Here is a 55,040-nt window from a genome sequence, read left to right as displayed (position 1 = left end):
ATGGTGTCGTTGGTCATGTCCCTCACTCCTTCAGGACAAAAACGAAACGATCGCCCGACGCGTTCCCCGTATAAGAAAAGACCCGACGGTTTCCCGCCGGGCCCTTCATATCGTCCTCGGTGACCGGATCAGTCGCGGTTGCCCATGAACGACAGCAGGAACTGGAACATGTTCACGAAGTCGAGGTACAGCGACAGCGCCCCCATGATCACGGCCTTGCCAGCGAAGTCGGTGCCGGCGACCTGATAATACAGGCCCTTGATCCGCTGCGTATCATAGGCGGTCAGACCCGCGAACAGGAGCACGCCAATCGCGCTGATGACCATGCTCATCATGCTCGACTGAAAGAACAGGTTCAGCAGCGACGCCACGATCAGACCGACCAGACCCATGATCAGGAACGTACCGAACCCGGTCAGGTCACGCTTCGTCGTGTAGCCGTAGAGGCTGAGCGACAGGAACGAGACCGTGGTCGCAAAGAAGGTCAGCGCGATCGACGATCCGGTGTAGCGCAGGAAGATCGTCGACATCGACAGACCCATGATCGCTGCGAATGCCCAGAACAGCCCCTGCGCCGCGCCGGTCGAAAGACGGTTGATGCCGAAGCTCAACACCATCACGAAGATCAGCGGCGAGAAGATGATCGCATATTTCAGGATACCGGGCTGGTAGAACACCGCCGCCGCCGGCGAGGTGTCGCCACCCCACGAAAACAACAGCGCGACGATGCCGGTCAACAGCACGCCCGAAGCCATGTAGTTATACACCGAAAGCATGTAGGACCGCAGCCCTTCGTCGCGCGCCATGTCACGGTCGCGCGTACGGGTGATCGGTGCGGCCGACGTCCGGGGATCGGACCAGTTCGCCATTGTAAACTCCTCTTTCCGGCACTCATGCCGGCTGTTCGAAATATCGTCCGCCGTCGTGGCGATTTCAAGCCAAACGCGGAGAGCAACATTTTGTTACGCTGCCGGGAGAATCCGCCATGCACCGTCTGTTTATCGCCCTCCGCCCGCCCGCCGCGATGCGCGACGCGCTGTTCGACATCCAGGACGGCGTCGAAGCGGCGCGGTGGCAGGATGACGAGCAACTGCACCTGACGCTGCGTTATATCGGCGACGTCGAACGGGCGGTGGCCGAGGATATCGCACTGGCATTGCAGGCAGTTCGCGCACCGGCGTTCGATCTGGCGCTGTCGGGAGTCGGACAGTTCGATGCCGGCCGGCGCGGCCGGGCGCTATGGGCCGGGGTGACGCCGCACGACGCGGTGACGGCACTGCATCGGAAGGTCGATCACGCGCTCGTCCGTCTCGGCCTTTCGCCCGAGGGGCGGGCGTTCCTGCCGCACGTCACGCTGGCGCGGCTCAACAAATCGAGCGGGCCGACGGAAGCGTTCCTCGGCGCGAATGCCGGGCTGGCGTCGCCGCCGATGCGGTTCGATCACTTCCTCCTGTACGAAAGCCACCTCGGCCATGCCGGTGCGTGGTACGAGGCGGCGGCGCGTTACCCCCTCGATCCGCTCATGACAGGCGACTGACGCATCGTCCCGTCGCGGGACGGGCGCAAGCTGTCGTTTCGTTCATGAAACCGTCAGGCGAAGGGTGCGTTAAACCGGTCAACAACGACATGGACGAAAGGATATCCCCCATGCGCAATATGATGTTGGCACTCGCCGCTGCATCGCTGCTGGCGCCGGTCGGTGCGACCTATTCGAAGCACGGCATTTCGGTCGGCAAGTCCGAAGCCGAGGCACAGCGCCGCAACCAGTATCGCGAATGGCGCGGTCGTGACGGTCGCCGCTATTGCCGCAAGCCGAACGGCACGACCGGTCTGGTCGTCGGCGGCGTTGCCGGCGCGCTGGTCGGCCGCACGGTCGACAGCCGTGGCGACCGTACGCTGGGTACCCTGCTCGGCGGTGCCGCCGGTGCGCTGGCGGGTCGCGAGATCGAGCGGAGCGGCAGCCGCGGTCGCTGCCGTTGAACCTTCTTTGACGCGACCTATTTGGAGGGCGGGTCCGGCGACGGGCCCGCCCTTTTTCCATCGCAAAGGTTCCCGCATGATCCGCAGTGCATCCGCCCGTTACGAAGGTCTTGGCAAGGACGGCAAAGGCCATGTCTCGACCCAGTCCGGCGTGCTCGACAACCAGCAATATGGTTTCAGCACTCGGTTCGAGGACGGCAAGGGTACCAATCCCGAAGAATTGATCGCCGCCGCCCATGCCAGTTGCTTCACCATGGCGCTGAGCTTCGCATTGGCCGGTGCCGGCTATGGCGACGGCACGCTGGAGACCACGGCAAAGGTCACGCTGGACAAGGATGGCGACGGGTTCACGGTGACAAAGTCGGCGCTGACGCTGACCGCCAGCGTCCCCGGCATCGATAAGGCGAAGTTCGAGGAAATCGCGGCCGGTGCCAAGGCGGGCTGCCCGATCTCAAAGCTGCTGAATGCCGAGATCACGCTGGACCACACGCTCAACACGTGATGCGAACCGGGCCGGGGCAGGCTGCTCCGGCCCGTTTTTTGCGACCCCGATTTGCGGCAAAGCCTTCATCCTTTTTGGCTATGACATTGCCGCATGCTGCGCGTTCTGACCCTGGCCACGCTGTTCCCCGATGTCACCCGGCCCAATTTTGGGGGGTTCGTCGAACGGCAAACCTTGGGACTGGCCGCACTGGATGGCGTCGAGGTGCGCGTCGTCGTCCCGATCGGTATCCCGCCTTTCCCCCTTTCGCTCCACCCCACCTATCGTTCGCTCGCGCGCCTGCCGTTGCGCGAGGACTGGAAGGGGTTGGCAGTCGATCGGCCGCGTTTTGTGAACCTGCCGGCGACACGGGGGCGGTTCCATGTCGGTGCGCTGATCCGGTGCCTGACGCCGCATCTCGACGCGCTGCGGGCGACATTTCGCTTCGATGTGATCGATGCCGAGTTCTTCTTTCCTGACGGACCGGCGGCGGTGGCGCTGGGGCGGCGCTATGACGTGCCGGTGTCGATCAAGGCGCGCGGGGCCGATATTCATCATTGGGGCCATGCCCCGGCGACCGCGACACAGGTCCGCGCGGCCGGCGAGCGTGCCGATGGCTTGCTGGCGGTTTCGCAGTCGATGGCCGAGGATATCGCCGCCACCGGGATCGACCGTCCGGTTCGGGTCCATCGTACCGGGATCGACCGCAGCCGGTTCGGCACGATCGATCGGATGGCGGCGAAGGCGCGGCTTGGCGTAACCGGCCCGCTGGTCGTATCGCTCGGCGCGTTGATCCCACGCAAAGGTCATCGCATCGTGCTGGAGGCGGTGGCGGCGTTACCCGGTGTGGGGTTGTGGATCGTCGGCGGCGGGCCCGATCAGGCATCGCTGGCGGCGCGCATCGCCGAACTGGGCGTTAGCGACCGGGTCCGGCTGTGCGGAGCTATGCCGCATGACGCCCTGCCCGACCTGCTGGCGGCGGCGGACGTCATGGCGCTGGCGTCGTCGTCGGAAGGGCTGGCAAATGCGTGGGTCGAGGCGCTTGCCAGCGGGACGCCGATCGTCATTCCCGATGCCGGCGCGGCGCGCGAAGTCGTCACCCGTCCCGCGGCGGGGCGAATCGTCGCGCGCGATGCGGCGTCCTTCGCGCAAGGGATTGCGGCGATCTTGTCGCAGGCCGCCGATCCGGCGGCGACGCGGGCGACGGTCGATGCCTATAGCTGGGAGCGCAACGCGTCGGAGCTACGCGACCATCTGGCCGGACTGGTCAATCAGAAGGGGTAGAAGGCCGCCGCGATCCAGCGTCCTTCGTCGCGCAACACGCCCCATGCGCGCGCCGCGGCCCGGCTGTCCATCGCCTCGATCCCCAAGCCTCGCGCGTCGAGCGCGCGGACCAGCGCGCGCGGCGGCTGGCGCAGGGTAGCGCCGGTGCCGAGCAGCAGGAACTCCGGGACCGGATCGATCGCCAATACCGCCGCCAGTGCATCGGTGTTCAGCGCCTCGAACGCCGGCGGCTCCCACAGATCGGCGCGCTGTGGCGTCATCAGCAGCGCCGGGTAAATGCCGTCATCGACCCGGAACCCGCCGGGGGTCAGGCCCGAAACGACCGGACCGTCGCCCTTTCGGGTCCGGTCGAGCTTCACCGGGTGCCCTTTTGGGGGACCGGTTCCTTGACGGTCCCTTCCCCCACCGGCGCGCCGGGCTGCAGCCCCAGCGAGATCAGCAGCGACGACGACACGTAGATCGACGAATAGGTACCGACGATCACGCCGAGGATCATGGCGGCGGTGAAGCCACGCAGCACATGGCCGCCGAACACGATCAGCGCGGTCAGCGCCAGCAGGATGGTCAGCGAGGTCATGACCGTCCGCGGCAACGTTTCGTTGACCGACAGATCGATCAGCTCGCGCATCCCCATCTTGCGGTATTTGCGCATGTTTTCACGGATACGGTCGTCGATCACCATCTTGTCGTTGATCGAATAGCCGATGATGGTCAGCACCGCCGCGACGATGGTCAGGTCGAACGGCATCTGCGTCAGCGCAAAGAAACCGAGCGTCATCAGCACGTCGTGGATGATCGCGACCGCGGTCGACACGCCGAACTGCCATTCGTAGCGGAACCATGAAAAGATGGCGATGCCGACGATGGCCAGCAACACGGCAAGCACGCCGTTGGTCACCAGCTCGTCGGACACCTTGCCCGACACGGTCGAATAGTTGCTGAACGTCGCGCCGGGGAATTCGGTCGACAGCGCGGTCTTCACGCGTTCGACCAGCCGGTCGGTCGCGCCAGCATCGCCTTCGGGAACCGGCAGGCGGATCGATACGAGCGTGGGATCGGCGAATTGCTGGATAGCGGGTTCGCCCACCCCCAGCCGTTCGATGGTCGCACGCACCCGGTCGATCGCCGGCGGGGCGGCGAATTTCTCTTCGATCGAAACGCCGCCCATGAAGTCGACGCCGAAATTGAGGCCACGGACGAACACCAGCCCGACCGCGAGGATGCTGAGGATCAGCGTGACGGTAAACGCGATCTTCCGCACCGCGACGAAGCGGATGTTGGTGTTGTCGGGGACCAGCTTGATGAGACGCATGACGGCCGGGCCTTAGATATGGATGTCGGTCGGACGGTTGCGGCGCATCCATCCGGCGACCAGCATCCGCGTGAAGGTGACGGCGGTGAACACCGAACTGGCGATCCCGAGCAGCAGCACGACCGCGAAGCCGCGAATCGGGCCGGAACCGAGGATCAGCATGATGAAACCCGCAATCGCGTGGGTCACGTTCGCCTCGAAGATCGTGCGGCTCGCTTCCTTATAGCCCAGTTCGAGCGACTGGAGCACCGAACGTCCGCGCCGCCGCTCTTCGCGGATGCGCTCGTTGATCAGCACGTTGGCGTCGACCGCCGTACCGATGGTCAGCACGAAGCCGGCGATACCCGGCAGCGTCAGCGTCGCCCGCAGGAACGCCATGACCGCGAGGATCATCAGGATGTTCAGCACGACCGCGATCGTCGAATAGATGCCGAACCGGCCATAGGTCATGACCATGAACGCGATGACCGCCACGGTGGCGATGATCGCGGCGGTGACGCCGGCCTTGATCGAATCGGCACCGAGTTCGGGGCTGACCGTGCTTTCCTGCACGATGGTCAGGTCGACCGGGAGTTTGCCCGAGCGCAGCGCGATGGCGAGCTGGTTGGCCGTGTCGACGGTGAAGCCGCCACCCGTGATCTGCCCCGAACCGCCCATGATCGCCGTCTGGATATTCGGTGCGGAGATCACCTGATTGTCGACGATGATGGCGAACGGCTTGCCGATATTCTCTTGCGTAACCCGCGCGAAGCGGCGGCCGCCCTCCGAATTGAAGTTGAACGACACCGCCGGCTGCTGATTTTCGTCATAGGTCTGACGCGCATCCGTCAGCTGGTCGCCGCTGATGATCGCCGACCGCTTGACGGCGATCGGGGTGCCCTGCGCCGGATAGGGCAGGATCTGGCTGCCGGCCGGTGCCTGACCGCGCGCGACGGCGGCGGGGTCGGCGGTAACGTCGACGAGCTTGAATTCGAGCCGCGCGGTCTTGCCGAGCAGGGCCTTCAGCGCCTTCGGGTCGGACAGGCCGGGGACCTGTACGACGATGCGGTTGGTACCCTGCTGGATGATCGTCGGTTCGCGGGTACCCAGTTCGTCGATACGACGGCGCACGACCTCGGTCGCGTCCTTCATCGCATTCTCGACGGTCAGGCGCAGGCCGGCCTGCGTCGGGGTGAGCACGAAGCGCGTGGTGTCGCGCACTTCGATGTCCCATTCGCGCTGGCCGGTCATGCCCGCGCCGCCGCCGGTCAGGCTGAGCAGCTTTTCGCGTGCGGCATCGACCTGGGTCGCATCGCGGACCATGAAGCTGATCTGCCCGCCCCGCGTCGAGATGTCCCCGATCGCAACGCGCGGCTGGCGACGCATCTCGGTCGAGATGCGTTCGCGCATCGCTTCGATCTGGGTCGCGGCGACGTCTTCGGTCTTGGCTTCGAGCAGAATGTAACTGCCGCCCGCGAGATCGAGGCCGAGATTGATCGTCTGCGACGCATACCAGGATGGCAGCTTCGCCCGCATCGCTTCGGGCAGCAGGCTCGGTACGGCGAACAGCGACAACAGGATGACGGATGCCCAGATGGCGATCCGTTTCCAGCGCGGAAAGTCGAGCATCAGTCGTTCGCGGGCTTGGCGCCGGCGGGCGGCGTGACTTCGGCAATGGTCGCCTTGACCACGCGGACGCGGGTGTTGGAGGCGATCTCGACCTCGACGAAGGTGTCCTCGACCTTGGTCACCTTGCCGATGATGCCGCCGGCGGTGACGATGCTGTCGCCGCGCTTCACGGCGGCGATCGTTGCCTGCAGCGTCTTCATCCGCTTCGACTGCGGACGGATCAACAGGAAGTAGAAGGCGACGAAGATCAGCAGCAGCGGCGCGACGCCGATCAGCGTGCCGAGAATACCACCCGACGCCGCGGGCGCGGCGGCGGACTGGGCGAAAGCGGAAGGTACGAGCATTGCTGGCCTGAATGTCCGAGATAGCGGACGCCGCGAACACGGCATCCTGTCAATTGCGGGCAGCTATCATCTGCTTGGGTCGCACGCAACATTTGCCCGCTCGCACGCTTCGGGCTTGCATGGGCCGAAAAGCAGGCCTAAAGGCACGCCCTCTCTGATCGGGGCGTAGCGCAGCCTGGTAGCGCATCACACTGGGGGTGTGGGGGTCGCAGGTTCGAATCCTGTCGCCCCGACCAGAGATTTCGGGCGAATCGGTCGCCCTCCCCCTTATTTCGCCGGCAGCTTCACCCGCTGCACCGCGTCGGGCGCATCGTGCAGCCGCAGATACAGAATGTCCTGCGTGGCCGGCACATCGACCGATCCGCCGACGAATCCGGCGGGCAACGCCACCGCGTCCTTCATGTCCGGGGTCGTCCCGATCGCGGCGACGACGAACAGGTCGCGCCCGCTGACCGTGCAGCGTTCGCGACAGGCGATGCCGGTCAGCACCGGCAGGCGGACCAGCGTTCCCAGCGGCTGCCACGCCCCTGCCGCACCACCGCGCCACGGCCGGAAGCGGAGCGCCCCCGCTGCGCCCGCGCCGAACGCCGTTTGCGGCGCGATCGTAGCCACCGCGATATCGTCGCTGATCCGCTGTACCGCGCCCGACGCGATGGTCAGCCGCCTGGCGACGTCGCCGTTCGCAATCTCGATTCCGTCCTCACCGCCGCTCAGACCATCGGCGATCTGGGTCGAGAAGGTCAGCGTCGCGCCGGTCGGCACCAGCCCGTCGGGCAGGTCGATCGGTAACGCACCAGCGGGCGGCGCGTACGCGACGCGCAGGTCGAGCAACGTCGCGACCGGCCGCGCCGGGGCGACCGTTACGGCGACCGTTGCGGTACGGCCATCGCGCAGTTGCACCGCCGCGCTGTCGGTCGGTTCGGTCACCGGCTGCTCGGCGGTCAGCGTCAGCCGATCGCCCTCCCCGACCCGCGTCAGCGCACCCGCGGCGAAACGGGTGCCGCCGAGCATCAGCCCAGTTACCTGATCGAGCCGTGCCCCCTCCAGCACGCCGTCGCGGTCGCCGGCATGGATCGTGAACCGATCGAGCCGGCTCGGCTCGGCGCGGCCGGTCAGCGCGATCTGATCGGGGGCGACCGCCCCGAACCGGACGAAGGTCAGCGTCATCGGTCCCGGTCGTGTCTTGCCGAGTGGCAGCGTCACGTCGAGCGCGTCGGGCGCGGCCGATTTCCATGGGAGCGAGCGGCTGAGCCCGCCGGCATCGCGCAGCGTCAGCCCGGCGACGCATGCCGCCGCCCCGCCGCGCAACGACAGCGGATGGTCGCGCCCGACGATCACCGTCGCGTCGGGGTGCGCGGTCCATGCACCGGGCCCGTCGAGTTCTGCCGGCACGCGCGGACCGCTGAACGCGTCGAAGCCCCAGCGCCCCTGCACCACCGCCTCGGTCACCGGCCCCGCTGCCTGTGGCGCGCCATTGGCCAGCACCAGCCCGCCACGCTCGGCATCGGCGGTCAGCGGCAGCGTCGACACCCGGCCATCGGCGGCGGTGACGCGCAGCACCAGATCGCGTGCATAATCCGTCGCGAACAGCAGCGACGCATCGTCGATCGGCAGCACCAGATCGGGCCGGGCCAGACACAGCGCCCCCGGCGCACTCGATCGCCACAAGGGCGGCGGCGCGGCCCCGATCGGCGGTAACGGCGCGACCAGCACCGATCGCGGGTCCTGAAACGACGGGGCGCTGTTCAATTGCAGGTGGATCGCCTGCCCCTGCCCCAGCGCCAATGCCGGAAGATATTGATATTGGGCGGTACGAAACGCCCCAAACAGCCGCGCCAGATCGCGCGCCAGCCCGATATAGGGGCTGTAATAGCCAGCCCCGCCCTCCCGTGTCGCCGCCACGCGGTACGCAAGGTCGACCGGGGTGCCGGTCAGCGTTTCAGTGAGTGTCGCACCGCGCTGCGCCTGCAACACCAGCGAATCACGCTGCTGGGTCAGGCACGCCGCCTGCAACGCGCGCTGGCGCAGCAAGCAGTCGGCATTCAGCTTGATCCGCAGCGCATCGGCCAGCACCGGCGCGGCGGTGGCGAGCCGTTCGGGCGCGCGCTCGCCGATCCGGCCGATCGCGCCGACGAACGCGTCCAGCCGCTGTCGGTCCAACGACGCCTGATACAGATCCTGCGCCGCGCGGACGAACACGCCGGGCCGCCCGCGCACCGCGCCGCGCACCGCCGAAAAGCCGCCGCCCGCTTCGGGGACGAGGAACAGCAACACCTGCTCCGCGCCCTCGGGCACCTTGACGATCAGGACGTTCTTTTTCTTGTTCCACGTCTCGACCGAAAAGAACCAGTCCTTGGGCGGCGGATTGGTCGCCCCGCGCAGGAAGGCGACGACCAGCAGATAGCGTGCTGCCTGATCGTCGGGCAGCAATGCCTTGGCCGTCAGCGTGTCGCCACCACGCAGCGCCGGCACCGCCGCGACCGGCAGTTCGACCTCGCCACGCTTCACCATGACCGACACGTCGGGGCCGGCCAGATCGAACCCGTTCTGCTGGGCCTGCGCGGCATTGGCGAACAGCGCCGACAGCGCGGCGAGCATCAGGAGAACGCGGACCATACCCGCCCCTATAGCGGACGGCTTATGGCGCGACCAAGGCCGCATCGCGCAAGCCGCGCCAGACGCGGATCGCCTGCACCGTCTCCGCCACGTCATGCACCCGAACGATCTGCGCCCCCCGCTCGACCCCGGCCAACGCCAGCGCGACCGATCCGCCCAGCCGTTCATCCGCCGGTGCCTCGTTCGACAGCGCACCGATGATCCGCTTGCGACTGGCACCCAGCAACACCGGGCAACCAAGGCCGTGGAACAGCGCCAGCCCATTCACCAGCGCCAGATTGTCCGACAGTGCCTTGCCGAAACCGATGCCGGGATCGACCACGATTTTCGCCCGGTCGACCCCGGCGGCGACCACCGCCTCGACCCGCGCCTCCAGCCAGTCGAACACGTCGAGCAGCGGGTCGTGATAGCCATCGCCGCCATGCGGCCCTTGCGCCGGGGCAGGCGAATGCATCAGCACCACCGGGCATCCGCTGGACGCGACCACCGCCAGCGCGCGCGGATCATAGGCGAGCGCGGCGACATCATTGACCAGATGCGCGCCCGCCGCCAGCGTCGCCGTCATCACCGCCGCCTTGCGCGTATCGACCGAGATCGCCACCCCCGCCGCCGCCAGCCGCTCCACGACCGGCACGACTCGCGCGATCTCATCGCCCTCCCAAACCGTCGCCGCGCCTGGCTTGGTCGATTCGCCGCCAAGGTCGATCAGCGCCGCCCCTGCCGCCGCCATCGCGAGGCCGACCGCCGCCGCGCCGGCCGGATCGTCGACATGGCGTCCGCCGTCGGAAAAACTGTCCGGGGTCACGTTCAGAATCGCCATGACCTGCGGCTGATCGAAGCGCAGCACGCGCTCGCCGAGCATCAGGGGCGCACGGGGCGCTGTAATCCGCCGGTGCAGCAGCCGCGCCCGTTCGGCCTTGGCTGGCGACAGGCTGGCCACCCATGGCTCGAACGCCTCGACCGGGACGATCGTCCGCTCGCCACCCCGCTCGCGCACCTCATAGGCGGCGAACCACAGCATCCCTCCCGCCAACCGCAACGCGCCGCCATCGGGCAGCCCGATCGGCGTGTCGACGAAGCGGACCGGGCGGAGATACATCAGGGCTGCGTCGCGAGCAGCCATTGCTGGCGCAGCGCATCGACCGGGGTCAGCCCGTTCGGCCCCTCGCTATGCCAGAAGGTCCAGCCATTGCACGTCGGCGCATGCTGCAATGTCGAGCCGAGCTTGTGGATCGACCCGGCCGCACCGCAATCGGACAACAGCGAGCCATCGGCCAGCACCGTCGCGCGGAACCGGCGCTTCGCATCGGTCACGATCGACCCGGCGGGCAGCAGGCCGTTTTCGACCAGCACCCCGAACGCGACGCGCGGCGGTTTGGTCGGCGCGCGCATCGCCCGGATCGCCGATTCGTCGAGCGGCAGCGCCGCCTCGATCCGCGCCGTCGCCGCCTCGACATAGGTCGCGTCGCGTTCGATGCCGATGAAGTGCCGCCCCAGCCGCTTGGCGACCGCGCCGGTCGTGCCGGTGCCGAAGAACGGGTCGAGCACGACGTCGCCGGGATTGGTCGATGCCAGCAGCACACGGTACAGCAGCGCCTCGGGCTTCTGGGTCGGATGCACCTTGGTCCCGTCCTTGCGCAGCCGCTCCGGCCCGCCGCAGATCGGGAATTCCCAGTCGGACCGCATCTGCAGTTCGTCGTTCAACGTCTTCATCTGGCGATAGTTGAAGGTGTAGCGCGCTTTTTCGCCCATTGAGGCCCAGATCATCGTTTCATGCGCGTTGGTAAAACGCGTGCCCTTGAAATTGGGCATCGGGTTCGACTTGCGCCACACAATGTCGTTGAGAATCCAGAAGCCCTGGTCCTGCACGATCGACCCGACGCGGTAGATATTGTGGTAGCTGCCGATGACCCAGATCGTGCCGGCGGGCTTCAGGATGCGGCGCGCCTCGGCCAGCCAGTCGCGGGTGAACTTGTCATAGGTGGCGAAGCTGTCGAACTTGTCCCAGTCGTCGTCCACCGCATCGACCTGACTGCCATCGGGGCGCAGCAGGTCGCCGCCGAGTTGCAGATTGTAGGGCGGATCGGCGAAGATGCAGTCGATCGAATTCGCCGGCAGCGAGCGCATCGCGTCGATGCAGTCGTCCATCAAGATGCGGTCGAGCGGCAGCGTGACCGTCGCGGGGGCCTTTGCCCGGATTTTCGTCGCTACCATCGTCGCCAGTCCCCCTTGAATCGGCTCCATTTCGGGGAATTGGCGAGTCGCGGTCAAGAGGGAATGCTTGACTCCCGCGTCGTGCCGGATTCGTTCCGGCGACGAATCGAGTCGCGGCAGGCTAGATATGGAGTCTCGGAGCAGTTGTGAGACTCCATATCTGGTAGCCCACCGTTCGTCGCAAATCCTCCCCGGCACGGGGAGGATTTCAAACAAGCATTGCCTGCGCGACCGGCGCGAAGCTGCGGCGGTGGAGCGGCGTCGGGCCGAGCGTGCGGAGCGCCTCCAGATGCACCTTCGCCCCGTACCCCTTGTTCGACGCCCATCCGTACCCCGGATGCTCCACGTCCGCCGCGATCATCATCGCATCGCGGGTCTGTTTGGCGACGATCGACGCCGCCGCGATCGACAGGCTGATCGCATCGCCGCCGATCACCGCGACGCTCGGGTGCGACCAGTTGGGACAGCGATTGCCGTCGACCAGCACCATGCCGCACGCCATGCCCAGCGCGTCGACGGCGCGTTCCATGGCGAGCATCGTTGCCCACAGGATGTTCAACCGGTCGATTTCCTCGACGGTCGCGATGCCGACGCCGATCGTCGCGCAGTCGAGCAGCCGGGCGTGAAGGTCGGCACGGCGCTTCGCGCTCAACTGTTTCGAATCGTTGAGGCCATCGGGGATGCAATCGCGGTCGAGCACCACCGCCGCAGCGACCACCGGCCCGGCCAGCGGGCCGCGACCCGCTTCGTCCACCCCAGCCACCGGCCCGACATGGCGCGCCTCGTGGCTCCAGTCAGGCATCGGCGATGCGCCAGGGCGGAAAACGCCGCATCTCGCCCGCCTGATACAGGCAGACCTCGTTGCCCGCCGGATCGAACAGCCGCGCCTCGCGCCAGCCCCATGGCCGGTCGATCGGCTCCTGCGCGAACGATACGCCCTGCCCGCGCAGATAATGGACGATCACGTCGAGATCGCCGACCTCGAAATAGACCGCCGGCACCTTGCGTTCCTCGGTCATCTCGATCGAGAAGGTCGCGCCCCCTTCGGTCTCGAACCGGGCATAGCGGCGGCTGGACCGGACGATGGGTTTGAGGCCCAGCAGGCGGTAGAAATGCTCGCTGGCCGGCACGTCGTTGGCGGGCACCGTCACCTGGTTCAGCATCGGCGACCAGCGCGACTGGTTGAGGTCGAGCCGCACCCCCTGCTGTGCCATCGGCCCTGCCCCGCGCCCCAGTTCGTCGGCCCCCAGCATCGCGATCCGCACGAAGCTGCGCGCGCGGCCGATCGCTTCGGCCAGCGTCCATTCCTTGGCCAGTTCGCACGCGATGGCGGTCGACAGCGTACAGCCGGTGCCGTGCGTCGCCATGCCGTCGACGCGCGGTGCCGACCATTCGACCAGCGGCGCGGTGCCCGCCTTGCGCTGGTGGAGCCGGTCGATCACGACCTCACCCTCGCCATGCCCGCCCTTTTCCAGCAGCGCGCAGCCGTGACCCAGCACCGCATCGGCCCCGCCCAGCGTCTTGAGTTCGGGCAGGTTGGGCGTCGCCACCGTCGCCACCGCCATCAGCCGTTCGAACGCCGCGACCGTGGCTTCGTCGGCCAGCCGCGCGCCGCTGGTCGCGATCATCACCGGATCGAAGACGACGGGAATGCCGGGCAGGTCGCGCAACCGGTCGGCCAGCGCATGGGCGGTGCGCGCCGATCCGATCATGCCGATCTTGACCGCATCGACACCGATATCGCGGACCACCGCATCGATCTGCGCCATGACCATGTCGGTCGGGACCGGATGCACGGCATCGACGCCCAGCGTGTTCTGCGCGGTGATCGCGGTGATCGCGGTCATGGCGTGGCAGCCGAGCATCGTCGCGGTCTTGATATCCGCCTGGATACCGGCGCCCCCGCCGGAGTCGGAACCGGCGACGATCAGGATGCGGGGTGTGGTCATGGGGGTGGCGTTAGCAGCGGTAAGGAGCCGTTAAAAGTCCTCCCCGCCCGCGGGGAGGGGGACCGTCCGTAGGACGGTGGAGGGGGTTTGCCGCGCAACGCAACGGTTCCGTATGCGGATACCCCCCTCCACCAGCTTCGCTGGTCCCCCTCCCCGCGGAGCGGGGAGGATTTACTTGCGCCTGGTCGGGCGGTCGACCAACTCACCCCGGCAGTTCGGGCACACCTCATCCAGTTCGTCCGCGCAATCGGCGCAAAACGTGTCCTCCCGCGAACAGATGAACGCGCCATGCGCCGCCGCCGGCAACGGCGCGGCGCAGCGTTCGCATGCCGGCTTCATGTCCAGCATCAGGCCGCCGCCTGCCGCACCGCGTCGCAGATGCGATCGACGACCTGTTCGACGTGGCCGGCATCGTCACCCTCGGCCATGACCCGGATCACCGGCTCGGTCCCCGACGCGCGCAGCACCAGCCGTCCACGCCCGGCCAGTTCGGCCTCGACCCCCGACACGACATCCTTGACCCGCGGATCGTCGAGCGGCTTGCCGCCGGCGAAGCGGACATTCTTGAGCAACTGCGGCAACGGATCGAACCGGTGCAGCACCTCGCTCGCCGGCGCACCGGCGCGCCGCACCTCGGCCAGCACCTGCAATGCAGCGACGAGGCCGTCGCCGGTCGTCGCATAGTCGGACAGGATGATATGCCCCGACTGTTCGCCACCGACATTATATCCCGATGTCCGCATTTTCTCGAGGACATGGCGGTCGCCGACCGCGGTGCGGACCAGCCCCAGCCCCTGTGCCGACAGATGCCGTTCGAGGCCGAGGTTCGACATGACCGTCGCGACCAGCCCGCCGCCCTTCAACCGTCCGGCGCGTGCCCAGCTGGCGGCGATCGTCGCCATCAACTGATCGCCATCGATCACCCGACCCGCTTCGTCGACCACGATCAGCCGATCGGCATCCCCGTCCAGCGCGATCCCGATCTGCGCGCCCGACGCGACCACCGTTTCCGACAGCAGTTGCGGCGCGGTCGATCCGACGCGGTCGTTGATGTTCTTGCCATTGGGCGTCACGCCGATCGCGATGACCTCCGCCCCCAATTCCCATAGCGCGGAGGGGGCGACGTTATAGGCAGCCCCATTGGCGCAATCGATCACCAGCTTCATGCCGTCGAGCCGAAGATTTTCGGGAAAGGTCGACTTGGCGAAGTGGATGTAGCGGCCGCGCGCATCCTCGATCCGCTTGGCACGGCCGATATCGCCCGGTGCCGACAGGTCGATCTCGCTATCGATCAGCACCTCGATCGCCAGTTCGTCGGCGTCGGACAGCTTGTACCCGTCCGGCCCGAACAGCTTGATCCCGTTGTCGTGGAACGGGTTATGGCTGGCGGAGATCATCACGCCCATATCGGCGCGCATCGAATGGGTCAGCATCGCCACCGCCGGGGTCGGCATCGGCCCCACCAGCACCACGTCCATGCCGACCGACGTGAAGCCCGCGACCATCGCGTTTTCGAGCATATAGCCCGACAGCCGCGTGTCCTTCCCGATCACCACGCGGTGGCGGTGATCGCCGCGCCGGAAATGCGCGCCCGCCGCCATGCCGATCCGCATCGCCATTTCGGCGGTCATCGGCCGCGCGTTGGTCAGCCCGCGGATACCGTCGGTTCCGAAATATTTCCTTGCCATCGTCCCATACGCCTTCAGGTTGAGCCTTTGCGTGGCGCGGCTATTACCGCCACTTTGTTAAAAGGGCGAGCATGTCGCAGGCGACACGAATTTTGGCGGGATTGGGTGCCGGGCTGGCGCTGGGCATCGTGCTGGCCGGGCAATCGCCCGACACCGCGCTGTCGGGCATCGCCATCGCCGAACCGATCGGCACCGCATGGCTGAACGCGCTGCGCATGACGATCGTGCCGCTGGTGGTGGCGCTGCTCATCACCGGCATCGCGCAGACGGCGGAGGCGGCGCGGGCGGGCCGGATCGCGACGCGATCGTTGCTGCTGTTCATCGTCATCCTGTGGACGTCGTCGGCGCTGGGCGCGCTGGTCACGCTGTCGCTGCTCGACATCTTTCCGCTGGGCGAGACCGCCGCACAGGCGCTGCGCGCGACGTTCGGGACCGCCGCCCCGGCCGCGAAGGTCCCGCCCTTCACCGATTTCCTCGTCGCGATCGTGCCGACGAATCCGGTATCGGCGGCGGCGAACGACCAGTTCCTGCCGCTGATCCTGTTCACGCTGGTGTTCGGCTTTGCGATGACGCGGTTGCCGCAGGACAATCGCCATGTGCTGGTGCGGTTGTTCCAGGCGATCGCCGATACCATGCTGATCGTCATCAACTGGGTATTGTGGCTGGGACCGATCGGCGTGTTCGCGCTGGGGTATGTCGTCGGCGCGCGCGCCGGTACCGCGGCGTTCGGGGCGCTGGTCCATTATGTGCTGGTGCTGATGACCGTCGGCCTGTCGATCTGGCTGCTCGCCTATCCGCTCGCACGGTTCGGCGGACGGGTGTCGATCGGCCGTTTCCTGAAAGGAACCGCCCCGGCACAGGCCGTGGCGATCTCGACGCAAAGCTCGCTCGCGTCGCTGCCGGCGATGCTGAAGGGATCGGGCGACCTTGGCGTACCGGTGGCGACGTCGGGCGTGGTGCTGCCGATGGCGGTGGCGTTGTTCCGTGCGACCGGGCCGGCGATGAACCTCGGCGTCGCGCTCTATGTCGCACATGTGTTCGGCGTGCCGCTCGGCGCGGGGCAGATCGCGGCAGGAATCGCGGCGGGGGCGATCACGACGATGGGCGCGGCGAGTTTGCCGGGGCAGATCAGCTTCGTCTCCTCGATCGCGCCGATCGCGGTGGCGATGGGTGTGCCGGTCGAACCATTGGCGCTGCTGGTCGCGGTGGAGACGCTGCCCGATATCGTCCGGACGCTGGGCAATGTGACGATGAACGTCGCGGTGACGACCGTGATCGGCGAGCGGGTCGGCGGGGAACGGATGAGCGAGGCCGACGCGATTCTGGCGGAGGGTTGAGTTCCTCCCTGGCACGGGGAGGATTTTCGCGTTCCGCTCGCGGCAGCGATCCGGAACGTCCCTTCCGCCCCCCTACTTCATCAACACCAGTTCTTCGGCCATCGTCGGGTGCAGCGCGACGGTCTGGTCGAACTGATCCTTGGTCAGCCCGGCCTTCACCGCGATCGCCGCCGCCTGCAATATCTCCGGCGCGTCCGGCCCGATCATGTGCAGCCCGACGATCCGCCCGGTCACGTCGTCGCAGATCATCTTGTACAACGCGCGTTCGTTGCGCCCGGCCAGCACGTTCTTCATCGGGCGGAAGTCGGACAGATAGACCTTGACCGATCCCAGCTTCGACTTCGCCTCGCCCTCGGTCATGCCGACGCCGGCCATCGGCGGATGGCTGAATACCGCTGCCGGGATGCAGTCGTAATCGATCGTCACTTCTTTGCCGCCATAGGTCCGATCGGCGAACGCCTGTCCCTCGCGAATGGCGACCGGGGTCAGCTGTACGCGATTGGTGACGTCGCCGACCGCATAGATCGACGGACAGGACGACTGTGCCTTGTCGTCGACCTGTACCGCACCCTTGTCGTCCAGCGTGACGCCCGCCGACTCCAGCCCCAGCCCGTCGGTGTTCGGCACGCGCCCGGTCGCGAACATCACCATGTCGACCGTCACCGGCTCATGGTTCGACATCTTGACCGTCAGGCAGCCATCCTCGCCCTTCTCGATCCCCTCGAACGCGGCGTGGAATCGGAACTCGATCCCCTTGGTCATCGAGATTTGCAGCAACCGGTCGCGGATCGATTCGTCATAGCCGCGCAGGATCACGTCGGTGCGGTTGATGAGCGTGACGTGCGCGCCGAACTGGTGGAACACGCCGGCGAATTCATTGGCGATATAGCCCGCGCCCGCGATCAGGATGCGCTTGGGAATCGCGTCGAGATGAAAGGCTTCGTTCGATGTGATGCCGTGTTCGGAACCGGGGCAGTCGGGCACCGCCGGCCGCGCCCCGACCGCGATCAGGATGCGCTCGGCGGTCACTTCGCGCCCGCTGGCCAGCTTCACCGAATGCGGGCCGGTGACGGTCGCGCGCTCATGAATGATCTCGACGCCGTGATTTTCGAGCGTGCTGGTATAGGCACCGTTGATCCGGTCGACCTCGCTCAGCACATTGTCGCGCAGCCGTTGCCAGCTGAAGTTGCACTGCGTCGGCACGTCCCATCCGAACGCGTTCGCATCGCGCAGATCCTCGGCGAAATGCGCGCCGTACACCAGCAGCTTCTTGGGCACGCAGCCGCGGATGACGCAGGTACCGCCGACGCGATATTCCTCGGCCACCGCCACCTTCGCGCCATGCGCCGCCGACACGCGGGCGGCGCGGGTGCCGCCCGATCCCGCGCCGATGACGAAAAGGTCGTACTCGTAATCGCTCATGCAAGTCCTGCCCGTGCCAGAAGGTCGTTGGTCGACGCATCGAACGTCTGACCACCGCGATCGGCTGCCTTCGCCATTTCCTTGCCCAGCTCGACGCCGAACTGGTCGAACGGATTGATGCCGAGCAGTGCCGCGTTCACGAAGGTCCGCGCTTCGTAGAATGCGATCAGCGCCCCCAGCGCGCGGGCGTCGAGATCCTGCAACAGGATCGTCGTCGACGGCCGGTCGCCCGCATAGGCGCGCGCCGGATCGTCGTTATGCTTGCCCGCCATCAACGCCGCCCCCTGTGCGAACGCATTGAGCAGCAACTGCCGGTGATGGCCGGGGTCCAGCGTGTCGCCCGCCTCGACCACCGCGACGAATTCGAGCGGGACGATCCGCGTCCCCTGATGCAGCAGCTGGAACACCGCATGCTGCGCATCGGTGCCGACCCCGCCCCAGGTGATCGCCGCCGAATTGCGGCCGAGCGGCTCGCCGGCCGCCGTCACCGACTTGCCGTTCGATTCCATTTCGAGCTGCTGCAGATACGATGGCAGCAACCGCAGCCGCTCGTCATAGGCAAAGGTCGCGCGCGTCTCGCACCCTGCCACCTGCGAATAATAGAGGTCGGCAAAGGCGGCGAGGACCGGCGCGTTGTGCTGCAACTCGGTCAGCCGAAAATGGCGATCCATCTCGGCTGCGCCTTCGAGTAGTTCTTCATAGGCCTGGAAGCCCAGCGCCAGCGCGAACGGAAAGCCGATCGACGACCATAGCGAATAGCGCCCGCCGACGCTCTCCATGAACGGCAGCACGCGGGTTTCGTCGACGCCCCATTCCACCGCCTTGTCCGGCGCGGCGGTCAGCGCGATGACGCGGCCATAGGGGTCCTCGACCCCGCCCTCGCTCATCCACGCCAGCGCCGACCCGGCGTTCAGCATCGTCTCGGTGGTGGTGAAGGTCTTGGACGCGATGACCAGCAGCGTGGCGGCCGGATCGAAGCCCTTGAGCGCCTCCTCCATCGCCACGCCGTCGACGTTCGACACGATCGCGACGTCGTACTTGTCCTCATCGCGACCCAGCGCGTCGAAGATCAGGTCGGGACCGAGCGCCGATCCGCCGATGCCGACATGCAGGATGTGGCGGACCGGGCCGAACGCATCGGCCTCGATCGCGTCGATCACCTGCCGCATCCGCGCCTGGAACGCGCGCGCCTGCGCGACGTCCTCGGGATTGCCCTCGCCACGTTCGGCGGTGTGGGTCGCGGCGCGGCCCTCGGTGACGTTGATGACCTGCCCGCTGAACAGAGCGTCGCGCTTGGCGGCCAGTTCCATCGTCGTCGCCAGCCCGGTAAAGGCCGCCAGCGCGGCATCGTCGAGATGCGTCTTGGCAAAGTCGAAATGGATGCCGCCGACGTCGAGCGTCAGCTTGCCCAGCCGGTCGGGGTCGTTCGCGAACAGTTCGGTCAGCTTGGGTTGCTTCAGCGCTTCGATCGCGGACCAGTCCTGCATCGCCATATCGTGCCTCATCTGTCGTCGGTTGACTAACGACGTGCCCTAGGGCGGATGGCGGGGGCAGGTCCACACCCTTCTATCGTCACCCAACCGCTTGACGCCCCGCCCCGCCCCCCGCATGGGCGAAGCATGGCTCTCGACACCGTCCCCGCGACTCCCGCCAGCTCCAAGCCGAAGCGTTCGGAAGGGGCGGACCTGATGGTCTTCCTGCTGAAGCTGGCGATCGTGGTGTTCATCATCCGATCGTTCCTGTTCTCGCCCTTTTCGATTCCGTCGGGGTCGATGCAGCCGCGGCTGCTGATCGGCGACTATCTTTTCATCACCAAATGGAATTACGGCTATTCGCGCTATTCGCTGCCGTGGAACCTGCCGCTGATCCCGGGCCGCATCCTGCCGCGTACCCCGGCGCGGGGCGACGTGGTGGTGTTCAAGGCCCCGCCGACCGCCAGACAGGATTATATCAAGCGCGTGATCGGCATTCCCGGCGACACGGTGCAGATGCGCGGCGGCCAGCTGTTCCTGAACGGCAAGGCCATCCCGAAGCAGCGTATGCCCGATTTCGTCGTGCCGGTGTCGCCCAACACCGACTGCGCCTATGAATTTCAGCGCGTCGTCGCCGACAAGCCGGTCTGCGCCTATCCGCAATTCCGCGAGACGCTGCCGGGCGGAAAGAGCTACAACGTCCTCGACCTCGGCACGACCGAAGCCGACGATACCGGCGTGTTCACCGTGCCGACCGGCCACGCGTTCCTGATGGGCGACAATCGCGACGACAGCGCCGACAGCCGCTTCCCCGCACGCGAGGGCGGCGGGATCGGCATCGTGCCGCTTCAGAATATCGAGGGCAAGGCGGTCGTGAACTTCTTCTCGACCGACGGCTCGGCGCAGTGGCTGCTGCCATGGACATGGGTTTCGGCGGCACGGTGGAGCCGGATCGGGGAAGGCTTCTGAGCAACGCCCTGACCCGCTGGGTCGAACAGGCGCTGGGCCGCGCCCCGACCCGCATCGACGAATATCAGCGGGCGCTGACCCATGGCAGCACCGCGCAGGCGACCTATGAGCGGCTCGAGTTTCTCGGCGACCGCGTGCTCGGCCTGTCGGTCGCCGAATGGCTGTACGAACGCTTTCCCGCCGAAAGCGAAGGCGCGCTGTCGAAACGGTTCAACGCGCTGGTCACCGGCGCGGTCTGTGCCGACATCGCACGGGCGATCGGCGTCGTTCCCCATTTGAAACTCGGCAAGCAGGCGCGCGACGATGGCGCGGGCGACAGCGACAATGTGCTGGGCGACGTGATGGAGGCGCTGATCGGTGCCTTCTATCTCGACCACGGCCACGATGCCGCGCGCGCGCTGGTCCGCAACCTCTGGTCGTCGCGGATCGATGCGCAGCTACGCGTGCCGCGCCACCCGAAATCGGCGTTGCAGGAATGGGCCGCCGCGCATAACCGCCGCCCACCCGAATATGCGATCGTCGACAAGAGCGGCCCCGGCCATGCCCCGCGCTTCACCGTCCGCGTGACGGTCGGCAAACTCGCCGCGGTCGAGGCCACCGGCACGTCGAAGCAGGAGGCCGAGACCGCAGCGGCCAAGGCGATGCTGGCGCAACTCGGCGGATAGGCGGGTCCCGCTGCCCGGCGGCGGACAGCGACCGGCCCTGCCGCCTTATTTCGCGGCGCCGGTCTGCTTGTCGAATTCGGCCTTGGTTACGTTCAGCATCAGCCGGTTGCCCTTCACCGCGAACACGTCCGCCGGGATCATCGCCCGCGAACTGCCCGACAGCAGCTGAACACCCTCGGGCTTCACCGCCTCGATCGTGCCGAGCGCCGCGCCCGACGAATCATACACGTTCGCACCGACCAGCAGATCGGCGGCGACGGCCGGAACCATGCGATTGGTGTTACGCCGCGTCGGTCGGGCATTGGTCGTCGTGCCCGCTTCGTCGCGCAGATTGTCGAGCGCGAATTGCTGATCGCGATCGCTGGTGGCGCTGCGCGACGTATCGTTGCCCAGCCGGCCGTCGGTCGACGGGGCAGCACCACCGGGGGTCTGGGCCTGCGCCGCGCCCGCACCGAATATCAGCGCCGCCGCGACCAAAGCGAACCTTGCCGTCATGCTTCTCTCCTATGTCTATCGCATCGGACGATATTGTTTGCGCTAACGCTACGCCCACGCGCCCGACGTGGCAAAGGTTTCCGTCGTTACCGGCCACCCAGTACCCGCAACTCGATCCGCCACCACCCGATCGCCCACAGCGCGCCGAACAGCCACCCGGCCAGCACGTCGCTGGGCCAATGCACGCCCAGATAGACCCGGCTGACGCCGATCGCGACGACCAGCAGCACCGCCGCCGTCATCGCAAAGGCACGCGCCGCCGGACGCCGCAGCAACGGCCATGCCAGCGTCGCCAGCGTCAGATAGACGATCGCCGAATTGGCGGCATGGCCGCTGGGGAAACTGTTCGACGTCTCCGTCATCAGATGCGGGACCAGATCGGGCCGTGCCCGCGCCACCCCATGCTTGAGCGCCACATTGGCAAGCATGCCGCCGGTACAGGCCAGCGCGACCAGCGCCCCGGTGCGCCACCGCCCCATGCTGGCCAGCAGCAGCGTGACGAAGACGATGACGATCGTCAGCACGGTCGTACTGCCCAGCGCGGTGACGTCGCGCACCATCGACGCGAAACGTGCCGAACCGAGCGGTGCGCCATCGCTTCCGCGCAATGCCAGCAGCAACCGCCGGTCGAGCGCGAAGGTATCGCCCTCCACGACCCGCGTCCCCAGAAAGAACAGGACCAGCAACAGGCATCCGGCGATCGCGATGCCGATGATGCTCCATGGCAACCGGCGGGACGGACGGGGTTCGGGGCGCAGCGGATCGACCATGCCGACCGAACGCGGCACGCGACGAAACGGACGCCCGTCGCCACGTACAATCGCTTCAGGCAGCGGCCGGCAGCGCCGCCGGTTCGATCGCGCCCGGAATACGGAACTGCGCCAGCGACCGCGCAAGCGCATCGGCCCCGGTCAACAACCGGGCCAGCGTCTCGCCCGCCTCGCCCGCGGCCACCGCATTGCGTTCGGTGACGCCGGCGATGTCGCGCATCCGCCCGTCCACGTCCTGCACGTCGCGCGCCTGCCGCTCGGCCGCGCCCGCCAGATCGGTGACCAGCGTCGACATCTCCTTCACATCGCGCAGGATCGAGGCCAGCTTGCCGCTGGCCGCCCCGACCAGATCGACGCCCTCGACCGCGCACGACCGGGCGGACGACAGCGACTGGGCGATGTCGTGGCTCGCCACCCGCAACCGCGTGGCGAGCTGACTGACTTCGCGTGCGACGACCGCGAAACCATTGCCCGCCGCGCCGGCACGGGCCGCCTCCATCTGCGCGTTGAGGGCCAGCAGATGCGTCTGTTCGGCGATCGAGCGGACCAGCCCGCCGATCGCGCCGATCTGTTCCGAACTCTCGTCGATCCGTGCCATCGCCCGCACCGCCTCCGCCACGGTCCGGCGCGACTGTTCGGCGGCCTGCCCGGTCGAATGCGCAACCTCGGCGACCCGCCGAACCCCGACGGTGTTGCGGTCGATCAGGGCCGTGACCTGCGTCAACCGATCGCCGACCACGCCGATCGCGTCCGACTGTTCGATGGTCCGCTGGGTCAGTTGTTCCGCGACGACGACGACGCTGCGCGTCTCGCAGTCGACCGCCCGCACCATCTGGTCGACCCGGGCCAGCAAGCCACCCAGTTGCGCCAGCGCCGAATCATAATCCTGTTTCAGCACCGCCGCATCGCCCGACAGCCCGGCGTGCAGGCGGAAAGTCAGATCGCCCCGTGCGATCGCGGCCAGTCCCGCGCCGATGATGCGGATGGTATCGCGGTCGCGCTCGGCATCGATCCGGACGCGCCGGGCCGCATCCTCGGCGTCGCGGGCATGGGCGTCGGTCAACCGCCGCGCTTCGGCTTCCAGCCGCTCATTCTCGATGCCGGCAACGCGGAAGACTTCCAGCGACCGGGCGATCCGGCCGATCTCGTCGCGCCGCTTGCGATGCTCCGGCGCTATGCTGACCGCGAAATCGCGCCGTGCCAACGCATCGACGATGCCGGTCAGCCGCGCCAGCGGGACCGCGATCGACTGCGTCAGCAGCCATCCCATGGCCGCGGCGATCGCCATCAGGCCGATACCGCCCCCGCCCAGCGCGATGAAGGCGTGTTTCATCGTCTCGTGCAATTCCGCCTCGCGGATGGCGATGCGCCGTTCCTCGCTGTCGCGTACCGCTTCGATCATCTTGTTGATGTAGGTCACCCGCGCCTTTGCACCGGCCGCGATCAACACCTGTGCCGCTCGTTCTCGCCCGCCCGGCTCCCGCGCCATCGTTACCAGCGGGTCGCTGTAATGCCGGCTCCAGTCGGCAAAGGCGATGACCGCGTCGCGCAGCAAGGCGCGCTGTTCCGGCCGATCGACCAGCGTCGACAAGGTCCGCATCGACCCGACGAACTGCGCGCGCCCTTCGTAATAGGTGTCGAGATAGTCGAAATTGCCGGTCAGCAGCACGCCGCGCAGTTGGGAGTTGACGCGGATCACGCCCTTTTCGGCGATGTGCGACAGGCGGATGATCTTGGCACTTTGCTGATTGAGGTCCGCCGATCGGTGGATCGAATCGATCTGGTGCGCGACCAGCGCAATCATCACGATCGCGGTCGCCAGCAAGATGCCGAACGCGATCGTCAGCTTCGTGCGCGTGGAGCCGTCCCGAAACCGGATCATCGCTCTTTGCACCCGCATCAACGGTCCCATCCCCTTTGCCGATCCCTTGGCCGTCGCCACCGACCGGACCGCTTCGGACGCCCATCTCGCGATACCATTTTCTCGGCCAAGATACGCGAAGATGGCTAACAAGCGCCTAACGCGACGATTACCTGTTCCGCAAAGACCAGGCAGGGTCGTCGTCATCGGTTTTCGACGACCGGTCTTTCGATTGATTACGCTCTTAACCAAACGACAAATAAATCCTGCCAGATCGCATCGACGATAATTGCGGGGAGGATGAAGATGGGTCTGAGTCTGTCGACGACGGCAATGGCATGGGTATTGGCCGCGGCACCGGCGCTTTCGACGGAGCCGCCGCAGCAACCGGCGGGTGCGGATACCGTGACGACCGGCGTTGCCAAGGGCCGCGACCGACTCGACAGCGCGACGTCGACCAGCGTCCTGCGCGAAGCCGAGATCGCCAACCTGGCACCGCGTTCGATCGGCGAACTGCTGCGCGACATTCCGGGTGTGCTGGCCGAAGCACCGACCGGCGACGGCATCTCGAACATCACCATTCGCGGCCTGCCGCTATCGTCTTCGGGCGCGAAGTTCATCCAGTTGCAGGAAGACGGCCTGCCGGTCATGGAGTTCGGCGACATCGTCGGGGCCAGCGCCGACACCGCACTGCGCGTCGACCTGAACCTCGCGCAGGTAGAGGCGATCCGCGGCGGCTCCGCATCGACCTTCGCCTCGAACGCGCCGGGCGGCATCATCAACTTCATCTCGAAAACCGGCGAACGCGATGGCGGCGCAGTGGCACTCAGCGCCGGACTCGATTTCGACCAGTATCGTGCCGATTTCGACTATGGCCGCCGGATCGACGCCAATACCCGCTTTCATATCGGTGGCTTCTATCGTCAGGGCGAGGGTGTGCGCCGCATCGGTTTCGACGGGCAGCGCGGCGGCCAGATCAAGGCGAACGTCACCCGCGAATTCACCGGCGGCTATATCCGGCTGTACGGCAAATATCTCGACGACCGCTCGCCATCCTATGACTCGGTCCCGCTCCGTATTTCGGGCAGCAACGACGACCCCGAACTGCGCGCCGTCGCCAATTTCGATCCGACCCGCGACACGCTGTCGACCCGCGCGCTGCAATCCTTCGTCGTGCTCGACGAACGCAACCAGCCGATCGTCGAGGATATCCGCAAGGGCCAGCACGTCAGGCAACTCGCCTTCGGCGTCGAAACCGCGGTGACGCTCGGCGACTGGACGGTCATCGACCGCTTCCGCGTGTCGAGCCGCAGCGGCGGGCTGGTCGGTCCGTTCACCGCACTGTACCTGACGCCGGCGGCGGCCCTCGCCCGGCTCGGCGCGACCGGCGGCAGCTTCCGCTACGCCAGCGGCGCGAACGCCGGCACGTCGATCGCCGATCCGACCGCGCTCAACGGCAACGGGCTGATCGGCATCTACAATATCCGCGACCGGCGGCAGGCCGATGTCGGCAACGTCACCAACGACCTGCGCGCCAGCCGCGTGTGGAAGGTCGGCGACGGCGATCTGACCACCACCGCCGGCTTCTATGCCGCGCGGCAGGCGATCGACACCTCGATCCTGTACGGCACGGCGATCACCGAGGTGAAGGGCGGCGGCGATGCCGAGCTGCTCGACGTCTTCACCAGCGCCGGCGTGGCGCGCACCGCGGGCGGCATCTATGCCCATAACCCGTTGTCGGGCACGCAGCGCCGCACGCTCCGCCTGAACTACAGCGTCAACGCGCCGTTCGCGTCGGCCAATTACAAGATTGGCCGCGTGTCGATCGGCGGCAGCCTGCGCTACGACGTCGGCAGTGCCAAGGGGCAGGTGTTCGGCGTCGAACTGGGCGGTGGCCGGGTCGGACAGGTCGCCCGCGACATCGATGGCGACGGCGTGATCTCCGCGCCCGAACAGCGCGTCGGCGTGACCCCGACCGCACCGGGGCTGGTCGACTATACCTATCGTTATCTGTCCTATTCGACCGGCGTGAACTTCCGCATCGCCGAGCCGCTGGCGGTGTTCGCCCGCTACAGCCGGGGTGCGCGGGCCAATGCCGACCGCATCACCTTCGGTTCGGTCATCGATAATGCGACCGGCCGGCTCGCCATTCCGTCCGCCGCCTACGACCCGGTCAAGCAGGCCGAGATCGGCGTGAAATACCGCCAGCCGAACCTGACGCTGAACCTGACCGGCTTCCATGTCGATGCGCAGGATTCGAACATCAACACCTCGACCGGGGCGGTGATCGCCCGCGATTACAATGCGAAGGGTCTGGAATTCGAAGGCGGGTTCCGCATGGGGCTGTTCAGCCTGAACGGCGGCGCGACCTATACCGACGCCACCATCGTCCGCGACCGGGTCGATCTGACCGTCAACGGCAACAAGCCGCGCCATCAGGCCAGCCTGATCTTTCAGGCGACGCCGCAGATCAGCACCGACCGGTTCGCGGTAGGCGCGGTGTTGATCGGCACCACCGACAGCTTCGCGCAGGACGTCAACCTGCTGAAGATGCCGGGCTATGTCACCACCAACGCCTTTGCACAGGTCCATGCGACCGGCCGGCTGCTGCTGTCGCTGAACGCCACCAACCTGTTCGACGTGGTGGCGCTGACCGGCATCGACGAGGACCGCATCCCGACCAGCGGCATCGTGCGCGGACGCCTGCTCAACGGCCGCGCCATTTCAGCCACGGCACGGTTCGATTTCTGAAGGTGCGGTGGTGAGCCCGTCGGGATTCGAACCCGAGACCTACAGATTAAAAGTCCGTTGCTCTACCAACTGAGCTACGGGCCCACGAAGCGACGTCCCCTAATCTCGCGGACGGGCGCGGTCAACCAGATGATGGAGGTGCCGCACCGTCCGTCCGCTCACCGGATCGCGCCAGTCGCCCGCGATCCGGACGAGCGGACCGAGCACGAAGTCGCGCTCGCGAAAGCTGATATGCGGCACGGTCAGCCCCGGCCCCGACCAGCATCCCCCCGACCACAGGACGATGTCGAGGTCGAGGACGCGCGATCCCCAGCGCCGCCCGCGCCGCCGCCCGAACGCCTGTTCGATCGCCTTCAACCGGATCAGCAGCGCCGGCGGCGACAAATCGCTGTCGATCAGCACCGCCGTGTTGGCATAGCGCCGCAGCGACGGCCCCAGCGGCGCGCTGCCGATGACCGGCGCGACCGCGCTTACCCCCTGCAGCGCCGCGATCGCCGCGCGGATCGCGGCGGCCGGACCGCCATGTCGCCCCCGCCGGTTCGATCCGATCGCAATCGCATAGGTTGAGGTCGTCATCGCCCGCGCCTATCGCGCGGACATGGAAATCACCACCCCCGCCCCGCTCGACCCCGACGCCACAATCCCCGCCCCGCTCGAAGCCGCTCCCGCCGCCGAGCCGTCCGCTGCCGAACCGTCGCGCGACTGCCCGCGCTGCCCACGCCTTGTCGACCTGCGCGAAAAGCTGCGCATCGAACATCCGACATGGTGGAACGCGCCGGTGCCGGTGCTGGCCGATCCCGATCCGTGGCTGGCGATCATTGGCCTCGCGCCGGGATTGCAGGGTGCCAACCGCACCGCCCGCCCGTTTACCGGCGACCGGTCGGGGCCGCTGTTCTGGGACACGCTGATCGCCGCCGGGCTGGCCGAGGGCACCTATACCGGCCGGGTCGAGGACGCGCCCGTGCCCAAGGGGATCGCGATCATTAACGCCGTCCGCTGCTTGCCGCCCGAAAACAAGCCGTCGCCTGAGGAAATCCGCACGTGCCGCCCGTTCCTCGACGCCGATCTGGCGGCGATGCCGTCGCTGCGCGTCGTCGTCGCGCTGGGGGCCATCGCGCACCAGTCGGCGGTCAAAGTGCTGGGCGGTCGCCTGCCCAAGGCACCGTTCGCGCATCTGGCCGAACACACCATGCCCGGCGGGATCACGCTGATCGATAGCTATCACTGCTCGCGCTACAACCAGAATACCGGGCGACTGACGCCCGAGATGTTCGCGGCGGTCTTCGCCCGCGCGATCGAACTGCGCGAGGCACGCTGAATCCGCTTGTGCGGCGGCACCGGCCCGGTAGCGTGGCCGGCAGAGAATATAGGGGGAATTGCCACATGGATCGCCGCCATTTCGTCGCGCTGATGGCGCTCGCGCCGCTGGCCGGCAGCTTTCCGGCGTTGGCGCAAACCGGTCCGGCCGGCGATTTCGCGCGGCTGTCGAAACGCTATCTCGACGGCATGGCGAAGCTGCATCCGGGCTATGCCACCGCACTCGGCAATCACGCCCATGACAGCGAGGTCGAGGACCTGTCCGCCGCCGGTCGCGCCCGCGATGCCGAGTTTCTGCGCGCAACGCTGCTCGAACTGAACGCCATTCCCCGCGAGACACTGTCGCGCGACGATCAGGTCGATGCGGCGTTGCTCGACAACGACCTGCGCTATCAATTGTGGACGCTCGAAGTCCTGCAACCCTTTGCATGGGACCCGCAGGGGGCGGCCGGTACCATTTCCGGCGGCCTGTACGCGCTGGCCGCGCGCGACTTCGCGCCATGGCCGCAGCGGCTGCGATCGGCGACGCGGCGGATGGAACAGGTACCGACCATGTATGCGCAGATGCGCGCCAGCATCGTCCCCGAACGCGTCCCCGCCATCTACGCCACCACCGTCGCCAAACAGAATGACGGCATCCTGCAGATCGTCGAGACGATGCTGGCACCCCACCGCGCCACGCTGAACCGCGGCGACCGTGCGAAGTTCGACCGCGCCGTCGCGACGCTGAAGACCGCGACCGCCGAACAGCAACGCTGGCTCGACACGGTGCTGGTACCCGCCGCCAAGGGCGAATTCCGCCTGTCGCCCGAATTATACGATCAGAAGGTGAAGTTCGCGCTCCTGTCGCCGCTGTCGCGGACCGAGATCAAGGCCCGCGCCGTCCGCGCCGCCGCCGACACCCGCGCCGAGATGTACGAACAGGCGCGCATGGTGCTGCGCGGTCGCCCCAAGGCCCCGGCCACGCCCGCCAGACCGACCCCGGTGCAGCAACAAAAGGCGATCGAGGCCGCCCTCGAAATGAGCTATGCCCGCCGCCCGACCCGGTCGCAGGTGATGCCGAAGGCGCGCGCGACGCTCGAACAGGCGACGGCGTTCGTGCGCGAGAAGAAGCTGGTGCGGGTGCCGACCACCCCGGTCCAGATCATCGAGATGCCGAAATTCCAGCAGGGTGTCGCCGTCGCCTATTGCGACAGCCCCGGCCCGCTCGAAAAGAATCTCGGCACCTTCTATGCCGTGTCGCCGATCCCGGCCGACTGGACCGACGCGCAGACGACCTCGTTCCTGCGCGAATATAATGATTACATGCTCCACGACCTGTCGATCCATGAAGCGATGCCGGGCCATTACCTCCAGATTGCGCACAGCAACGAGAATAAGTCGGTGCTGCGCGCGGTATTGTCGTCGGGTCCGTTCGTCGAAGGCTGGGCGGTCTATGCCGAACGGCTGATGGCGGATGCCGACTATCTCGACGGTGATCCGCTGTTCAAGCTGACCGTGCTCAAGATGCGGATGCGGTCGATCACCAACACCCTTCTCGACATCGGCATCCATACCGAGGGGCTGACCGAAGCACAGGCGATGAAGCTGATGATGGAAGGCGCATTCCAGCAGGAGCGCGAGGCCGCCGGCAAATGGACCCGCGCCCGGCTGGGGTCGACGCAGTTACTCAGCTATTTCGTGGGGTATAGCGAGCATATGGACATGCGTCGCGAAGCCGAACGTCGCGCGGGCGGCAGGTTCGACCTGATGCGCTACAACAATAGCGCGATCTCACACGGATCGCCGCCGGTGCGGTTCGTCCGCGCGCTGATGTTCGACGAACCGATCATCTGAACTGCTCCCGGCACGGGGAGGAAGGGTTACGGATTCAGGTTCGCGACGACGCAAAATCCTCCCCGTACCGGGGAGGATCAGTGCGCTGCAAAGGCCCCGCGATATTCGGGCTTCACCGCGCGCAGCACCGCCGCCGTCACCGGCAGCGTGTGCTCATACGGACCCTCGGCATAGGACCCGACGACATACTGGTCGGCGATCACGCCGATCCGGTCGAACGCCCGTCCGGTCGACGACCCGAGCAACACCGTGACATCCTTGACCGGTGGGCATTGGCCGAAGATGGTATCGCCGGCATCCTGCCCGACGCGGCGCGTGCGCTCGGCCCGCATCCAACGGCACCACGGCGTCATCACCGCCGACCGGAACGCGGCGGTCGAGACGAACAGCGCGGTGGCATCCATGCGCCGCCCCGCCCGCTTGTCCCAGACGAGGCCGCCCGACGCACCATTGCCATGCGCACCGCCGGTATCGCTGTAGCTGGACGACGACAGGCTGAGGAAGCGCAGTGTATTTGCCACGACCTGCCACCCGGTCTGCATGTCGAACGCCCGGAACGGCACGCCGGCCGCCTTCGCCTCCCGGCGTACGTCGGCTGCGGCACGGGCGAGCCATCTATGCTGCCGCGCCTTCTCCGCGTCGAGCCACGCCTTGAGCGGCGCGATGCGGGCGGCCTCTACCGGGTAGCTGTAGTCGAATGAAAAATCGGCGGTTGTCTGCGCGACCGCGGGCAGCACCATCGCCGCCAGCATCGGTACGGCGATCGTCAACCTGGCCCGCATCCTCCGCGATCAGTCGGCGAACAACAGCACCGGCGTTTCGATCAGCCGCTTCAACGCCTGGACATAGCTGGCGGCATCATGGCCGTCGACGACGCGGTGATCGCAGCTGATCGACAGGTTCATGCATTTGGCCTTCACGATCTCCTCGCCGCCGCCAGCACGCGCGCGGAACACCGGACGCTCGACGATGCGGTTCGGACCGATGATCGCGACTTCGGGACGGTTGATGACCGGCGTGGTCGCAATCCCGCCCAGCGGCCCCAGCGAGGTGACCGTGATCGTGCCGCCCGACAGTTCCTCCGACGTCGCCTTGCCGGTCCGCGCGGCTTCGGCCAGCCGAACGATCTCGGTCGCGAGCTGCCACGGGTTCAGGTCCTGCGCGTCTCGGATCACCGGCACCATCAGCCCGGCATCGGTCTGTGCCGCCATGCCCAGATGCACCCGCCCGAACCGCGTCACCACCCCTGCTTCGTCATCGTAACGCGCGTTGAGCATCGGGAAATCGGGCAGCGTGCGGCAGATCGCGACGATCAGCAGCGGCAACATGGTCAGCTTCGGCCGGGACCCACGGCCTGCGTTCAAGTCGGCGCGCATCGCCTCCATCGCGGTGACGTCGATTTCCTCGACATAGGTGAAGTGCGGGATGTGGCGCTTGGCCGCCGCCATGTTCTCGGCGATGCGGCGGCGCATGCCGATGACCTTGACGGTTTCGTCCGGGCGGGTGCGGGAGGCGTTGGGGGCACGATAACCCTGCGCGCTGCCGTAGCGGAGGTACGCGTCGAGGTCGGCGTGGCGGATATGGGGGCCGTCATGGTGGACGGCGGACAGGTCGATGCCAAGGTCGGCCGCGCGGGCGCGAACGGCGGGTGAGGCCAAAACTCCTCCCCGTTCACGGGGAGGAATTGCGACCTCCTCCAAGCCCGGATTTTCCGCCTCGACCCGCTCGGGCTCGGCCGGCTGCACGACCTCTTCGGCCGTCTCGATCACGACCAGCGTCGCGCCGATCGCCACCTGATCGCCCGGCTCGCCCGCCAGTTCGACCACCGTGCCCGCGACCGGGCTTTCCATTTCGACCGTCGCCTTGTCGGTCATCATGTCGGCAAGGCGTCCGTCTTCCTCGACACGGTCGCCGACGCCCACGTGCCACGCGACGATCTCGGCCTCGGAAATGCCTTCACCGATGTCGGGCAGGCGGAAGGAGAAACGTGCCATGGCGGTCAGTCCTGCATGATTTTCTTGAGCGCCTGTCCGATGCGGACCGGCCCCGGGAAATACGCCCATTCGAGGCTGTGCGGATACGGCGTGTCGAAGCCGGTCACACGCTCGATCGGCGCTTCGAGATGGTGGAAACAGCGTTCCTGCACCAGCGCCGACAATTCGGCACCGAAGCCGCCCGTTCGGGTCGCCTCGTGCACGATCATGCAGCGGCCGGTCTTCTTCACCGACGCCTCGATCGCCTCGATATCGAGGGGCACGAGCGTGCGCAGGTCGAGGATTTCGGCGTCGATTTCGGCCGCTTCCACGGTCGCCTGCGCGACATGGACCATCGTGCCATAGGCGAGGATCGTCAGGTCCGCGCCTTCGCGCACGACCTTCGCCTTGCCCAGTTCGATCCGGTAATAGTCCTCGGGCACCTCGCCTTGCGGATGTTTCGACCAGTTCTGCGCCGGCTTGTCCCAATTGCCGTCGAACGGGCCGTTATAGATGCGCTTGGGTTCGAAGAAGAGGACCGGGTCATTGTCCTCGATCGCGGCGATCAGCAGCCCCTTGGCATCATAGGGCGTCGACGGGATCACCGTCTTGATGCCCGATACGTGGGTGAAGATGCCTTCGGGCGACTGGCTGTGCGTCTGCCCGCCGAAGATGCCGCCGCCGAACGGCGAGCGGACCGTGATCGGCGCGATGAAGTCACCCGCCGAGCGATAGCGCAGCCGCGCCGCCTCGCTGACCAGCTGGTCGAGCGCCGGATAGATGTAATCGGCGAACTGGATTTCGGGCACCGGACGCAGGCCATAGGCCCCCATGCCGACCGCGACGCCGATGATGCCGCATTCGGTGATCGGCGTGTCGAACACGCGCGTCTTGCCATATTTGTTCTGCAGGCCCGCCGTCGCGCGGAACACCCCGCCGAAATAACCGACATCCTCGCCCATCACGATCACGTTCGGATCGCGATCCATCATGACATCCATGGCGGAGTTGATCGCCTGGATCATGTTCATCCGCGCCATGTCAGTGCCCCTCCTTTCGCGCCCAGGGGCGGCCGGAGGCTTCCTCCTCGGCCATCATCTGCGCCTGCTGCTCGCGCAGGTGCCACGGCATTTCCTCGAACACGCCGTCGAACAGCGTGTCGAGCGGTTGATGCAGACCGTGGCCAAGGATGCCGTTGGTTTCCGCTTCCTTCTGCGCCGCGCGTACGCGTTCGGCGACGTCGCGATCCATTGCCGCGTGACGCTCATCATCCCACTCGCCGATCGCGATCAGATGCCCTTTCAGTCGCGCGACGGGATCGCCGAGCGGCCATGCCGTCGGTTCGCCCGCCGATCGATATTGCGACGGATCGTCCGAGGTCGAGTGCCCCTCCGCCCGATAGGTGAAATGCTCGATCAGCGTCGGGCCGGCATTGGTCCGCGCACGCTCGGCCGCCCATGCCGTCGCGGCATAAACCGCCAGCGCGTCATTGCCGTCGACCCGCAGGCCGGCGATGCCATAGCCGATCGCGCGCGCGGCAAAGGTCGTTGCCTCTGCCCCCGCGAACCCCGAAAAGCTGCTGATCGCCCACTGGTTGTTGACGACATTGAAGATCACCGGTGCGCGATAGACGGTGGCGAAGGTCAGCGCCGAGTGGAAGTCGCCTTCCGCCGTACTCCCCTCCCCGCACCACGTCGCCGCGATGCGGGTATCGCCCTTCGATGCCGACGCCATCGCCCAGCCGACCGCCTGCGGATATTGCGTCGTCAGGTTGCCCGAGATCGAGAAGAAGCCATAGTCCTTCGACGAATACATGATCGGCAACTGCTTGCCCTGCAACTTGTCGCCGCGGTTCGAGTAGATCTGGTTCATCATCTCGACCATCGGGTAATCCCGCGCGATCAGGATGCCCTGCTGACGATAGCTGGGAAAGGTCATGTCGTCGCGGTCGAGCGCCATCGTGCCAGCGACGGCGATCGCCTCCTCGCCGGTGCATTTCATGTAGAAGCTGGTCTTGCCCTGCCGCTGCGCGCGGAACATGCGCTCGTCGAAGGCGCGGACCGTCGCCATGTGGCGCAGCATCCGCCGCAACACGTCCGGGTCGAGGCGCGGGTTCCACGGGCCGACCGCCTGCCCCTGTTCATCGAGCACCCGGACCAGCGTGTAGGCCAGTTCGTGGAAGCTGTCGGGCGCAGCGGTCGTATCGGGACGCGACTGCGCGCCGGCGGCGGGCACGGCCACGTCGGCGAAGTCGACCGCGTCGCCGGGACGGAATTTGGGTTCGGGCACATGCAGCGCGAGGCGCGGCAGATTCGTGCGGCTATCGCCGGTCATGCACTCTCCATGTCGCTTCCACGTCGCCGGTTTCGGTCGCGCAGACTCGTTACACGCGCTTGTTATATAATTTCAACGCGCTTGGCGAGAGGGTGGATGGGTCCGGCGGGCGCTTTCGTCGAAATGGGGAGAAGCGGCGACCGACAATCCTTCCCATTTAGGGGGGACCTTCCGCAGGACGGTGGAGGGGATGTCCGCGCTCGCAACGCGTCCGTATGCGGACGCCCCCCTTCCACCAGCTTCACTGGTCCCCCTCCCCGTGCCGGGGAGGAAATTACTGGACCGGGAAGCCGCGGCGTTTGAACAGCGCGGTCACGTCCGGGTCGCGTCCACGGAAGGCGCGATAGGCTTCCTTGCGGTCGGTTTCGTTGCCGGTCGACAGCAGCGTCTTGCGGAAACGATCCGCCGTTGCTTTGTCCCAGACATTGCCGGTCGCCTCGAACGCGGCCCAGGTGTCGGCGTCCATCGTTTCCGACCACAGATAGGAATAATAGCCCGCCGAATAGGCGTCGGATGAGAACAGGTGATTGAACTGCGGTAGGCGGTGCCGCATCACGATTTCCTTGGGCATCCCGATCTGCGCCAGCGTGTCGCGCTCGAACGCCGCCGGGTCGGTCACCGGCGTCTCGCGATCATGCAACGCCATGTCGACGATCGCCGACGACAGATACTCGACCGTCGAGAAACCCTGATTGAAGGTCGACGACTTCTCGATCTTGTCGACCAGCGCCTGCGGCATCGGCTGGCCGGTCTGGTAATGTTTGGCATAGTGGTCGAGCACGTCGCGGGTCAGCAACCAGTTTTCGTTCACCTGGCTGGGATATTCGACAAAGTCGCGCGGCGTGCCGGCAAGACCCGGATAGGTAACGTCCTGCAACAGCGAATGGATCGCATGGCCGAATTCGTGGAACAGCGTCGTCGCATCGTCGAGGCTGATCAGCGTCGGCTGCCCGGCCGCACCCTTCACGAAATTATTGTTGTTCGACGCCAGCACGTTGGTCTCACCGCCCAGCTTCTGCTGGCCGCGATACCGGGTCGCCCATGCCCCCGATCGTTTGCCCGAACGGGCGAACGCATCGAAATAGAACACACCGACATTCTTGCCCGTCCGCGCGTCGGTCACGACGAAGGTCCGGACATTCTTTTCGAACACCGGAATCTGCCCGGTATTCTCGGTGAACTTCAGGTCGTAGAGCCGTCCCGCCGCATAAAAGGCACCGGCAAGGATATTGTCGAGTTGCAGATACGGCTTCACCTCGCTTTCATCGAGGTCGTACTTCGCCTTGCGCACCTTTTCGGCATAGAAGCGATAATCCCATGGCGCGATGGTGATGGTCGCGTCGTCCTTGACGGCAAGCGCCTGCATGTCCGCCACTTCCTCCCGCACGCGCGCGACGGCGGCGGGCCAGACGCGCATCATAAGCGCCTTCGCATTGGCAGGCGTGCCCGCCATCGTGTCGTCCATGCGGAGATAGGCGTGGTTGCGGAAGCCGAGCAGCTTCGCCCGCTCCTGCCGCAGCTTCAGGATCGTGGCGATTGTCGCCTTGGTATCGTTCGCGCCGCCATTGTCGCCGCGCATGGTGAAGGCACGCCAGACCTTTTCGCGCAAAGCCCGGTCGGTGGCATAGGTCAGCACCGGCGCGACCGACGACCGCGTGTTCACGATCGCCCATTTGCCGGCAAGGCCGCGTTCGTCGGCCGCCGCCTTCAGCGATGCGACGAAGCTGTCGGGCAGGCCCGCCAACTGCCTGGCATCGTCGACGACGATCCACGTCTCCTCGTCGGCAAGGACCTTTTGACTGAAGTCGTTATAGGCGACCGACAGGTGCTGGTTCAGGCCGCTGACCTGCTGACGCTGCGCATCGGTCAGCAGGCTGCCGCGCCGGACGAAGCTGCGATAGGTCCGCTCCAGCAAGCGCAATTGCTGGGGGTTCAGATTCTGTTTGGCGCGGCTGTCGTACGCCGCCTTGATCCGGGCGAACAGTTTCGGGTCGAGGAACAGTTCGTCGTTGAACGCCGACAGTTTGGGCGACCATTCACGATCGATCGCCTGCACCTCCTTCGTCGTGAGGTTGCTGGTATAGACGCCCCACATCGACCCGACGCGGTCCATCATCTCGCCGGCCAGTTGCAGCGGTTCGATGACCGTCCTGAACGTCGCCGGTCGCTTGTCGTCACGGATCGCGTGGATCTCGCGGCGCATCTCGGCCATCGCCACCGGGAAGGCGGCCGGAAACATCGCCGGCGTCACCTTGTCCCATGGCGGCACCCCCTGATATGGGCCGCCCCATTTCGCGGTCAGCGGGGTGGCGTCGATGGCGGCGGCGGCAGTCGGGGTTTGCGGCATGGCGGCTCCATTCGCCGGAAGCGCGAAAGCGGTCGTGGCGAGCAACGCGCCGAGACGTACGATCATCAACAGGTCCGTCCTAAATATCGAATATCGGCAAACTTAAAGATCGGGAGCCGCTTGGCAAGAACGGCGTTGATGCGGCAACGAAACGACACGGGGCCATCATGCACATCACGACCATCGCCGAACTCGACCGCGTCCGCGACGACGCGCGCAAGCTGGTGACCAAGCGCGCGCTGGTATCGGCGGGCGCTTCGGCGGTGCCGGTGCCCGGCGCGGACCTGATCGTCGACGCCAATATCCTGACGAAATTGCTGCCCGACATAAGCGACCGGTTCGGGCTGAGCGAGAAACAGGTTCAGGCGCTCGAACCCGATCGGGCCAAGCAGGTGCTGTTGATCGCCGCCAATCTGGGCAACGGCGTCATCGGCCGGTCGATCACCCGGCGGGTGGTGACGATGCTGATCCGCCGGGTCGGCGCGCGCTATGCCAGCAAGTCGTTGTTGCGGTTCGTGCCGTTCGCCGGACAGATCGCGGCGGCGGGCATCAGTTTCGGGGCGATGAAGCTGGTCGGCAATTCGCATATCGACGATTGCTACGAGACGGTTCGGCGGACGCTGCCGGCGTAGTGCAGTCGTGTTCGTCATTCCCGTGCGGACGGGAATGACGAACAGCGTGCGTCGGGAGAATCAGTCCGCCGGCACCAGTTCGATCACGTCCAGCAGCGATTCGAACCGCGGATAGGGCAGCACCAGCCGCCAGCGCCGTTCGCCGATGCGTTCCAGCACGCCCGCCATGTCGCGGTCGCGGTCCTGCCCATATTGCAGCGCCGCCCGTTCGTCGCCGAGCAACAGCGTGCCGAGGAAGATCGTCCGGTCGCCATCGGCGAACAACAGCCCGACCGGGCGCTGCGATCCGGTTTCCTTGTAGAAGCTGCGCACACGCCCTTCGTCGGCGATGCTGCAGTCGAACGGCGGATAGGCGGTGAAATCGCGCATCGCGCTACCCGCCGCGCCCAGTTTGAACACCCGGCAACGATAGCGGCCGGACGGAGCCGTGCCGGTCAGCGCGAGGTCGGGCTGAAACAACGCACCCTGCTCGGCGATCGCCGCCGGATCGGCCGCGCGGGCGCGGGGCAAGGCCGCCATCCACGCCTCGCGCCAGCGCCGCAGTCGATCGCGATCGGCCGGCGTCGCCACGCGCCGCCAGTCGTCGCCGGCGGCGGGACGCTCCGACGGAGCGGTGCCGGCCGATGCCGCCCCTGCCCCGCCGCCACAACCGCCGGTCGACAGGCCGAGCATCAGCCCGGCGATGCACGCGCTCTGCTTCATGCTGCGATCATGCCGCGGTCCAGCCGCCGTCGATCGACAGGTTGGTGCCGGTGATCGCCTTCGCCTCGTCCCGGCACAGATAGAGCGCGAGGCTTGCCACCTGTTCGGACGTGACGAACTCCTTGGTCGGCTGTGCCGCCAGCAGCACGTCGTTCATCACCTGTTCGCGGGTCAGGCCACGTGAGGCCATGGTATCGGGAATTTGTTGCTCGACCAGCGGGGTCCAGACATAGCCGGGCGAGATGCAGTTGGCGGTGATGCCGAAGGTCGCGACTTCCAGCGCGACGGTCTTGGTCAGCCCGGCCAGACCGTGCTTGGCGGTGACATAGGCCGACTTGTTGGGGCTGGCGACCAGACTGTGCGCCGACGCGGTGTTGATGATCCGGCCCCATCCGCCCTTCTTCATATGGGGCACGGCGGCCCGGATCATGTGGAAGGCCGATGACAGGTTGATCGCGAGGATTGCATCCCATTTGTCGATCGGGAATTCCTCGATCTTCGCGACATGCTGGATACCGGCATTGTTGACGACGATGTCGACCGATCCGAACTCCGCCGCCGCCTTGTCGACCATCGCCGCGATCTGGTCCGGCTTGGTCATGTCGGCCTTGTCGTAGCGCGCCTCGGCACCGCTTGCCTGCGCCAGCGCGGCGCGTTCGGCCTCGATTTTCTCCTCGTCGCCGAAGCCGTTGATGACGACGGTCGCGCCCTCCGCGGCAAATGCCTTCGCATAGGCGAGGCCGATGCCGGAGGTGGAGCCGGTGACGATCGCGGTCTTGCCCTTGAGGAACATGGATTATCCTTGGCGTTGATGAAGATGCGGGGTGAGGTCGAACGCCGCGGTCCGACCGTCGAGGATGTTTTCGGCGACGACGCGGGCATTGGCGAGCGTGTCGGCGATCGCCGCCCGACCCGCCGCCCAATGCTCCTCCATCGCGCGTGCCGAAAATTCGAAGTCGCGCGCCCCGCCTTCCCAACGATTGGCGCGATAGATCAGGTGGACGAGGCTCAAGGGGTGTTCGTCGGCCATCGCCTCGAGCGCGCGGACATCGGCATCGTCGCGCAGTTCGACCGGCAGCTTGGCGACCATGCGCCGGATCAGCTCGCGCTCCTGCCGCAGGCGCAGCCGGTCGGCGGTCACCTGTCGCGTCCGGCTGGAAAAGCGGATTTCCTTTTCCCGGGCGACGACATCGCCGATCGTGCGCGGCAACAGTGCTTCGGCGGGAAACAGATCGACCTGAAACACCAGCATCGGGTCGCGCTGATGGTCGAGGATGTGGGTCAGCGGGGTGTTGGATACCAGCCCGCCGTCCCAATACCAGCGCCCGTCGATCTCGACCGGCGGCAGGCCCGGCGGCAACGCGCCCGACGCCATGACGTGTCGCGCATCCAGGCGTTCGCGCGCGCTGTCGAAATAGACGAAGTTGCCGCTTTCGATATCGACCGCCCCGACGGACAGCCGCACCGGTCCGTCATTGACCCGATCCCAGTCGACCAGCCGGTCGAGCGTTTCACGTAACGGCGTCGTATCATAATAGCTGAGCGCAGCAGCCGTGCCGGGGGCGGCGAATTGCGGGGGCAGCCCGCGTTGGCGGAAGAAGCCGGGCACGCCGGTCGCCAGCACCACCCCCGCCGACCATTCATGCACCCATTCGCGCACCCGGTCGTCGGGCAGGATCGGGAACCATGGCAGCACGCCCGCCGCCTGCGTCCAGAAATCGCGCAGTCGTGCGACGCGATGTCCGGGCGGGTTACCGGCAAAGATCGCGGCGTTGATCGCACCGATCGAAATCCCGGCGACCCAGTCGACCTCGATCCCGGTCTCGTCCAGCCGCTCGATCACCCCCGCCTGATAGCTTCCGAGCGCGCCACCGCCCTGCAACACCAGCGCGACGCAGTCGGGGAGCGGCAGGCCGGGCGGGGATTGTCGGCGCAGGCGGGGATCGGCTTCGGCCATCGGGGACACTTTGTGAGTTATACGAATCGGTTGCAACGCCCCTACAACCGATTTCGTGGACAGCGGTTGCAACGCAGGTGCCGTTTCGCGCATTCCAGTACGGACCTTCAACGAACGGACCGCCGCCCATGCGCCTCGACGATCTCGATCCCGCCAGCAATGTAGAGGATCTCGGCCGGGGTGGTGGCGGCGGCGGAGGCGGATTCAACCTGCTGGGCTTGCTGCCATTGTTGCTGGGACGTGGGCTCGGCTGCGGGACGATCGGCATTCTTGCCGTCGTTGCCATCGCCTTCCTGATGTTCTCGGGCGGCGGTGGCCTGCTGACCGGTGGGCAGGCCCCGACGACGCAACAGGGTTCGCAGCAGGGCAATGTTCCGTGCGACACTGCCGAAGAGTTGTTCGCCTGCCGCGTCCTGCAATCGACCAACCAGACGTGGACGGCGATCTTCCGCGAACAAGGGCAGCAATATCCCCTGCCGACGATGCGCTTCTATCAACAAGGCGCGCGGTCGGGATGCGGTGCGGCGCAATCGGCGATGGGTCCCTTCTATTGCCCGCCGGATCGTGGCGTGTATCTCGACACCAGTTTTTTCCGGGAGTTGTCGCAACGGTTCGGCGCGGCGGGTGACTTCGCGCAGGCCTATGTCATCGCGCATGAGGTCGGCCATCATATCCAGAACCTGACCGGACAGGCCGAAACGGTCAGCCGCGCCCAGCAGACGCTGCCTAAGGCGCAGGGCAACGCCCAGTCGGTACGGCTGGAGTTGCAAGCCGATTGCTATGCCGGTGTCTGGGCGGCACGCAACCGCAACCGCCTCGAACCCGGCGATATCGAAGAAGGGCTGCGCGCTGCCCAGGCGATCGGCGACGACACGCTGCAGGGGAACAGTGCATCCCCCGAGACCTTCACCCATGGCACGTCGGCGCAGCGGATGAAGTGGCTGCAGCGTGGGTTGCAGAGCGGCGATCCGGCGCAGTGCGACACCTTCTCGGGTGCGATCTGATGAGCGTTGCGTTCCGGCGGGAAGATGATGACGAACATAAGGAGCCGCGCTTCGAACTGCCGTTGCCGCCCGGCCCCAATCTGGTGACCCAGCGGGGGCTTCAGGCAATGGCCAGTCAGGTCGAGCGGCTGGAGGCCGAACTGGCCGAAGCGGAGGGCGACGCCGAACGGAAGACGGCGATCAAGCGCGACCTGCGTTATTGGCGGACGCGGCATTCGACCGCCGAGATCGCGCCGATCCCCGAGGACGAGGTCGCGTTCGGATCGCGGGTGACCTATCGATTGAACGGGCAGCGCAAGACGATCGAACTGGTCGGCAGCGACGAAGCCGATCCGGCGGCGGGGCGCATCCCGTTCACCGCACCGCTCGCCGTCGCGCTCACCGGGCTGATGGCCGGCGAAACGGCCGATTTCGGCGGGCGGAGCGATGCGATCGAGGTGATCGAAACGGGTCCGATCGAACCGTGATCCGTATTCTCGTCGATGCCGATGCCTGTCCGGTCAAGGACGAGGTGTACCGCGTCGCCGAGCGTCTCGGCGCACGCGTGGCGATCGTCAGCAACAGCCAAATGCGCGTGCCGTTGGTGCCATGGGTCGAACGGGTGGTGGTATCGGACGGGTTCGATGCCGCCGACGACTGGATCGCCGAGGCAGCCGACAGGGACTGCGTGGTGGTGACGGCCGACATCCTACTCGCCGATCGCTGTCTGAAGGCCGGAGCCACGGTCATCGCGCCCAACGGCAAGCCGTTCACCGGCGCGTCGATCGGCGGCGCGATCGCGACGCGGGCGATCATGGCCGACCTGCGCGCGGGCGGCGAGCAACTGGGCGGCCCGCCGCCGTTCGGCAAGACCGATCGATCGCGCTTCCTGCAATCGCTCGACGCCGCGCTGGTCCGGCTGGCACGGGGTCGTTAGGAGCAACGCCATGGCCGAAAAATTCGAACGTCACCGCCAGCCCTGGCGACCCGATGAAATCCAGAAGCTGCACCAGCTTGCCGGCAAGGGCATGGCGCTGAAGGCGCTCGCCAAGGCGCTGACGCGCAGCGAGGAATCGATCAAGCAGCGCGCAAAGGAAGACGGGTTGAAGATCACCAAGCTGCATTAGGATCGATCGAAATTCGCCGATAATCGCGGAATTTCGTCATTCCCGCGCAGGCGGGAATCCATACACACCGACGGTTCGGCTCGATCCGCGACGCTGGCGTATAGGGACTGCCACCTGCGCCGGAGTGACGAACGGGGATCGAACGCTATTCCTGCGTCCAGCGAACCGAATGTCGATCCCGCCTGAATCCTCCCGATACGAAGGAGGACTGGCCGCAGGCTGGTGGAAGAGGGTGTCCGCTTACGGAAGCCATGCGTACCACGGCGAACCCCCTCCACCACCGCTTCGCGGCGGTCCCCCTCCCCGCAAGGCGGGGAGGAATTTAGAGCTTAACCAGCATCTTGCCCTTGTTCTTGCCACTGAACAGGCCAAGGAACGCGTCGGGCGTCGCTTCCAGCCCGTCGACCACCGTCTCTTCGCGCTGGAACTTGCCGCTCGCGACGATCTCGCCCATTCCCTGATGAAATTCGCCGATGCGGTTCATGAAATCGCTGACGATGAAGCCCTGCACGCGGATACGCGCGGCGATCACTCGCATCAGATAGCGCAGGCTGGTCGGCTGCGACGCGTTATAGCCGTCGATCATGCCGCAGATCGCGAAGCGCGCGCCCTGCTTCGCATGGGCCAGCGCCGCGTCGAGATGGTCGCCGCCGACATTGTCGAAATAGACGTCGATACCGTCCGGTGCGGCCGCGCCCAGCGCCTTCACCAACGGGACGTCGCCCTTGTAATCGAGGACGTGGTCGGCCCCGAGCGAGCGGACCCAATCGGTCTTGTCGGTACCGCCGGCCGAACCGATGACGGTCATGCCCTTCGCCTTGGCGATCTGCACCACGGTCGATCCGACCGCACCGGCCGCCGCCGAGACGAACACCGTGTCGCCGGCCCTGGCCTCCGCAACTGCCAGCAGCCCGAACCATGCCGTCATGCCGGGCATGCCGAGCGCGCCCAGAAACGCCTGATCGGGGATGCCGAGGTCGGGCAGCTTCTGCACGCCCTTGGCGGTGACGATCGCCTCGTCCCGCCATCCCGCCATGTGCTGGACCCGCGTACCGACCGGCAACTCCGCCGCCCGGCTCTCGATCACCTCACCGACCGCGCCCCCGTCCATCGGCGCATCCAGCGCGAAGGGCGGGACATAGCTTTTGCCGTCGTTCATCCGCCCGCGCATATAGGGATCGACCGACAGCCAGCGATTGGCGACGCGCACCTCGCCGTCCGCCAGTTCGCGCGTCGGCAGGTCGCGCAGTGCGAAATCCTCCGCCACCGGCATTCCGTTCGGCCGTCGCACCAGATGCCAAGCCTTTGCCATGCTCACGTCTCCATATCAGTTTCGATCCGCTACGTAAGGTGCAGCACGCCCAAAGCAAAGGGGGCCGGTTTCCCGACCCCCTCCGCCTGTCGCCGCTGCGAACCGATCAGTAGGTTCCGGGGAAGCTGCGATTGAGGTTCGTTTCACTGTCGCTCGACGACGTAGCGGACGTGCCGATGCCGGTCGTGCCGGTATTGGACGTGCCACCGATGCCGGGGCCGGCCGTGGTCGACGTGCCCGAACCGAGCGCCTGACCGGTGGTCGCGGTCGATCCGCTGCCATATTGACCGGTCGTGCGGTTGGTGTCGGTGTTGCGATCGTTGCCGAAGCGGTCGTTGCCATAACCGCGCTGCTGCGACGACTGGCCGCCGAACATTGCCTGCTGCTCTTCCTCGTCGCGCCATGCCTTCTTGGCTTCGCTGGCGGTCTTGCGCAGCTTCACCTTGTCATCGATCGATTCGACCCAGCGCGACGGGATCGAGTGATGATGGCCACCAGCGGCGGCATCGCTCTTGGTCAGGATGATACGATCGCCGCGCACCTTGTCGACGACGCCGACATGCTCGCCATCGGAGCCGAGCACTTCCATATGCTCGGTAACCCGGGTCAGGCTATCGCGCTGCGTCTGACGCTCGGTCCGGAACGCGGTGAATTCGTTCTGGAAACGGGTCGCGTTTTCCTGGCGATATTCGTCATAGTCGCGGTCGAACGCGCTGACCTGCGTGTCGCGCCACGAGCGATAGGCATGGTCGCTGTGCCGGTCGTCATAGCGCGACATCTGCTCGTCATAGCGCTGGTCGCGCTCGCGCCGACGTTCCGCGTCTTCGTCGCCGAACCACGACCGGACTTCGTCCCCGGCCCGTGCGAGAAAACCGCGATCCTCGGCATCATAGTCCCGATCGCTGCGGTTGCGGTCCTGGTTGCGGTCCGTGCCATAGCGGTTGTCGCCGCGGTTCCGTTCGCCATAGCGGTTGTCGGTACCATAGCGGTTCTCGTCATTGCCATAGCCGCCCTGATAGCGGTCACCCTGCGATCCATAGCTGCTGGACCCGCGGTCGCTATAGTCGAAGTCGCGGCTGGCATAGCCACGGTTCCGGTCGGCACCATAGGTCGAGCCCGAGGAACGGCTGCCCGACGAACTGCCGTAATAGTCCCGGCTGCGCCCGCCGTCACGGTCGTCACGCTGCGACGACGACCCGCCGTAATTCTGCTCGCCATAGCCGCGCGAGCCCTGTGCGCTGCCATAACCCTGCGAACCACCATAGCTGCTGCGCGAACGATCGTCGCGGTCGCGCGAGCGTCCGTCGTCGCCCGAGCGGTCGTTCCACGATGAGTCTTCGTTGCGCGGATAGCGATCATAACCCATGGAAATCTCCTGCAGATGTTCATGTTATCGCGGCGCAGCAGCGCGGGCTGCCATGTCGTATGCGAACAAGCGCCGACCCTGCGGTTGGTTCCAATCGGGATCATGGGCCGCGACGAAGAGCACCGCGGGAGCGATCGATCGCCCTGCGATCGGGCGGTCGGATTTTGTCGCTGCGACCGCGCGAGACCCGTTGCATCCGCCAAAACCGCCCGCTACAGAAAAGGCCCCGGCATGGCCGGATGAGGGGCGGGGCTGTAGCTCAGATGGGAGAGCGCTGCAATCGCACTGCAGAGGTCAGGGGTTCGATTCCCCTCAGCTCCACCACCCCTATCCTTTTCTTTTATCCGGACATTTTCGATCTCCCTTCCAGAGTAGGAGCGGCAGCTTCTCCGGTGGTCGTCCGGTGCAGGGCACCCGGAGCAAGCTGCTCGATCTCGTCGATCACGCTCTGAAGAGCGGTCTGCGCCGAGGCGAAATCACCTTCGGCGTAGATTTCTGTCTGGCTCGGCAACCGGTGACCCATGAAGCCTTGCAGATCCCAAGCGGTCGCGCCGCGCTTCCGCACGATCGTCGCCAGACTGTGCCGCAGAATGTACGACTGCCATTCCCGCCCGGTCGGCAATTCCAGCTCCGCAAGCATGGTATCCCACGCGCGGGCGACGTTGCGGATGGGGCGGCCGTAATAGTTGACGAGGTAGCCGCGGCCGACGCGGTCGTTGGCCGGTAGCTTGTGGTACGTGACCCATTCCGCCTGGAGCCATTGCGCGAGCAGCGGCAGGACGGGCAGCAGCGGCCGCGCCTTCTTGTTCTGGACCCGGCCGGCCGGGTTGAGGTCGATCGTCTCGCTGCCCAGTGCCCACTGTTGACGGTCGGGAGCGACGCAAATGTCGACGACCGCGCCCGGGCGCGCGATCGTGCAGATCGAGGCGATCAGGAACGCATGCAGCGAAGCCCGTTGCGGATCGGCGGCGGCATAGGCGACCATTCGCGCCAGCTCCGGCACACCAACACGGCTGCGGCGTTTCCGCTGAACCTTTTTCGCCGGCAACGCCCGATAGGTCGGCCGCTTGTCGGATCGGGGCGGATCAGCGTTTGCAGCGTGATTCAGCACGGCGGCGGTCTGCGCGATTACCGTCTCAGTCGCTGCCGGTGAGCGCGGGCGCGACTTCGTGATCTCCCCTTCCCCGTTGCGCCAGACAACCGGCTGTGCCCCGGACCATTCGCGCAACGCATTCGCGAACGACGTCGTGCAGGCGACCGCGCAGGTCGTCGCGACGCCAAATTTGCCGCCGATCGCGTCCTGCGATTCGAGGAAATCCAGCGTATGATTCAGGCGCATTTCGATCGCCTCGGCCGAGGCGCGGTTGTCGCCCCATTCGAGCCGGTAATCAGCGATCGCGTCGGTCAGCAGATATTGCTCGGCCCTGGCAATCGGTTGACCGCAAGCGTGACAGAATGCCGGGCTTTCCGACGCGTCAGAGAGATACCGGCGATCGAGCGCTAGGATCGCGTCGCCCTCGTCCGCCGTGCGCGTCGATGCGCTGCGGACACGTCGAGCGTCGAGGTCGTACCAGAAGATGGTGAGGTAGGGACTACGGAGAGTGTCGTCCGCCCGCCTGTCCCAGTCGAGCCAGTATTTCCCCCGTCGATAGATTGGCGGCGCGCGATCCGGCACAGTGACTGTTCCTCGTGAAATTTTGTTTTGGCGGGGCCGGTTAGGTCAAAGATGCCGAGATTGGTAAGCAGGTCGAGATCGGCGGCGGACAGGCTGATCCCTTTGCCCAGCTCGCAGGCTCGACTGAGCCGGCGATCCAGGCGGACGATAGGTGCGCTCATGGCGTTGCTCCTGCGGTTTTGGCCGCTGCCAACGCGGCTTCCCATGCTTCGCGGGTGGTGAAGGTCGCGCCGATCTCGATGCCTTCGCTGTCGGCGACGTCGAGCAGCTGATGCCAGCTGTCGAAGGGCTCGGCCTCGTCGACCGTCGAACCGTACCGGCCGTCTTCGTCGCGCGCCCATGCAGCGCCATCGAGGGCGACGATCGCCGGCGGGTCCATGGCGTACAGCGCCTCCCAACGCTGCTGCTCGGCTTCCTCAGCGGCCTGTCGTTCGGCCTGCCGGCGATTGGCCTCGGCCTCTTCCTCGTCATGCCGTCGCTCGCCGGCCTTCCGTTGCGCGGCGATCTCCGGTTCGGCGACGAAAATGTTGACCGGTACCAGTACGCCCTGCACGCCGCCGATCGACGTCGACTCGCCATCTTGGCCGGTCCAGTAGGCACGACCTTCCAGCGGCGTGCTGGCGAACAGCGGCGATCCGCCGAGCGCATTCAGGGCGAGGCGGCGCGACCAGCGGATAATGCCACGGGTGCGCTTGATCTCGGCAAGCTGCTCGGCCGTGACGAGGTTGTGCGGCTCGCTCGACTGCCGCGTCGACAGTGCGACCGTCTCGCGCTGTTCCTTCGGGACGGCGACGGTCTTCGGCCAGTGCATCAGCTCGCCGGTCTCGCTGATCCCGACGAGGACGTGCACGGGGATTTCCTCGGCGCGGATGCGCTGCCACATCGATTCCTGATTGGCGGTATTGATGATCACGCAGCCATTGGGTGCCGGTATCGGGCCGGTGTATCCCCAGCTCGCAAGGACCAGCCCGGGCACGGCGACATGGCCGGCGATTGTCGGCGACAGGTTCTTGTGGGCGCGCAAATGCTCAACCAGCGGGGCGGCGCGTTCGTCGAGCAGCTCGGCGGCGATCGTCAGCAGCAGGACCGGGTGGGCGAGCACCTTCGCACCGATCGGCGTGTCGCGGAACAGGTCGTCCTCATATCCGCCGCCGCGCGCCTCGTACGTCCCGGCCCCGACGAAGCGATAGAGCGGGTGCGTCGTCCGCATCCCCTTCGCGTCGATGGCATGGCGAATGTTCCGGACCGAATGGCCGTCGTGTGACCGCTTCGATTCCGCGAGAAAGATTTCCTGCTGGAACGCTCGGTCCTGCGTCGCAGCGTATGCAGTGGCAGCATCGAGCGTGATCGTACGATCGGCAAGCGCGTCGAGGATCTCGGGTGCCAGCGCCGCCAAGCGCAGGCGCTGCTGCACGAGGCGCTCGCTGAAGCCGAACCGCTTCGCGAGGCTCGACACCGTATGGTGCCCGGTATCGACCAGTGCCTTGAAGCCGAAGACCTCGTCGACGGGCGACATCGTCCGCTGCTGGATATTTTCGGCGAGCGAAAGCTCGACCGCCAGTTCCCGGTCGCGGATCAGGACCGGCACCGGAAAATCACCAGAGATGGCCCCGTCAAACATCAGCCGGTCGAGCGCCTGGAGGCGACGACCGCCGCCGACGATATGGACGGTCGGGCTGTTGTCGTTCGTGTAGCCGATCAGCGACTGAAGCAGGCCGTGCGCGCGGATATCGTCGGCGAGCGACTGGACGTCTTCATCGATGCGCGTGCGGCGGACGTTCTCGGCCGCGCGGACCAAGGTCCGCAGCGGGAACGGCGTAGGAGCGGACGGGATCACGACTGGCGCGGCCTTGGGGCCGGCGATGGTCAGCTTGGGTCGAGCGGTTTTCGTCACGGCGGTCATGCTGCGATAGTCTCCGGCTTGCGGCCGCGAGCGCCGCGCGGCATGAGCCTGCGCGTCTCGACCGGGCGGCCTTCGTGTGCGCTCACACCGGCGAGGGCATCCGCCGGTGCGTCGGGATCGGTGAGGGGGGCGGCTTCCGGCCTGCCCCCCGAACTGGCGGACGCGATCGCGTCCTCGATGTCGATTTGGCGATCGTCGCCGGCGTCGCTGCCATAGGTCACCGACATGGCGATGCGGCACCAAGTCTGATGCCCGGTGCGGTCGTGATGCTGCGCGGCCAGCGCCTGCGCGTTGGCGCTGGTCCAGAACGCGGCGTCGCCATGGCAGACGAAGCAGCCTGCCGTGGTATCGCGCCTTCGGGTGGTAGCGCGGGTCATGCGTTGACGGTCCCGCGCTTGCTCTCGATCGGAGCGGTCTGTGCGCCGGTGGCGACGATCGTCACCTGCCGCTTCGCATGCACGGTCACGACATCGATGACACCCAACCGCCGGAGGTCACCGAACGCCTTTGCCGCGTCGGACGTATCGCTGCCGATCCGCTCGGCGAGCGCGGCGTTGGTTGGGCATGCAGCGTTTTCGGCCGCGAGCGCTTCCAGCACGTTGAAGACGCGACGTTGGTTGATGCCGAGCTTCACCGGATTGCCTCATCGGCCAGCTCGCGCAGCGACCATTGGTCAAGCACTGCGATGCCAGGTGCGGTCATGAGCCACAGCGGCATCGTCTCGCCGTGCGACGAGACCCTGCTTTCTACAGGAACGATATGCACGCGCCGGGCGCGGAGCGCGTTGAGCACGGCGTCGATTGATGGCCACCGGCCGTGCAGATCGATGCGCCGAAGCCTCTCGCGGTCCGGTGCGGCCGAGCCACGTCGACCAGCAGCCCGATCGCGCTCGGCCGCCGCGGCGGTCTGTTCATCGAAGTTGCGCCGGGCGGCGTCGTATGGCGTCTCGTCACCACGCGCGCCCGTTCTTTCGCGCGCTCGGTCCATGGATTCGCGGAAATTCTTGAAGGCCTGCTCGCTAGTCTGTCGGTACCAACCGTCGCTGAACCAACCGTCCCTCGTCGCCCTTGCGCGCCGAAGCATCTCGTCCACATCGTGGTCGAATGGACGCGCAGAGCCGTCCCCGCCGGGCTGACCAGCGTCGCCCTTCTGCCCGGACGGTTTGGAAGCGGCAGCGCTTGGCTTCGATCGGCCCGGTATATCGAACAGGTCGAGCGACAGTCCTGCCCGTTCCGCGATCGCTGTGCCGCGCGCAATCGCCGCCTCCCGTTCACCGTCGAACTGCGTCGACCGGGCGACCGCGAAGCATTGCTCCGCGAGTTTCTTGGCGCGAACAGGATTAGTGCGGGAGGAGGCGGCGGTCACAGGGCGCGCTCTGCCGCTACGGCCAGCGCCTCGCGGACGATAGCTGCCACCCACTGCTTCCCATCCTCGTTCAGCTCGCTCCATTCGGGTGCCGCGAAGGTCCGCAGTACCGACGGAGCGTCGCAGATGGCTTCGGCCATGCCCGTGAAAGTGGACGTAGGAAGGACGCGCAACAGACTTGCTTCTTTGAAGCGATCGAAAAGGATCAGGGTCCGGAGCGGCCTGGCCGTAAACGCACCCATCACAGTCCGACCATGATCTGGATACCGGGGCCGCCGACCAGCCAATCGGTCACCAGCGCGGCGATCAATCCGACGGTGAACATTGCGACTGTCTCGATCGCGGCCTTCCGGTGATAATCGGCGTCGCAATCGGGACAGTTGCAGTCGGTCAGGTGGATCGTCGTCACCCGGCGCGGAGCCTGGTCGTGACGCGGGGAAAACGGGCGAACGCGGGGCATCAGCGGTCTCCATTCCGGTTGAGGTTGCGAAGCGTGGTGAGCGCCAGCAGGCAGGCGAGGCCGGCGGCGATGACGGCGAGCGGCGCGCGGCCGACGATGCCGAAGCCGGTGGCAAGGCCGGTCAGCAGCGCGGAAGCGCGCAGGAAATTGCGGTTCAACGGGGTGAGCGGGCGCATCAGGTCGCGCTCGCGCAAGAAATGCAGAGGTCCGGCGCGTCCCAGCCCCATGCCGGCACGGCGATCCCGAGCGGCCCTGTGTCGCTCGATGCGCAGATCCGGCACAGGCGGGGCAAGGGCAGGTCGTACCCGTCTTGGATCAGCGACAGCCGTTCGAGGACCGCGAGATCGAACGGGAATTGTTGCCGCAGGGCGACGATCGTCGACCAGCGCACCGCGACGAGATCGGCCTCGATCATCTTCAGCCATTCGACCCGCTCTGCCTGCGACAAGGCCGGATCAGTCTCGATGACGTCGACGACGTCTTCGTGCGACTTTCCGGACGCAGTGCGTCGACACTTCAGGTACGCTCCGGGGGTCAGGGTCACGAAAGTCTCCGGGCAGCAGAAATCCGCTTCGCGAACCGGGGTGGTCGCGAACCGGGGCGGGATCGGTTAGGTGGTCAGGCCGACGTCGGCGTCAGATCACGGGGACTGCCCCGGTGGTTGCATCATTTTCTGAAGGATCGGCATGATCCTGCGCTTGGCCGAGAAGGCTTGCAGCAGCTCGCGCATCGCCTTGCGGCGTTTTGCGGGAGAGGCGTTCGGAAGGCTCGCTTCGAGGAGCGCGGCATGGGCCTCGCTCGATTCGCGGAAAGCGTCGATGGTGGCGTCCATGAGCTGGCGTTCGCACGACAGGGTGCCGGAGCCGCTGTCGTCGATCATCAGCGCCATCATGTCATGGATCGGGCGGCCACCAACGATGCTGTCGTGCGCGGCATCCAGCAGCACGGCATCGCGGCAAGTCAGCTGCTCGCGCTTCTCCGGGTGCGACAGGGCGCGCAGATACTGGGGGCTGCGACCGGTAATCTCGACAGCACGCTCGATCGACAGCGCCTCGACGACGTCGCGCAGCGTCTGCTCAATCGAAAGGGGTTCGCACGCCGTGGTCATGCGCGTGTCCCGAAATACGGGGCCGATCGTCGCATACGACCGGCCCCGCCCGCGCCTAGGGAGGTATGACAGCGCGGTGCCTGCGCCCGGCCGGTACGATACAGGGCGACCGGGCGCAGTTTCCGGCCGTTGTTCGGGCGGCCGAAAGGGGGAAAGGCGTGGGGGATGGTCATTGCCGGCCTGCCGGCAGGAAATCAGGACAGCCGGCCGAACGGTCGGCCACTGAGATAGGCACCGGGCCGCGCTGGCCTACCCACGATGCGTCTGCTGCGCGCTGGACTGCGTCGGTCAGGCGCGTGCCGCAGTCGCGGCAACCGCAAACGGCATCGCAGAAGGTGCGGTCGCGGAAGCACATCACGCCGGCGCGCCGCCATTGGCAGCGATCTCAGACACCGTCGTCGCTTGTGCAAACAAATCAGGGCGCAATCGCTCTTTTGGTACACCGGTACCAGCTTCCGCCAGCAAGACGCACTCGGCCGCTAGGGGCTTTCCGCTCTGTAGCAGCTGAAAGACGTACGTCTGACTGCGACCGATAATGCGCGCGAACGCCGATTGCGATCCCGCACGACGAACCGCTTCTGCGAGCGGGGTTGTGAGGTCGGCTTCGATTCCCATACCCCTAGCTATTGCAATTGCTTTAGTTACGTCAAATGGAAAAATCAGATCGCACATTATTGCGATTGCAATAGACCATTCGTCATGGCGGTATTGATCAGCGATAGGCTGAGAGCGAGGCTGTCGGAAGTTGGCCTTAGCCAGTCCGAGCTGGCGCGCCGTGCGCACATCACACAGGGAACAATCGGCGGACTTCTCAGTGGAAAGTCGCGCTCTTCTTCACATCTGCACGTCATTGCACGCGAGCTGGGTACGACGCCCGCCTATTTGACCGGTGAAGTGGACGATCCCGATCGTGATGCTCCTGAACCACCCATGCTGACGCAAGAGCAGACCGAATGGCTGGCCATCTTCGACGCCCTCGACGTGCCGAATCGTGCCGCGTTGATGCAGATCGGCCGGACCATGATCACTGGCATGAACCTACCGAGGAGCGCGAACCCATGAGCGAGCAGGACCTTTCATGATCGCGACCGTGGTCTTCGTCGGCTAACTTACCGGCAGGCAAAGGGTCATCGATTTCATGAAAGGCAGCGACCAGTTAATTGCGGGTATCGTCCGGGTACGCCCCTGCCCCACTGTCCCCGAAAGCACGAAGTACCGCGCCCGTCAGATCATGACGGCGGACGGCGTGTCCGCCGCTGATCACTTTGCCGTTATGCTCCCCAAGCTTCGAATGACCTCCTTGGAGGCGGTGAATGTGAGGTGGCCGTAATCGAAGTGGTAAGGTCCACCATCGCCGTCGAACAGCTGGCACTTGCGCTTGGGGCATTCGAGTTCAGTTTCGGAAAGATACTGGCCGCCGGCGTTTTCAACGAGTGGCTTCATCCGTCGATCCAGATCAAACCGACTGCGTTTGATAAGGGCACTGATACGGGAAGGATCCCCGGCCAACATTGAACGAGCCAGTACCCGCGGCATGTCGACGCTGTACTCGGTGGTCGGGCCGATGACGGTCACGGCCAAGCCAAGCTTCCGAAGGTAGGAAACGGTGTCGATGAGCGAGGCAACTTCGCTTCCCCGCCAACGACCAGCGAGAACGACACCCACAACGTCAGGGCGACGGACAATATCGTTCAAAACCAGTTTCATCACGGAAACACATCGGTCGCGACCCTTGAACGCAAGGGTCGGCCTGCATCCCGACGCAGTTGCTTGGACGACGTTCACCTGGGGGAAGCGTAACGCGATTGCCCGCCAATATTGTGCAGCGTGGCTATCGCCCATGACGATCACATTCGGCTGTCCAGTCCGAAGCGTCAGGCAACGCGCGCGATCGTATTGCTGCCCTTCACTCGCGAAGCACGTGCCCCCTCGAAACTGGTAAGGGTGCTGGGGTTTCGTCCGATAGTCGGCATAGCTTCCGACAAGATCGACTGACGCGGGGTGCTGCACGATCGCAGCTGCCTGCGAGCTTACGAGAAGCGACGCGCCGGCGACCGACGCCACGGCAACCCCGCCCGCGATCAATACCGTCCGAGAACGCGTCTGACGGTGCCGTCGCAAGAAAGGTTGCTCGACCAGAAAATACGAAACCGTCGCGGCAGCGAACGATAACGCAACGACGAGAACCTTCCCGCCGGTGCTTATCTCCATGCCGTAGTTCAGCCGATAAAGTGTGATGATCGGCCAGTGCCAAAGGTACAGTGAATAGGAAATGAGACCGACAGCGCGGACCGGCTGCCACGCCAGCATGCGAGCCGTCACCGCATCGCGTCCATACGCTATCAGCAGTGCCGCGCCGGAGCAGGGCAACAACGCCCACGGTGCAGGAAACGCATAATCCGGCCGGATTTTGAATACGGCGAACAACACCAGTGCCGCGCCAACCACGGCGGCGACGTTCCGCGCATGCTTCGAGGCGATTTTGGGCAGCACGTTCAGTGCAATTAGCGCGCCTATTCCCAGCTCCCATGCGCGCATCGGGATCAGGTAGAACGCGGCGGTAGGTTCTGTCCGGCTGAAATACATCGACAGTGCGAACGAGAGAACCGTCGCGAGCACTACGGCAACCTTCATGTAACGCGGGAGCCAGCGATGCATGAGCAACACGAAGAATGGGAAGAAGATGTAGAACTGTTCTTCTACGCCTAGGGACCACGTGTGGAGCAGTAGCTTCGTTTCCGATCCGGAATCGAAGTAATTGACGGTTAGCCAGAAATGGATGTTCGCAACGAACGCTATCGCGGCAGCGGCACTCCTTCCAAGGTCGCGTAGTTCGACCGCCAGTAGGAGGAATTTGCCTGCAATCAGCGTCCCGAGCAGCATCAGCGCCAACGCCGGTAGAATGCGAACCGCGCGGCGTTTGTAAAAGGTCGCTATGGAGAACGTTCCAGCGTCCAGATCTTGGGTGATGATGGAAGTAATCAAAAAGCCGGATATGACGAAAAATATGTCTACGCCAACGAACCCACCGTGCAGCGTTGATACGCCCGCATGGAATAGCAAGATCGGCACGATCGCGGCCGCACGCAGACCATCGATATCATTCCGGTACTGCATTCAACCCCCTTGTCCGAACCCGAATCAGCGCAGCTCTGCCATGGGCTCCGCGAGATCCGCGTAAGGGCCTTAATCTCCAGACGCTTCTTTGTAAGGCAGTCGATGACGCGAATGCGTATAATCGATCGATTGGCACGGGTACCGCTTGGGTAAGCTGTCTTCGTGCCCCGCTAGGAACTAACGGTTTTCGTTGATCTCGTGGACGAGCGGCGGAGCGTACGTCCGGCGCGCGGATGTCCGGCCATTGGACGGTTGGCGGAAACACAATGGCGATCTAAACCTGAACGATGTCGCAAACGCAGCAGACG

57 protein-coding genes and 3 tRNA genes (1 of these 60 running past the window's edge) are annotated in these 55,040 nt (G+C 66.1%); 18 read left to right on the top strand and 42 right to left on the bottom strand.

The window, feature by feature from the left end; genetic code table 11:
* Both ASE70_RS16240 and ASE70_RS16235 read right to left on the bottom strand, forming a co-directional pair.
* A protein-coding gene (locus ASE70_RS16240) for a hypothetical protein (protein WP_056507113.1) crosses the window boundary here: on the bottom strand, positions 1-17 show its start. It extends 295 nt beyond the left edge of the window; 17 of the gene's 312 nt are visible here — the first part of the coding sequence; the start codon lies at positions 15-17; its stop codon lies beyond the left edge, outside the window.
* A 111-nt stretch (positions 18-128) separates the two neighbouring features.
* Positions 129-869 (bottom strand): Bax inhibitor-1/YccA family protein, encoded by a 741-nt coding sequence (locus ASE70_RS16235; protein ID WP_056507108.1) that lies wholly within the window; start codon positions 867-869, stop codon positions 129-131.
* Between the two features lie 116 nt (positions 870-985).
* Here ASE70_RS16235 and thpR point away from each other — a divergent pair, with 116 nt between their 5' ends.
* The 4 genes from thpR to ASE70_RS16215 all read left to right on the top strand — a co-directional run bounded on the left by thpR (position 986) and on the right by ASE70_RS16215 (position 3,745).
* Positions 986-1,537, top strand: coding sequence for an RNA 2',3'-cyclic phosphodiesterase (thpR, locus tag ASE70_RS16230; RefSeq protein ID WP_056507105.1), 552 nt, complete (start codon positions 986-988; stop codon positions 1,535-1,537).
* A gap of 110 nt (positions 1,538-1,647) precedes the next feature.
* On the top strand, positions 1,648-1,980 hold the full coding sequence (locus tag ASE70_RS16225) for a glycine zipper 2TM domain-containing protein (protein WP_056507102.1): 333 nt from the start codon (positions 1,648-1,650) through the stop codon (positions 1,978-1,980).
* A gap of 76 nt (positions 1,981-2,056) precedes the next feature.
* Entirely contained in the window at positions 2,057-2,482 is a 426-nt protein-coding gene (locus ASE70_RS16220; protein WP_056507099.1) for an OsmC family protein, read from the top strand.
* Positions 2,483-2,575: 93 nt separating this feature from the next.
* Positions 2,576-3,745: a glycosyltransferase gene (locus ASE70_RS16215; RefSeq protein ID WP_056507095.1), complete on the top strand. Its 1,170-nt coding sequence runs from the start codon at positions 2,576-2,578 to the stop codon at positions 3,743-3,745.
* Here the strand turns inward: ASE70_RS16215 and ASE70_RS16210 are convergent.
* From ASE70_RS16210 to yajC, 4 genes are read right to left on the bottom strand one after another with little or no spacing between them, the layout of a single operon-like run.
* Positions 3,733-4,104 (bottom strand): MTH938/NDUFAF3 family protein, encoded by a 372-nt coding sequence (locus ASE70_RS16210; protein WP_056507092.1) that lies wholly within the window; start codon positions 4,102-4,104, stop codon positions 3,733-3,735. The two genes, ASE70_RS16215 and ASE70_RS16210, sit on opposite strands and share 13 nt — an antisense overlap.
* Positions 4,101-5,057, bottom strand: a complete 957-nt coding sequence (gene secF / locus ASE70_RS16205; protein ID WP_056507088.1) for a protein translocase subunit SecF — start codon at positions 5,055-5,057, stop codon at positions 4,101-4,103. Before secF ends, ASE70_RS16210 begins: the two co-directional genes overlap by 4 nt.
* Before the next feature lie 12 nt (positions 5,058-5,069).
* Positions 5,070-6,665 (bottom strand): protein translocase subunit SecD, encoded by a 1,596-nt coding sequence (gene secD / locus ASE70_RS16200; protein ID WP_056507085.1) that lies wholly within the window; start codon positions 6,663-6,665, stop codon positions 5,070-5,072.
* On the bottom strand, positions 6,665-7,009 hold the full coding sequence (gene yajC, locus ASE70_RS16195) for a preprotein translocase subunit YajC (RefSeq protein WP_056507082.1): 345 nt from the start codon (positions 7,007-7,009) through the stop codon (positions 6,665-6,667). Before yajC ends, secD begins: the two co-directional genes overlap by 1 nt.
* Before the next feature lie 159 nt (positions 7,010-7,168).
* On the opposite strand from yajC, the gene ASE70_RS16190 reads away from it, so the two are divergent.
* Positions 7,169-7,245: transfer RNA gene (locus ASE70_RS16190), tRNA-Pro, on the top strand.
* Between the two features lie 31 nt (positions 7,246-7,276).
* Here ASE70_RS16190 and ASE70_RS16185 read toward each other — a convergent pair.
* From ASE70_RS16185 to glmM, 7 genes are all read right to left on the bottom strand, one after another.
* The gene (locus ASE70_RS16185) at positions 7,277-9,625 is read right to left on the bottom strand and encodes a hypothetical protein (RefSeq protein WP_056507076.1); all 2,349 of its coding nucleotides are present in this window, start codon (positions 9,623-9,625) and stop codon (positions 7,277-7,279) included.
* A gap of 22 nt (positions 9,626-9,647) precedes the next feature.
* Positions 9,648-10,724, bottom strand: a complete 1,077-nt coding sequence (folP, locus tag ASE70_RS16180; RefSeq protein ID WP_056507296.1) for a dihydropteroate synthase — start codon at positions 10,722-10,724, stop codon at positions 9,648-9,650.
* Positions 10,724-11,839 carry a site-specific DNA-methyltransferase gene (locus tag ASE70_RS16175; protein ID WP_056507293.1) on the bottom strand — a complete coding sequence of 372 codons (1,116 nt, stop codon included), beginning with the start codon at positions 11,837-11,839 and terminating at the stop codon, positions 10,724-10,726. The genes folP and ASE70_RS16175 overlap by 1 nt, the downstream gene beginning before the upstream one ends.
* 208 nt (positions 11,840-12,047) lie before the next feature.
* Positions 12,048-12,641 (bottom strand): ribonuclease HII, encoded by a 594-nt coding sequence (locus ASE70_RS16170; protein WP_056507073.1) that lies wholly within the window; start codon positions 12,639-12,641, stop codon positions 12,048-12,050.
* Entirely contained in the window at positions 12,634-13,788 is a 1,155-nt protein-coding gene (gene thiD / locus ASE70_RS16165; protein WP_056394631.1) for a bifunctional hydroxymethylpyrimidine kinase/phosphomethylpyrimidine kinase, read from the bottom strand. The genes ASE70_RS16170 and thiD overlap by 8 nt, the downstream gene beginning before the upstream one ends.
* Positions 13,789-13,959: 171 nt before the next feature.
* A complete protein-coding gene (locus ASE70_RS19380; RefSeq protein WP_082438714.1) occupies positions 13,960-14,136 on the bottom strand; it encodes a DUF1272 domain-containing protein in 177 nt (58 codons plus the stop codon).
* Positions 14,136-15,476: a phosphoglucosamine mutase gene (glmM, locus tag ASE70_RS16160; protein ID WP_056507070.1), complete on the bottom strand. Its 1,341-nt coding sequence runs from the start codon at positions 15,474-15,476 to the stop codon at positions 14,136-14,138. Before glmM ends, ASE70_RS19380 begins: the two co-directional genes overlap by 1 nt.
* Positions 15,477-15,547: 71 nt before the next feature.
* On the opposite strand from glmM, the gene ASE70_RS16155 reads away from it, so the two are divergent.
* Entirely contained in the window at positions 15,548-16,813 is a 1,266-nt protein-coding gene (locus tag ASE70_RS16155) for a dicarboxylate/amino acid:cation symporter (protein WP_056394627.1), read from the top strand.
* Positions 16,814-16,885: 72 nt separating this feature from the next.
* On the opposite strand, the gene gorA is transcribed toward ASE70_RS16155, so the two are convergent.
* Both gorA and pgi read right to left on the bottom strand, forming a co-directional pair.
* Complete coding sequence (gene gorA / locus ASE70_RS16150) at positions 16,886-18,235, bottom strand: glutathione-disulfide reductase (protein ID WP_056507066.1); 1,350 nt, start codon at positions 18,233-18,235, stop codon at positions 16,886-16,888.
* Positions 18,232-19,740 carry a glucose-6-phosphate isomerase gene (pgi, locus tag ASE70_RS16145; RefSeq protein WP_235520000.1) on the bottom strand — a complete coding sequence of 503 codons (1,509 nt, stop codon included), beginning with the start codon at positions 19,738-19,740 and terminating at the stop codon, positions 18,232-18,234. Before pgi ends, gorA begins: the two co-directional genes overlap by 4 nt.
* Positions 19,741-19,854: 114 nt before the next feature.
* Here pgi and lepB point away from each other — a divergent pair, with 114 nt between their 5' ends.
* Together lepB and rnc are read left to right on the top strand one after the other, a co-directional pair.
* On the top strand, positions 19,855-20,676 hold the full coding sequence (gene lepB, locus ASE70_RS16140) for a signal peptidase I (RefSeq protein ID WP_056507064.1): 822 nt from the start codon (positions 19,855-19,857) through the stop codon (positions 20,674-20,676).
* Positions 20,631-21,341: a ribonuclease III gene (gene rnc, locus ASE70_RS16135; RefSeq protein ID WP_082451083.1), complete on the top strand. Its 711-nt coding sequence runs from the start codon at positions 20,631-20,633 to the stop codon at positions 21,339-21,341. The genes lepB and rnc overlap by 46 nt, the downstream gene beginning before the upstream one ends.
* A 45-nt stretch (positions 21,342-21,386) precedes the next feature.
* Here the strand turns inward: rnc and ASE70_RS16130 are convergent, their stop codons facing one another.
* The 3 genes from ASE70_RS16130 to ASE70_RS16120 form a co-directional block, all read right to left on the bottom strand.
* Complete coding sequence (locus tag ASE70_RS16130; RefSeq protein ID WP_156347241.1) at positions 21,387-21,836, bottom strand: hypothetical protein; 450 nt, start codon at positions 21,834-21,836, stop codon at positions 21,387-21,389.
* 86 nt (positions 21,837-21,922) lie between these two features.
* The gene (locus ASE70_RS16125) at positions 21,923-22,624 is read right to left on the bottom strand and encodes a phosphatase PAP2 family protein (RefSeq protein ID WP_056394619.1); all 702 of its coding nucleotides are present in this window, start codon (positions 22,622-22,624) and stop codon (positions 21,923-21,925) included.
* Positions 22,625-22,661: 37 nt separating this feature from the next.
* Positions 22,662-24,488, bottom strand: coding sequence for a methyl-accepting chemotaxis protein (locus ASE70_RS16120; protein WP_056507061.1), 1,827 nt, complete (start codon positions 24,486-24,488; stop codon positions 22,662-22,664).
* 285 nt (positions 24,489-24,773) lie between these two features.
* Here ASE70_RS16120 and ASE70_RS16115 point away from each other — a divergent pair, with 285 nt between their 5' ends.
* On the top strand, positions 24,774-27,218 hold the full coding sequence (locus tag ASE70_RS16115) for a TonB-dependent receptor domain-containing protein (protein ID WP_235519999.1): 2,445 nt from the start codon (positions 24,774-24,776) through the stop codon (positions 27,216-27,218).
* Between the two features lie 8 nt (positions 27,219-27,226).
* Here ASE70_RS16115 and ASE70_RS16110 read toward each other — a convergent pair.
* Both ASE70_RS16110 and folK read right to left on the bottom strand, forming a co-directional pair.
* Positions 27,227-27,302, bottom strand: a tRNA-Lys gene (locus ASE70_RS16110).
* 15 nt (positions 27,303-27,317) lie between these two features.
* Positions 27,318-27,794, bottom strand: a complete 477-nt coding sequence (gene folK / locus ASE70_RS16105; RefSeq protein ID WP_056507054.1) for a 2-amino-4-hydroxy-6-hydroxymethyldihydropteridine diphosphokinase — start codon at positions 27,792-27,794, stop codon at positions 27,318-27,320.
* 22 nt (positions 27,795-27,816) lie between these two features.
* Here folK and ASE70_RS16100 point away from each other — a divergent pair, with 22 nt between their 5' ends.
* Together ASE70_RS16100 and ASE70_RS16095 are read left to right on the top strand one after the other, a co-directional pair.
* On the top strand, positions 27,817-28,536 hold the full coding sequence (locus ASE70_RS16100; RefSeq protein WP_082451081.1) for a uracil-DNA glycosylase: 720 nt from the start codon (positions 27,817-27,819) through the stop codon (positions 28,534-28,536).
* 65 nt (positions 28,537-28,601) lie between these two features.
* Positions 28,602-30,371, top strand: coding sequence for a DUF885 domain-containing protein (locus tag ASE70_RS16095; RefSeq protein WP_056507051.1), 1,770 nt, complete (start codon positions 28,602-28,604; stop codon positions 30,369-30,371).
* A 77-nt stretch (positions 30,372-30,448) separates the two neighbouring features.
* Here the strand turns inward: ASE70_RS16095 and ASE70_RS16090 are convergent, their stop codons facing one another.
* From ASE70_RS16090 to ASE70_RS16070, 5 genes are all read right to left on the bottom strand, one after another.
* Positions 30,449-31,153 (bottom strand): PdaC/SigV domain-containing protein, encoded by a 705-nt coding sequence (locus ASE70_RS16090; RefSeq protein ID WP_056507049.1) that lies wholly within the window; start codon positions 31,151-31,153, stop codon positions 30,449-30,451.
* A 9-nt stretch (positions 31,154-31,162) separates the two neighbouring features.
* On the bottom strand, positions 31,163-32,365 hold the full coding sequence (locus ASE70_RS16085) for a dihydrolipoamide acetyltransferase family protein (RefSeq protein WP_056507046.1): 1,203 nt from the start codon (positions 32,363-32,365) through the stop codon (positions 31,163-31,165).
* Positions 32,366-32,370: 5 nt separating this feature from the next.
* On the bottom strand, positions 32,371-33,375 hold the full coding sequence (locus ASE70_RS16080; RefSeq protein ID WP_056507278.1) for an alpha-ketoacid dehydrogenase subunit beta: 1,005 nt from the start codon (positions 33,373-33,375) through the stop codon (positions 32,371-32,373).
* 10 nt (positions 33,376-33,385) lie between these two features.
* Positions 33,386-34,678, bottom strand: a complete 1,293-nt coding sequence (locus ASE70_RS16075; protein WP_056507040.1) for a 3-methyl-2-oxobutanoate dehydrogenase (2-methylpropanoyl-transferring) subunit alpha — start codon at positions 34,676-34,678, stop codon at positions 33,386-33,388.
* Positions 34,679-34,952: 274 nt separating this feature from the next.
* Complete coding sequence (locus ASE70_RS16070; protein WP_056507039.1) at positions 34,953-37,091, bottom strand: M3 family metallopeptidase; 2,139 nt, start codon at positions 37,089-37,091, stop codon at positions 34,953-34,955.
* A gap of 101 nt (positions 37,092-37,192) precedes the next feature.
* Here ASE70_RS16070 and ASE70_RS16065 point away from each other — a divergent pair, with 101 nt between their 5' ends.
* Positions 37,193-37,657, top strand: coding sequence for a hypothetical protein (locus ASE70_RS16065; protein ID WP_056394601.1), 465 nt, complete (start codon positions 37,193-37,195; stop codon positions 37,655-37,657).
* 60 nt (positions 37,658-37,717) lie between these two features.
* On the opposite strand, the gene ASE70_RS16060 is transcribed toward ASE70_RS16065, so the two are convergent.
* From ASE70_RS16060 to ASE70_RS16050, 3 genes are read right to left on the bottom strand one after another with little or no spacing between them, the layout of a single operon-like run.
* Entirely contained in the window at positions 37,718-38,359 is a 642-nt protein-coding gene (locus tag ASE70_RS16060) for a DUF4893 domain-containing protein (protein ID WP_056507036.1), read from the bottom strand.
* Between the two features lie 7 nt (positions 38,360-38,366).
* Positions 38,367-39,152 carry a 3-hydroxybutyrate dehydrogenase gene (locus ASE70_RS16055; protein ID WP_056507033.1) on the bottom strand — a complete coding sequence of 262 codons (786 nt, stop codon included), beginning with the start codon at positions 39,150-39,152 and terminating at the stop codon, positions 38,367-38,369.
* A gap of 3 nt (positions 39,153-39,155) precedes the next feature.
* Entirely contained in the window at positions 39,156-40,316 is a 1,161-nt protein-coding gene (locus tag ASE70_RS16050) for a patatin-like phospholipase family protein (protein WP_056507030.1), read from the bottom strand.
* A gap of 128 nt (positions 40,317-40,444) precedes the next feature.
* Between ASE70_RS16050 and ypfJ the strand changes: the two genes are divergently transcribed.
* From ypfJ to ASE70_RS16030, 4 genes are read left to right on the top strand one after another with little or no spacing between them, the layout of a single operon-like run.
* A complete protein-coding gene (gene ypfJ, locus ASE70_RS16045; protein ID WP_056507026.1) occupies positions 40,445-41,320 on the top strand; it encodes a KPN_02809 family neutral zinc metallopeptidase in 876 nt (291 codons plus the stop codon).
* Positions 41,320-41,787 (top strand): GreA/GreB family elongation factor, encoded by a 468-nt coding sequence (locus tag ASE70_RS16040; protein ID WP_056507024.1) that lies wholly within the window; start codon positions 41,320-41,322, stop codon positions 41,785-41,787. The genes ypfJ and ASE70_RS16040 overlap by 1 nt, the downstream gene beginning before the upstream one ends.
* The gene (locus ASE70_RS16035; protein ID WP_082451089.1) at positions 41,787-42,236 is read left to right on the top strand and encodes a YaiI/YqxD family protein; all 450 of its coding nucleotides are present in this window, start codon (positions 41,787-41,789) and stop codon (positions 42,234-42,236) included. The genes ASE70_RS16040 and ASE70_RS16035 overlap by 1 nt, the downstream gene beginning before the upstream one ends.
* A gap of 10 nt (positions 42,237-42,246) precedes the next feature.
* Positions 42,247-42,426, top strand: coding sequence for a hypothetical protein (locus tag ASE70_RS16030; RefSeq protein ID WP_055996041.1), 180 nt, complete (start codon positions 42,247-42,249; stop codon positions 42,424-42,426).
* 322 nt (positions 42,427-42,748) lie between these two features.
* Here ASE70_RS16030 and ASE70_RS16025 read toward each other — a convergent pair whose 3' ends face one another.
* Positions 42,749-43,738: an NADP-dependent oxidoreductase gene (locus tag ASE70_RS16025; protein ID WP_082451079.1), complete on the bottom strand. Its 990-nt coding sequence runs from the start codon at positions 43,736-43,738 to the stop codon at positions 42,749-42,751.
* Between the two features lie 106 nt (positions 43,739-43,844).
* Positions 43,845-45,104, bottom strand: coding sequence for a DUF2171 domain-containing protein (locus ASE70_RS16020; RefSeq protein WP_056507016.1), 1,260 nt, complete (start codon positions 45,102-45,104; stop codon positions 43,845-43,847).
* A gap of 248 nt (positions 45,105-45,352) precedes the next feature.
* Here ASE70_RS16020 and ASE70_RS16015 point away from each other — a divergent pair.
* A tRNA-Ala gene (locus ASE70_RS16015) sits at positions 45,353-45,428 on the top strand.
* Positions 45,429-45,444: 16 nt separating this feature from the next.
* On the opposite strand, the gene ASE70_RS16010 is transcribed toward ASE70_RS16015, so the two are convergent.
* The 11 genes from ASE70_RS16010 to ASE70_RS19375 all read right to left on the bottom strand — a co-directional run bounded on the left by ASE70_RS16010 (position 45,445) and on the right by ASE70_RS19375 (position 52,287).
* The gene (locus tag ASE70_RS16010; RefSeq protein ID WP_056507013.1) at positions 45,445-46,779 is read right to left on the bottom strand and encodes a hypothetical protein; all 1,335 of its coding nucleotides are present in this window, start codon (positions 46,777-46,779) and stop codon (positions 45,445-45,447) included.
* A gap of 157 nt (positions 46,780-46,936) precedes the next feature.
* A complete protein-coding gene (locus ASE70_RS16005) occupies positions 46,937-48,682 on the bottom strand; it encodes a ParB/RepB/Spo0J family partition protein (protein WP_056507009.1) in 1,746 nt (581 codons plus the stop codon).
* Positions 48,679-49,059: a hypothetical protein gene (locus ASE70_RS20465; protein ID WP_200925659.1), complete on the bottom strand. Its 381-nt coding sequence runs from the start codon at positions 49,057-49,059 to the stop codon at positions 48,679-48,681. Before ASE70_RS20465 ends, ASE70_RS16005 begins: the two co-directional genes overlap by 4 nt.
* On the bottom strand, positions 49,056-49,316 hold the full coding sequence (locus ASE70_RS15995) for a hypothetical protein (RefSeq protein WP_056507005.1): 261 nt from the start codon (positions 49,314-49,316) through the stop codon (positions 49,056-49,058). Before ASE70_RS15995 ends, ASE70_RS20465 begins: the two co-directional genes overlap by 4 nt.
* Positions 49,313-50,047, bottom strand: a complete 735-nt coding sequence (locus ASE70_RS15990; RefSeq protein ID WP_056507002.1) for a hypothetical protein — start codon at positions 50,045-50,047, stop codon at positions 49,313-49,315. Before ASE70_RS15990 ends, ASE70_RS15995 begins: the two co-directional genes overlap by 4 nt.
* Entirely contained in the window at positions 50,044-50,187 is a 144-nt protein-coding gene (locus tag ASE70_RS20030; protein WP_156356311.1) for a hypothetical protein, read from the bottom strand. Before ASE70_RS20030 ends, ASE70_RS15990 begins: the two co-directional genes overlap by 4 nt.
* A gap of 101 nt (positions 50,188-50,288) precedes the next feature.
* The gene (locus tag ASE70_RS20025) at positions 50,289-50,507 is read right to left on the bottom strand and encodes a hypothetical protein (RefSeq protein ID WP_156356310.1); all 219 of its coding nucleotides are present in this window, start codon (positions 50,505-50,507) and stop codon (positions 50,289-50,291) included.
* Positions 50,507-50,683: a hypothetical protein gene (locus ASE70_RS15980; protein WP_156356309.1), complete on the bottom strand. Its 177-nt coding sequence runs from the start codon at positions 50,681-50,683 to the stop codon at positions 50,507-50,509. The genes ASE70_RS20025 and ASE70_RS15980 overlap by 1 nt, the downstream gene beginning before the upstream one ends.
* Positions 50,683-51,051, bottom strand: coding sequence for a hypothetical protein (locus ASE70_RS15975; RefSeq protein WP_056506995.1), 369 nt, complete (start codon positions 51,049-51,051; stop codon positions 50,683-50,685). The genes ASE70_RS15980 and ASE70_RS15975 overlap by 1 nt, the downstream gene beginning before the upstream one ends.
* A gap of 96 nt (positions 51,052-51,147) precedes the next feature.
* Positions 51,148-51,615 (bottom strand): hypothetical protein, encoded by a 468-nt coding sequence (locus ASE70_RS15970; protein ID WP_056506992.1) that lies wholly within the window; start codon positions 51,613-51,615, stop codon positions 51,148-51,150.
* Positions 51,616-51,969: 354 nt separating this feature from the next.
* Positions 51,970-52,287 carry a transcriptional regulator gene (locus ASE70_RS19375; protein ID WP_082451078.1) on the bottom strand — a complete coding sequence of 106 codons (318 nt, stop codon included), beginning with the start codon at positions 52,285-52,287 and terminating at the stop codon, positions 51,970-51,972.
* A gap of 27 nt (positions 52,288-52,314) precedes the next feature.
* Between ASE70_RS19375 and ASE70_RS19370 the strand changes: the two genes are divergently transcribed.
* Positions 52,315-52,677, top strand: a complete 363-nt coding sequence (locus ASE70_RS19370; protein ID WP_082451077.1) for a helix-turn-helix domain-containing protein — start codon at positions 52,315-52,317, stop codon at positions 52,675-52,677.
* Between the two features lie 198 nt (positions 52,678-52,875).
* On the opposite strand, the gene ASE70_RS15965 is transcribed toward ASE70_RS19370, so the two are convergent.
* Positions 52,876-54,732 (bottom strand): acyltransferase family protein, encoded by a 1,857-nt coding sequence (locus ASE70_RS15965; protein ID WP_056506989.1) that lies wholly within the window; start codon positions 54,730-54,732, stop codon positions 52,876-52,878.
* Positions 54,733-55,040 lie beyond the last annotated feature (308 nt).

It is taken from the genome of Sphingomonas sp. Leaf22, from assembly GCF_001421715.1.
Lineage (GTDB): Bacteria > Pseudomonadota > Alphaproteobacteria > Sphingomonadales > Sphingomonadaceae > Sphingomonas.
This window is presented reverse-complemented; position numbering and strand designations above follow the sequence as displayed.

Excerpts from the sequence above, each read along its gene's own strand:
- ASE70_RS16235 (WP_056507108.1), bottom strand. The coding sequence starts at position 869 with ATGGCGAACTGGTCCGATCCCCGGACGTCGGCCGCACCGATCACCCGT.
- thpR (WP_056507105.1), top strand. The coding sequence starts at position 986 with ATGCACCGTCTGTTTATCGCCCTCCGCCCGCCCGCCGCGATGCGCGAC.
- ASE70_RS16225 (WP_056507102.1), top strand. The coding sequence starts at position 1,648 with ATGCGCAATATGATGTTGGCACTCGCCGCTGCATCGCTGCTGGCGCCG.
- ASE70_RS16220 (WP_056507099.1), top strand. The coding sequence starts at position 2,057 with ATGATCCGCAGTGCATCCGCCCGTTACGAAGGTCTTGGCAAGGACGGC.
- ASE70_RS16215 (WP_056507095.1), top strand. The coding sequence starts at position 2,576 with ATGCTGCGCGTTCTGACCCTGGCCACGCTGTTCCCCGATGTCACCCGG.
- secF (WP_056507088.1), bottom strand. The coding sequence starts at position 5,057 with ATGCGTCTCATCAAGCTGGTCCCCGACAACACCAACATCCGCTTCGTC.
- secD (WP_056507085.1), bottom strand. The coding sequence starts at position 6,665 with ATGCTCGACTTTCCGCGCTGGAAACGGATCGCCATCTGGGCATCCGTC.
- yajC (WP_056507082.1), bottom strand. The coding sequence starts at position 7,009 with ATGCTCGTACCTTCCGCTTTCGCCCAGTCCGCCGCCGCGCCCGCGGCG.
- ASE70_RS16185 (WP_056507076.1), bottom strand. The coding sequence starts at position 9,625 with ATGGTCCGCGTTCTCCTGATGCTCGCCGCGCTGTCGGCGCTGTTCGCC.
- folP (WP_056507296.1), bottom strand. The coding sequence starts at position 10,724 with ATGTATCTCCGCCCGGTCCGCTTCGTCGACACGCCGATCGGGCTGCCC.
- ASE70_RS16175 (WP_056507293.1), bottom strand. The coding sequence starts at position 11,839 with ATGGTAGCGACGAAAATCCGGGCAAAGGCCCCCGCGACGGTCACGCTG.
- ASE70_RS16170 (WP_056507073.1), bottom strand. The coding sequence starts at position 12,641 with ATGCCTGACTGGAGCCACGAGGCGCGCCATGTCGGGCCGGTGGCTGGG.
- thiD (WP_056394631.1), bottom strand. The coding sequence starts at position 13,788 with ATGACCACACCCCGCATCCTGATCGTCGCCGGTTCCGACTCCGGCGGG.
- ASE70_RS19380 (WP_082438714.1), bottom strand. The coding sequence starts at position 14,136 with ATGCTGGACATGAAGCCGGCATGCGAACGCTGCGCCGCGCCGTTGCCG.
- glmM (WP_056507070.1), bottom strand. The coding sequence starts at position 15,476 with ATGGCAAGGAAATATTTCGGAACCGACGGTATCCGCGGGCTGACCAAC.
- ASE70_RS16155 (WP_056394627.1), top strand. The coding sequence starts at position 15,548 with ATGTCGCAGGCGACACGAATTTTGGCGGGATTGGGTGCCGGGCTGGCG.
- gorA (WP_056507066.1), bottom strand. The coding sequence starts at position 18,235 with ATGAGCGATTACGAGTACGACCTTTTCGTCATCGGCGCGGGATCGGGC.
- pgi (WP_235520000.1), bottom strand. The coding sequence starts at position 19,740 with ATGAGGCACGATATGGCGATGCAGGACTGGTCCGCGATCGAAGCGCTG.
- lepB (WP_056507064.1), top strand. The coding sequence starts at position 19,855 with ATGGCTCTCGACACCGTCCCCGCGACTCCCGCCAGCTCCAAGCCGAAG.
- rnc (WP_082451083.1), top strand. The coding sequence starts at position 20,631 with ATGGGTTTCGGCGGCACGGTGGAGCCGGATCGGGGAAGGCTTCTGAGC.
- ASE70_RS16130 (WP_156347241.1), bottom strand. The coding sequence starts at position 21,836 with ATGACGGCAAGGTTCGCTTTGGTCGCGGCGGCGCTGATATTCGGTGCG.
- ASE70_RS16120 (WP_056507061.1), bottom strand. The coding sequence starts at position 24,488 with ATGATCCGGTTTCGGGACGGCTCCACGCGCACGAAGCTGACGATCGCG.
- ASE70_RS16115 (WP_235519999.1), top strand. The coding sequence starts at position 24,774 with ATGGGTCTGAGTCTGTCGACGACGGCAATGGCATGGGTATTGGCCGCG.
- folK (WP_056507054.1), bottom strand. The coding sequence starts at position 27,794 with ATGACGACCTCAACCTATGCGATTGCGATCGGATCGAACCGGCGGGGG.
- ASE70_RS16100 (WP_082451081.1), top strand. The coding sequence starts at position 27,817 with ATGGAAATCACCACCCCCGCCCCGCTCGACCCCGACGCCACAATCCCC.
- ASE70_RS16095 (WP_056507051.1), top strand. The coding sequence starts at position 28,602 with ATGGATCGCCGCCATTTCGTCGCGCTGATGGCGCTCGCGCCGCTGGCC.
- ASE70_RS16090 (WP_056507049.1), bottom strand. The coding sequence starts at position 31,153 with ATGCGGGCCAGGTTGACGATCGCCGTACCGATGCTGGCGGCGATGGTG.
- ASE70_RS16085 (WP_056507046.1), bottom strand. The coding sequence starts at position 32,365 with ATGGCACGTTTCTCCTTCCGCCTGCCCGACATCGGTGAAGGCATTTCC.
- ASE70_RS16080 (WP_056507278.1), bottom strand. The coding sequence starts at position 33,375 with ATGAACATGATCCAGGCGATCAACTCCGCCATGGATGTCATGATGGAT.
- ASE70_RS16075 (WP_056507040.1), bottom strand. The coding sequence starts at position 34,678 with ATGACCGGCGATAGCCGCACGAATCTGCCGCGCCTCGCGCTGCATGTG.
- ASE70_RS16070 (WP_056507039.1), bottom strand. The coding sequence starts at position 37,091 with ATGATCGTACGTCTCGGCGCGTTGCTCGCCACGACCGCTTTCGCGCTT.
- ASE70_RS16065 (WP_056394601.1), top strand. The coding sequence starts at position 37,193 with ATGCACATCACGACCATCGCCGAACTCGACCGCGTCCGCGACGACGCG.
- ASE70_RS16060 (WP_056507036.1), bottom strand. The coding sequence starts at position 38,359 with ATGAAGCAGAGCGCGTGCATCGCCGGGCTGATGCTCGGCCTGTCGACC.
- ASE70_RS16055 (WP_056507033.1), bottom strand. The coding sequence starts at position 39,152 with ATGTTCCTCAAGGGCAAGACCGCGATCGTCACCGGCTCCACCTCCGGC.
- ASE70_RS16050 (WP_056507030.1), bottom strand. The coding sequence starts at position 40,316 with ATGGCCGAAGCCGATCCCCGCCTGCGCCGACAATCCCCGCCCGGCCTG.
- ypfJ (WP_056507026.1), top strand. The coding sequence starts at position 40,445 with ATGCGCCTCGACGATCTCGATCCCGCCAGCAATGTAGAGGATCTCGGC.
- ASE70_RS16040 (WP_056507024.1), top strand. The coding sequence starts at position 41,320 with ATGAGCGTTGCGTTCCGGCGGGAAGATGATGACGAACATAAGGAGCCG.
- ASE70_RS16030 (WP_055996041.1), top strand. The coding sequence starts at position 42,247 with ATGGCCGAAAAATTCGAACGTCACCGCCAGCCCTGGCGACCCGATGAA.
- ASE70_RS16025 (WP_082451079.1), bottom strand. The coding sequence starts at position 43,738 with ATGGCAAAGGCTTGGCATCTGGTGCGACGGCCGAACGGAATGCCGGTG.
- ASE70_RS16020 (WP_056507016.1), bottom strand. The coding sequence starts at position 45,104 with ATGGGTTATGATCGCTATCCGCGCAACGAAGACTCATCGTGGAACGAC.
- ASE70_RS16005 (WP_056507009.1), bottom strand. The coding sequence starts at position 48,682 with ATGACCGCCGTGACGAAAACCGCTCGACCCAAGCTGACCATCGCCGGC.
- ASE70_RS20465 (WP_200925659.1), bottom strand. The coding sequence starts at position 49,059 with ATGACCCGCGCTACCACCCGAAGGCGCGATACCACGGCAGGCTGCTTC.
- ASE70_RS20030 (WP_156356311.1), bottom strand. The coding sequence starts at position 50,187 with ATGGCCGAAGCCATCTGCGACGCTCCGTCGGTACTGCGGACCTTCGCG.
- ASE70_RS20025 (WP_156356310.1), bottom strand. The coding sequence starts at position 50,507 with ATGCCCCGCGTTCGCCCGTTTTCCCCGCGTCACGACCAGGCTCCGCGC.
- ASE70_RS15980 (WP_156356309.1), bottom strand. The coding sequence starts at position 50,683 with ATGCGCCCGCTCACCCCGTTGAACCGCAATTTCCTGCGCGCTTCCGCG.
- ASE70_RS15970 (WP_056506992.1), bottom strand. The coding sequence starts at position 51,615 with ATGACCACGGCGTGCGAACCCCTTTCGATTGAGCAGACGCTGCGCGAC.
- ASE70_RS19375 (WP_082451078.1), bottom strand. The coding sequence starts at position 52,287 with ATGTGCGATCTGATTTTTCCATTTGACGTAACTAAAGCAATTGCAATA.
- ASE70_RS19370 (WP_082451077.1), top strand. The coding sequence starts at position 52,315 with ATGGCGGTATTGATCAGCGATAGGCTGAGAGCGAGGCTGTCGGAAGTT.
- ASE70_RS15965 (WP_056506989.1), bottom strand. The coding sequence starts at position 54,732 with ATGCAGTACCGGAATGATATCGATGGTCTGCGTGCGGCCGCGATCGTG.